Origin of the sequence: Solimonas terrae (assembly GCF_011067135.1) — a bacterium.
Lineage (GTDB): Bacteria > Pseudomonadota > Gammaproteobacteria > Nevskiales > Nevskiaceae > Solimonas > Solimonas terrae.
This window is the reverse complement of the sequence record NZ_JAAMOW010000008.1, coordinates 114357-172027: the sequence shown is the minus strand read 5'-3', so window position 1 is coordinate 172027 and position 57671 is coordinate 114357. Positions and strand designations below refer to the sequence as shown.

At 65.8% G+C, this 57671-nt stretch carries 52 protein-coding genes (2 of these 52 cut by a window edge); 10 read left to right on the top strand and 42 right to left on the bottom strand.

What is annotated here, in order from left to right:
• Positions 1 to 1385, bottom strand: the 5' portion of a protein-coding gene (locus tag G7Y85_RS15770; RefSeq protein WP_166259327.1) for an AsmA family protein. 604 nt of this gene lie to the left of the window's left edge; only the first 1385 of its 1989 coding nucleotides appear in the window; the start codon lies at positions 1383 to 1385; its stop codon lies off the left edge, out of view.
• Positions 1386 to 1608: 223 nt separating this feature from the next.
• Positions 1609 to 3051, bottom strand: coding sequence for an amidohydrolase family protein (locus G7Y85_RS15765; protein ID WP_166259324.1), 1443 nt, complete (start codon positions 3049 to 3051; stop codon positions 1609 to 1611).
• A gap of 211 nt (positions 3052 to 3262) precedes the next feature.
• Here G7Y85_RS15765 and G7Y85_RS15760 point away from each other — a divergent pair, with 211 nt between their 5' ends.
• From G7Y85_RS15760 to G7Y85_RS15745, 4 genes are all read left to right on the top strand, one after another.
• Positions 3263 to 3466 (top strand): hypothetical protein, encoded by a 204-nt coding sequence (locus G7Y85_RS15760; RefSeq protein WP_166259321.1) that lies wholly within the window; start codon positions 3263 to 3265, stop codon positions 3464 to 3466.
• 85 nt (positions 3467 to 3551) lie between these two features.
• Positions 3552 to 4562 carry a tRNA dihydrouridine(20/20a) synthase DusA gene (gene dusA, locus G7Y85_RS15755; protein ID WP_366514986.1) on the top strand — a complete coding sequence of 337 codons (1011 nt, stop codon included), beginning with the start codon at positions 3552 to 3554 and terminating at the stop codon, positions 4560 to 4562.
• Positions 4563 to 4601: 39 nt separating this feature from the next.
• Positions 4602 to 5108 (top strand): peptidylprolyl isomerase, encoded by a 507-nt coding sequence (locus tag G7Y85_RS15750; protein WP_194241208.1) that lies wholly within the window; start codon positions 4602 to 4604, stop codon positions 5106 to 5108.
• Between the two features lie 123 nt (positions 5109 to 5231).
• Positions 5232 to 5996, top strand: a complete 765-nt coding sequence (locus G7Y85_RS15745) for a UDP-2,3-diacylglucosamine diphosphatase (RefSeq protein ID WP_166259318.1) — start codon at positions 5232 to 5234, stop codon at positions 5994 to 5996.
• 60 nt (positions 5997 to 6056) lie between these two features.
• Here G7Y85_RS15745 and G7Y85_RS15740 read toward each other — a convergent pair whose 3' ends face one another.
• The 19 genes from G7Y85_RS15740 to leuC all read right to left on the bottom strand — a co-directional run bounded on the left by G7Y85_RS15740 (position 6057) and on the right by leuC (position 27620).
• Positions 6057 to 6992, bottom strand: a complete 936-nt coding sequence (locus G7Y85_RS15740) for a cation diffusion facilitator family transporter (protein WP_166259315.1) — start codon at positions 6990 to 6992, stop codon at positions 6057 to 6059.
• A 58-nt stretch (positions 6993 to 7050) separates the two neighbouring features.
• Entirely contained in the window at positions 7051 to 7815 is a 765-nt protein-coding gene (locus tag G7Y85_RS15735) for a ferritin-like domain-containing protein (RefSeq protein ID WP_166259312.1), read from the bottom strand.
• Positions 7816 to 8049: 234 nt separating this feature from the next.
• Positions 8050 to 9237 carry an O-succinylhomoserine sulfhydrylase gene (locus tag G7Y85_RS15730; protein WP_166259309.1) on the bottom strand — a complete coding sequence of 396 codons (1188 nt, stop codon included), beginning with the start codon at positions 9235 to 9237 and terminating at the stop codon, positions 8050 to 8052.
• A 238-nt stretch (positions 9238 to 9475) separates the two neighbouring features.
• On the bottom strand, positions 9476 to 10990 hold the full coding sequence (gene purF, locus G7Y85_RS15725) for an amidophosphoribosyltransferase (RefSeq protein ID WP_166259307.1): 1515 nt from the start codon (positions 10988 to 10990) through the stop codon (positions 9476 to 9478).
• Positions 10991 to 11150: 160 nt separating this feature from the next.
• On the bottom strand, positions 11151 to 11678 hold the full coding sequence (locus G7Y85_RS15720) for a CvpA family protein (protein WP_166259304.1): 528 nt from the start codon (positions 11676 to 11678) through the stop codon (positions 11151 to 11153).
• A 150-nt stretch (positions 11679 to 11828) separates the two neighbouring features.
• Positions 11829 to 12710 carry an SPOR domain-containing protein gene (locus G7Y85_RS15715; RefSeq protein WP_166259301.1) on the bottom strand — a complete coding sequence of 294 codons (882 nt, stop codon included), beginning with the start codon at positions 12708 to 12710 and terminating at the stop codon, positions 11829 to 11831.
• Complete coding sequence (gene folC / locus G7Y85_RS15710; protein WP_166259298.1) at positions 12703 to 13971, bottom strand: bifunctional tetrahydrofolate synthase/dihydrofolate synthase; 1269 nt, start codon at positions 13969 to 13971, stop codon at positions 12703 to 12705. The genes G7Y85_RS15715 and folC overlap by 8 nt, the downstream gene beginning before the upstream one ends.
• 16 nt (positions 13972 to 13987) lie before the next feature.
• Positions 13988 to 14884 carry an acetyl-CoA carboxylase, carboxyltransferase subunit beta gene (accD, locus tag G7Y85_RS15705; RefSeq protein ID WP_166259295.1) on the bottom strand — a complete coding sequence of 299 codons (897 nt, stop codon included), beginning with the start codon at positions 14882 to 14884 and terminating at the stop codon, positions 13988 to 13990.
• A gap of 42 nt (positions 14885 to 14926) precedes the next feature.
• Positions 14927 to 15754 (bottom strand): tryptophan synthase subunit alpha, encoded by an 828-nt coding sequence (trpA, locus tag G7Y85_RS15700; RefSeq protein WP_166259292.1) that lies wholly within the window; start codon positions 15752 to 15754, stop codon positions 14927 to 14929.
• Between the two features lie 49 nt (positions 15755 to 15803).
• A complete protein-coding gene (gene trpB, locus G7Y85_RS15695) occupies positions 15804 to 17015 on the bottom strand; it encodes a tryptophan synthase subunit beta (RefSeq protein ID WP_166259289.1) in 1212 nt (403 codons plus the stop codon).
• Positions 17012 to 17644, bottom strand: a complete 633-nt coding sequence (locus tag G7Y85_RS15690; protein ID WP_166259286.1) for a phosphoribosylanthranilate isomerase — start codon at positions 17642 to 17644, stop codon at positions 17012 to 17014. The genes trpB and G7Y85_RS15690 overlap by 4 nt, the downstream gene beginning before the upstream one ends.
• A 42-nt stretch (positions 17645 to 17686) precedes the next feature.
• The gene (gene truA / locus G7Y85_RS15685) at positions 17687 to 18469 is read right to left on the bottom strand and encodes a tRNA pseudouridine(38-40) synthase TruA (protein WP_166259283.1); all 783 of its coding nucleotides are present in this window, start codon (positions 18467 to 18469) and stop codon (positions 17687 to 17689) included.
• Between the two features lie 11 nt (positions 18470 to 18480).
• On the bottom strand, positions 18481 to 21123 hold the full coding sequence (locus tag G7Y85_RS15680; protein ID WP_166259280.1) for a FimV/HubP family polar landmark protein: 2643 nt from the start codon (positions 21121 to 21123) through the stop codon (positions 18481 to 18483).
• A 243-nt stretch (positions 21124 to 21366) separates the two neighbouring features.
• Positions 21367 to 22392, bottom strand: a complete 1026-nt coding sequence (locus G7Y85_RS15675) for an aspartate-semialdehyde dehydrogenase (protein WP_166259277.1) — start codon at positions 22390 to 22392, stop codon at positions 21367 to 21369.
• 84 nt (positions 22393 to 22476) lie between these two features.
• Entirely contained in the window at positions 22477 to 23595 is a 1119-nt protein-coding gene (gene asd, locus G7Y85_RS15670; protein ID WP_166259274.1) for an aspartate-semialdehyde dehydrogenase, read from the bottom strand.
• Positions 23596 to 23653: 58 nt separating this feature from the next.
• Positions 23654 to 24736 (bottom strand): 3-isopropylmalate dehydrogenase, encoded by a 1083-nt coding sequence (leuB, locus tag G7Y85_RS15665; protein WP_166259271.1) that lies wholly within the window; start codon positions 24734 to 24736, stop codon positions 23654 to 23656.
• Between the two features lie 53 nt (positions 24737 to 24789).
• Positions 24790 to 25560 (bottom strand): class I SAM-dependent methyltransferase, encoded by a 771-nt coding sequence (locus G7Y85_RS15660; protein ID WP_166259702.1) that lies wholly within the window; start codon positions 25558 to 25560, stop codon positions 24790 to 24792.
• On the bottom strand, positions 25557 to 26198 hold the full coding sequence (leuD, locus tag G7Y85_RS15655) for a 3-isopropylmalate dehydratase small subunit (RefSeq protein WP_166259268.1): 642 nt from the start codon (positions 26196 to 26198) through the stop codon (positions 25557 to 25559). Before leuD ends, G7Y85_RS15660 begins: the two co-directional genes overlap by 4 nt.
• 18 nt (positions 26199 to 26216) lie before the next feature.
• Positions 26217 to 27620, bottom strand: coding sequence for a 3-isopropylmalate dehydratase large subunit (leuC, locus tag G7Y85_RS15650; protein ID WP_166259265.1), 1404 nt, complete (start codon positions 27618 to 27620; stop codon positions 26217 to 26219).
• Positions 27621 to 27747: 127 nt separating this feature from the next.
• Between leuC and G7Y85_RS15645 the strand changes: the two genes are divergently transcribed.
• The gene (locus G7Y85_RS15645) at positions 27748 to 28632 is read left to right on the top strand and encodes a LysR family transcriptional regulator (RefSeq protein WP_166259262.1); all 885 of its coding nucleotides are present in this window, start codon (positions 27748 to 27750) and stop codon (positions 28630 to 28632) included.
• 297 nt (positions 28633 to 28929) lie between these two features.
• Here the strand turns inward: G7Y85_RS15645 and G7Y85_RS15640 are convergent, their stop codons facing one another.
• Positions 28930 to 30939 carry a carboxypeptidase regulatory-like domain-containing protein gene (locus G7Y85_RS15640; RefSeq protein ID WP_166259259.1) on the bottom strand — a complete coding sequence of 670 codons (2010 nt, stop codon included), beginning with the start codon at positions 30937 to 30939 and terminating at the stop codon, positions 28930 to 28932.
• Between the two features lie 371 nt (positions 30940 to 31310).
• Complete coding sequence (locus tag G7Y85_RS15635) at positions 31311 to 32096, bottom strand: alpha/beta fold hydrolase (RefSeq protein WP_166259256.1); 786 nt, start codon at positions 32094 to 32096, stop codon at positions 31311 to 31313.
• A 36-nt stretch (positions 32097 to 32132) separates the two neighbouring features.
• On the opposite strand from G7Y85_RS15635, the gene G7Y85_RS15630 reads away from it, so the two are divergent.
• On the top strand, positions 32133 to 33458 hold the full coding sequence (locus G7Y85_RS15630; RefSeq protein WP_166259253.1) for a helix-turn-helix transcriptional regulator: 1326 nt from the start codon (positions 32133 to 32135) through the stop codon (positions 33456 to 33458).
• A 48-nt stretch (positions 33459 to 33506) separates the two neighbouring features.
• On the opposite strand, the gene G7Y85_RS15625 is transcribed toward G7Y85_RS15630, so the two are convergent.
• The 3 genes from G7Y85_RS15625 to prmB are packed head-to-tail and all read right to left on the bottom strand — an operon-like array spanning position 33507 to position 36690.
• On the bottom strand, positions 33507 to 34676 hold the full coding sequence (locus G7Y85_RS15625) for an MFS transporter (RefSeq protein ID WP_166259250.1): 1170 nt from the start codon (positions 34674 to 34676) through the stop codon (positions 33507 to 33509).
• Positions 34677 to 34679: 3 nt separating this feature from the next.
• Positions 34680 to 35780 carry a chorismate synthase gene (gene aroC / locus G7Y85_RS15620; RefSeq protein ID WP_166259246.1) on the bottom strand — a complete coding sequence of 367 codons (1101 nt, stop codon included), beginning with the start codon at positions 35778 to 35780 and terminating at the stop codon, positions 34680 to 34682.
• A gap of 10 nt (positions 35781 to 35790) precedes the next feature.
• Positions 35791 to 36690, bottom strand: a complete 900-nt coding sequence (prmB, locus tag G7Y85_RS15615; RefSeq protein ID WP_166259243.1) for a 50S ribosomal protein L3 N(5)-glutamine methyltransferase — start codon at positions 36688 to 36690, stop codon at positions 35791 to 35793.
• Positions 36691 to 36839: 149 nt separating this feature from the next.
• Here prmB and G7Y85_RS15610 point away from each other — a divergent pair, with 149 nt between their 5' ends.
• The 3 genes from G7Y85_RS15610 (at position 36840) to G7Y85_RS15600 (ending at position 39918) form a co-directional block, all read left to right on the top strand.
• Positions 36840 to 37469 carry an SCO family protein gene (locus G7Y85_RS15610; protein ID WP_166259240.1) on the top strand — a complete coding sequence of 210 codons (630 nt, stop codon included), beginning with the start codon at positions 36840 to 36842 and terminating at the stop codon, positions 37467 to 37469.
• An 8-nt stretch (positions 37470 to 37477) separates the two neighbouring features.
• Complete coding sequence (asd, locus tag G7Y85_RS15605; RefSeq protein ID WP_166259237.1) at positions 37478 to 38368, top strand: archaetidylserine decarboxylase; 891 nt, start codon at positions 37478 to 37480, stop codon at positions 38366 to 38368.
• A gap of 74 nt (positions 38369 to 38442) precedes the next feature.
• Positions 38443 to 39918 (top strand): M48 family metalloprotease, encoded by a 1476-nt coding sequence (locus tag G7Y85_RS15600; protein WP_166259234.1) that lies wholly within the window; start codon positions 38443 to 38445, stop codon positions 39916 to 39918.
• A 9-nt stretch (positions 39919 to 39927) separates the two neighbouring features.
• Here the strand turns inward: G7Y85_RS15600 and G7Y85_RS15595 are convergent, their stop codons facing one another.
• The 16 genes from G7Y85_RS15595 to mtnA all read right to left on the bottom strand — a co-directional run bounded on the left by G7Y85_RS15595 (position 39928) and on the right by mtnA (position 57344).
• Entirely contained in the window at positions 39928 to 40917 is a 990-nt protein-coding gene (locus tag G7Y85_RS15595; RefSeq protein WP_166259231.1) for an NAD-dependent epimerase/dehydratase family protein, read from the bottom strand.
• Between the two features lie 285 nt (positions 40918 to 41202).
• Positions 41203 to 42387: a tetratricopeptide repeat protein gene (locus G7Y85_RS15590; protein WP_166259228.1), complete on the bottom strand. Its 1185-nt coding sequence runs from the start codon at positions 42385 to 42387 to the stop codon at positions 41203 to 41205.
• A complete protein-coding gene (locus G7Y85_RS15585; RefSeq protein WP_166259225.1) occupies positions 42388 to 42690 on the bottom strand; it encodes a LapA family protein in 303 nt (100 codons plus the stop codon).
• Positions 42691 to 42694: 4 nt separating this feature from the next.
• Positions 42695 to 43036, bottom strand: a complete 342-nt coding sequence (locus G7Y85_RS15580; protein WP_166259222.1) for an integration host factor subunit beta — start codon at positions 43034 to 43036, stop codon at positions 42695 to 42697.
• A gap of 112 nt (positions 43037 to 43148) precedes the next feature.
• Entirely contained in the window at positions 43149 to 44822 is a 1674-nt protein-coding gene (gene rpsA / locus G7Y85_RS15575; protein WP_166259219.1) for a 30S ribosomal protein S1, read from the bottom strand.
• A gap of 155 nt (positions 44823 to 44977) precedes the next feature.
• Positions 44978 to 45688: a (d)CMP kinase gene (gene cmk / locus G7Y85_RS15570; RefSeq protein WP_166259216.1), complete on the bottom strand. Its 711-nt coding sequence runs from the start codon at positions 45686 to 45688 to the stop codon at positions 44978 to 44980.
• On the bottom strand, positions 45688 to 47013 hold the full coding sequence (gene aroA / locus G7Y85_RS15565; RefSeq protein WP_206675591.1) for a 3-phosphoshikimate 1-carboxyvinyltransferase: 1326 nt from the start codon (positions 47011 to 47013) through the stop codon (positions 45688 to 45690). The genes cmk and aroA overlap by 1 nt, the downstream gene beginning before the upstream one ends.
• Positions 47014 to 47015: 2 nt before the next feature.
• The gene (locus G7Y85_RS15560; protein ID WP_166259213.1) at positions 47016 to 47885 is read right to left on the bottom strand and encodes a prephenate dehydrogenase; all 870 of its coding nucleotides are present in this window, start codon (positions 47883 to 47885) and stop codon (positions 47016 to 47018) included.
• Entirely contained in the window at positions 47882 to 49018 is a 1137-nt protein-coding gene (gene hisC / locus G7Y85_RS15555) for a histidinol-phosphate transaminase (RefSeq protein ID WP_166259210.1), read from the bottom strand. The genes G7Y85_RS15560 and hisC overlap by 4 nt, the downstream gene beginning before the upstream one ends.
• A gap of 17 nt (positions 49019 to 49035) precedes the next feature.
• A complete protein-coding gene (pheA, locus tag G7Y85_RS15550) occupies positions 49036 to 50139 on the bottom strand; it encodes a prephenate dehydratase (protein ID WP_166259207.1) in 1104 nt (367 codons plus the stop codon).
• Between the two features lie 108 nt (positions 50140 to 50247).
• A complete protein-coding gene (locus tag G7Y85_RS15545; RefSeq protein WP_166259204.1) occupies positions 50248 to 51423 on the bottom strand; it encodes a phosphoglycerate dehydrogenase in 1176 nt (391 codons plus the stop codon).
• A 96-nt stretch (positions 51424 to 51519) separates the two neighbouring features.
• Positions 51520 to 52602, bottom strand: a complete 1083-nt coding sequence (serC, locus tag G7Y85_RS15540; RefSeq protein WP_166259201.1) for a 3-phosphoserine/phosphohydroxythreonine transaminase — start codon at positions 52600 to 52602, stop codon at positions 51520 to 51522.
• Positions 52603 to 52643: 41 nt separating this feature from the next.
• Entirely contained in the window at positions 52644 to 53042 is a 399-nt protein-coding gene (locus G7Y85_RS15535; protein ID WP_166259198.1) for a PIN domain-containing protein, read from the bottom strand.
• The gene (locus G7Y85_RS15530) at positions 53039 to 53293 is read right to left on the bottom strand and encodes a ribbon-helix-helix domain-containing protein (RefSeq protein ID WP_166259195.1); all 255 of its coding nucleotides are present in this window, start codon (positions 53291 to 53293) and stop codon (positions 53039 to 53041) included. Before G7Y85_RS15530 ends, G7Y85_RS15535 begins: the two co-directional genes overlap by 4 nt.
• 83 nt (positions 53294 to 53376) lie before the next feature.
• Positions 53377 to 56121, bottom strand: a complete 2745-nt coding sequence (gyrA, locus tag G7Y85_RS15525) for a DNA gyrase subunit A (RefSeq protein ID WP_166259192.1) — start codon at positions 56119 to 56121, stop codon at positions 53377 to 53379.
• Between the two features lie 194 nt (positions 56122 to 56315).
• Positions 56316 to 57344, bottom strand: coding sequence for an S-methyl-5-thioribose-1-phosphate isomerase (gene mtnA / locus G7Y85_RS15520; protein ID WP_166259189.1), 1029 nt, complete (start codon positions 57342 to 57344; stop codon positions 56316 to 56318).
• A 61-nt stretch (positions 57345 to 57405) separates the two neighbouring features.
• On the opposite strand from mtnA, the gene G7Y85_RS15515 reads away from it, so the two are divergent.
• Positions 57406 to 57671: the 5' portion of a TRZ/ATZ family hydrolase gene (locus G7Y85_RS15515; protein ID WP_166259186.1), read on the top strand. Its footprint extends 1048 nt past the window's final position; 266 of the gene's 1314 nt are visible here — the first part of the coding sequence; the start codon lies at positions 57406 to 57408; its stop codon lies beyond the right edge, outside the window.

Below are 57671 nucleotides of genomic sequence, written 5' to 3'. Positions count from 1 at the left end.
AGCTTGTCGACGATCTTGCTGAAATCGAGCTGACGGAAATCCAGATCGGCTGTCGCGTGAACCGGACTGCGGCGTCCGTCGAGCGCGACATCGGCGACGACGCTGCCCTTGCCGACCCCGAGCTTCAACGGCTTGACGCTGATCAAGCCGTCGTCGATCGCCAGATGCGCATCGAGCGTGTCGATCGGCATCTTGTTGCTCTCGATCTTCGCCACGTCGTAGTGCACGTCGAGGTCGGCGGCGCGGATGCGTGGCAGCGCAATCGGCGTGTCCGGCAGCAACTTGCCACGCCTGGCCTGCGTGGCGCGCGAGGCCTTCTGCTCGGCGCTGTCATTCGGCGCATCGGCGGCGCCCGGCGTCGCGCCGACGAAGCCGGACAGATCGCTCCACACCACCCTGCGGGAATGCGCGAGGATGCTGATCTTGCGGCGCCGAGTCCCGCTTGCGGGAATCACGCTGACGTTGCCGGCGATATCGCTTTGTCCGTAGTGGCCATCGATCCGGCGGAAGCGGATCGCGCCGCTGGCGCGGTCATAGTCGAGATCGCCGGCAATCCGGTACGGCGGTGACGGAGGCAGCGGCACACCGGTCAGCGGATACAGATCGGCCAGGCTGTTGCCGCGAAAGTCGAGCGTCAGCCTGGCGCCGGCGAACGCCAGAGGATTGACCAGGGTCCCGTTCAGCGTGACCTGGGTATCGCCATTCTCCACGCGCAAGTCGACCGGATACGGCGTTGCCGGATCGCGCAGCGACAGCACCGAGCCGCCGACGAACCGGCCGTTGATCGGCGCATCGGCGTAGCGACCGCTGATGTCGACGCGCAGTGCGGGTTCCCCGCCCCGCTCGCGCGCCTCGGTGCGGATCTTCAGGCGGAAATCGGACTTCAGGGTCGGCTCGACGATGTGCACGTCGCCGTCGCGAATCGTCAGGCTGCCGATGTCGATCGCCGGCGGCCTGCCACCCGGCTGTTCGTTCCCCTTGCTCTGCAGGGCATCGAAAACATAGTTCGGTTTTCCGGAAGGCCCGGGGCCGAGCTCCGCCACGGGCCTGTCGATTTCGACATCCAGCAACGACAGCCGGCCCTTGAACCACGCCCAGGGATCGAGATGAATCGCCAGGCGCTCGACGCTGGCGAGATGGCTGTCGTTCGGAAAGTCCGGCGGATTGGCGACGGCAATTCCGTCGACGATGATCCAGGGATGCCAGCGCAGCTTCACATCGAAATGCGCCAGCGTGACCGGCCGACCCAGGACCGACGACACCTCACGCGCGATCAACGGTCGAAACCAGTTCCAGTCCCACAGCGCGATCAGCAGGACCAGGGCCGACACCAGACCCGGCACGACGTACCGCATCACGCGTCGCTGCGATTTTTCTGGCGCCATTGCCGACTCCTGAGCCAATCAGGCTTGCCGGGCATGGTTGCCGGCCGATACTGAGCCTGCGCTGACGCGCGCCCGATCGCTGCCGGCAGCCGCGGTCGCCGTCTCGGCGTCGCCCCCTCAATGTCGGCGCGCGCAAGCTGCGCATCGAGCCGCTGCGGAACAAGGCAGGAACTGGTCGCAGCCGGACCTTCCGACGCCGGCCCGGGCGCTTGACGCAATGCCTTCAGTTCCGGTCCGCAGCAGCCGCCGCCTGATCGCGAAGCTGCTGCAGCGCAAGCGACGACAGCAAGTGTCCGCCGAAGATGACCGCCTCGATGCGACGGGTGTTGCGGATATCGGCGAGCGGATCGGCATCGAGCAGCACGAGATCGGCGCGCAAACCCGGCGCTATGGCGCCGGTCTCGTTCTGCAGGCCGAGATACTCCGCGGCGTTGCGGGTCGCCGCCTGCAGGGCCTGCATCGGCGTCAGCCCGGCGTCGACCAGCGCCGCCAGTTCATCGTGCAGACCAAAGCCCGGCCATGCATACGGGTCCGGGCTGTCGGTTCCCGCGAGAAAGCGCACGCCGGCCCGCAGCATCGCCGGAATCATGGCGCGGTCCATCTCGTAGGAGCGCTGCTCGATCTCGCGATCTTCGGCGTCGCGATTCTGGATGCGGCCGTCCTGGCGAGGGTCCCAGCGGATGCGCTGCGATCGCTGGATGTAGCGCAGGCGCGGATCGCCGGCGATCGCCGGGTCCGGCTGCGCGAAGAAGCGCCGCTGCACCAGCGTCGGCACCTGCCAGGTGCCGTTGCGGGCAAAGCGCGCGAACAGGGCATCGGCCTTCTGCGGATCGTAGCTGTCGAGCACGCCGCGCAGATAGTCGCGCCGCAAGCGCCGGCGCTCGTCGGCGTCGCTGCTGGCGAGCATCGCCGCCTTCTCGCGCATCAGCCCGTCTTCGCGGCTGGAACAGGCGAACAGCACATTGAACAAGTGCTCAATGCTCTTCTGGCCGGCGTCGGACGCTTCTCGCGCCGACACCGAGAACGGCACGTGGCCGGCGAACGGCATGCCGAGTCGGCGCGTCGTGTCGGCGATCGCGAAATAGGCATCGCGCGGCAGTCGGTTGTAGACCTTGATGAAATCGGCGCCCTGCGCATGCAGCTCGACGACCGTGGCCTCGGCCGACGCGGCATCGGTGACGACGCGGCTCAGATGCGGCAGAACCGGATACGGGCCATCGACCAGCGGCCCCGCTGCAAACAGGTGCGGACCGAGCCGCGTGCCGTCCTCGACCTCGCGCTTGAGCCGTCCGATTTCGGCCAGCGGCAGTTCACCGCCCATGTCACGGACGCCGGTGATGCCGTTGGCGATCAGCAACGGGAAATACGTCTCCACGCGCCCCGGCCGCATCAGATGCACATGCATGTCCCACAGTCCCGGAATCAGGAAACGGCCGCGACCGTCGACGAGCTGCGTGCCGGCCAGCAAATGCAGGGTTTTGGCCGGCGTCACCGCCGCGATCCGGCCACCCTGCAGGAGCACACTCATGTCAGTCTGCGGTCCGCCGCGCCCATCGATCACGGTTACGTGCGTGATCGCCAGCGCTGCCGGCTGGGCAAAGGCGGCCAGCGCCGGCAGCGCCGCCAGCGTCAACGCCGCGATCGATCGCAACCTGGAGATGGCCATGTCGACTCCCGCAGCGTGCGCCTCGAGTTTGCTCGACAGCGAGTATGAGCCGAACAGGCAGCTGCACGGACGCGCTGTCCGACCGGCCTTCGATCTCGCAGACAGGCCGCCGAAGGCGGCAGGAATCCGACGGACGGCGAAACGCCGGCTTGTGCGGCGGACCGTCGCTTGGCAAGCTGCAACGGCCTGCAGCCATGCCGTAGGAGGAGATATGCAAGAGCCGCAAGACCGGCCGGCAAATCCGGAAGGCCCGTCGACGCCAGTCGCGGTCGAAGCGCCCGCGCATCCCTGGCTCGATGCGCTGACCGAGCCGTTTGCCATCGAACTCGCCGAGCCGCCGCCGGATGACCCCGATGCGACACCGCGGCCGCGCTGCGGTGCCCAGATCAGCACCTGGTGGACGCGCCTGATCTAGCTGGCCGGAACGCCACATCCGGCAAAGCCGGCGCCGACCCTTCGTCTTCGCCGATAATGCGCGTCCGCCGTCAGCCGTCGAAGCCGTGTCGCGCCCCACCCTGCCCCCGCCGAACCCCTGGCGCTTCTGCGTTGCGCCGATGCTGGACTGGACCGATCGTCACTGCCGGTACTTCCTGCGTCAGATCTCGCAGCACGCACGCCTCTATACCGAGATGGTGACGACCGGTGCCATCCTGCATGGCGACCGTACGCGCTTCCTGCAATTCGATGCCGTCGAGCATCCGGTCGCGCTGCAGCTGGGCGGCTCCGATCCCGTGGCGCTGGCTCAATGCGCCGCCATCGGCGAGCAGTTCGGTTACGACGAGATCAATCTGAACTGTGGCTGTCCGTCCGATCGCGTGCAGGGCGGCGGCTTCGGTGCCTGTCTGATGAACGAACCGGAACAGGTCGCCGCCGCGGTGCGCGCGATGCGCAGCGCGACGTCCCTGCCCGTCACCGTCAAGCACCGGATCGGCGTCGACGATTCGGACGAATACGAGTTCATGCAACGCTTCGTCGCGACGGTTGCCGACGCCGGTTGCAAGGTCTTCATCGTGCACGCCCGCAAGGCCTGGCTGAAAGGCCTGTCGCCGAAGGAAAATCGTGAAATCCCGCCGTTGCGCTACGAGGCCGTGCACCGTCTCAAACTGGCGTTTCCGCAGCTGACGATCGTGCTCAACGGCGGCCTGCGTGACGTCTCGCTGGGTGAACTGCAACTGCAGCACGTCGACGGCGTGATGATCGGGCGTGAGGTCTACGAAAACCCGTACTTCCTCGCCGAGGTCGACGCACGCCTGTTCGGCAACGGCCGCCCCATTGCCGCGCGCGACGAGATTCTCGCGCACATGATCGACTACGCCGCGCGCGAACTCGAACGCGGTGCCGCGCTCAACCATATCACCCGCCACCTGCTCGGACTGTATCGTGCGCAGCCGGGTGGCCGCGCCTTCCGGCGCGTGCTCTCGGAAGGTGCGCACCGGCCGGACAGCGACGCCCGCTTGCTGCTGGCGGCACGCGAGGCGATGGACGCGTTACCATCCTCGGCTGCGGCCTGAATGCCGCAGTTTTCTACAAACGATAAAACCGGAATTGCCATGACCACCGACATCACCCGCGTCCGCATCGACACCACGCACGGCGCGATCGAACTTGAACTCGACGCCGCGAAGGCGCCGAAGACCGTTGCCAACTTCGTCCAGTACGCCAACGACGGCCACTACGACGGCCTCGTCTTTCACCGTGTCATCAAGGGCTTCATGATCCAGGGCGGCGGTTACGATGCAAGCTACGACCAGCGCAAGACGCGTGCGCCGATCGGCATCGAATCGGCCAACGGCCTGAAGAACGATCGCGGCACGATCGCGATGGCGCGTACCTCCGATCCGAATTCGGCGACCTCGCAGTTCTTCATCAACCACGGCAACAACGACTTCCTCAACCATCCGGGCCAGGACGGCTACGGCTATGCGGTGTTCGGCAAGGTCAGTGCGGGCATGGACGTGGTCGACAAGATCGCCGAAACGCCGACCGGTTCGGCGCGTCCCTTTGGTCGCGACGTGCCGGAAACGCAGGTCGTGATCGACAAGGTCACGGTGATCTGAGCTGCAAGCCTCCGCATTGCGAGCACGGCGAAGCAATCGAGCAGTGCCGCTGGATGGCTTCGTCGCTACGCTCTTCGCAATGACGACCTCCAGGCGGTGCCTGCTCAAGCTCGGGTCCGGCGCATGATTTTGCTGCTATCCGATTTGCATCTGCCGGACGAGCCCTCGCCATTGCGCGAGGGCTTTCTGCATTTTCTCGAGGGTCCGGCGCGCGATGCCGATGCGGTCTACATCCTGGGCGACCTGTTCGAATACTGGGTCGGCGACGACGTCGGCCTGAAAAACCATGCTGCCGAGGTCGCCGCACTGGCGGCCTTGCATCGAAGCGGCGTGGCGCTGTACTTCATGGCCGGCAATCGCGACTTCCTGATCGGTGCCGGCTTTGCTGCCGCAACCGGCGTCACGCTGCTGCAGGACCCGCAGGTCCTCGAACTTGGCGGCACGCGCACGCTGATCTCACACGGCGATCGCTACTGCACGGACGATGTCGGCTATCAGCGCTGGCGCCGCTTCTCGCGCAATCGCCTCGCGCAATGGCTGTTCATGCGCCTGCCGCGCCGGCGCCGCCTCGCAATCGCCGGCGGCCTGCGCGAAAAGAGCGGCGCCGAAAAGCGCAACAAGGCGTCGGCGATCATGGACGTCAACGAAGACGCGATCCGCAACGCGATGCAGCAACACGGTGTCAGCCGCATGATTCATGGTCACACGCACCGCCCGGCCGATCATCTGCTGCAGTTGCGTGCCGGCGCCCGCGCGATGCGCATCGTGCTAGCCGACTGGCATCCGGACCACATGGAATACCTGTCCGTCGACGCGTATGGCGTCTGCGTACGACGGCGCATCGAAACGTCGCCGCCGTCCACCGCAACCGCCTACAGAGCCCGCTAGCAGCGCCCGGCCCGCCAACGCCTCGCGAGGTGGACGCAGTGCGGTCGGACCGCACAGACCTCAGGACACGCAGGCGCGCGGCGTCGTGCAGGCGCTTTCCTCGATCTGGATCGTGCTGTGCTCGATACCGAAGCGGGTTTCGAGCAGGCCGTGGATCGCCATCAGAGCGGCATCCCGACCAGCGTCGGCGCGCAGCGTCGCATGCAGGGTCACCACCGTCTTGCTGTCGCTCAGCGACCAGGCGTGCACGTGATGGACGCTCTCAACCGCGTCGACCCCGGTTTCGAGCGCGTCGATGATCGACCGCTCGTCGAGACCCGGCGGCGTACCTTCGAGCAGTACATGTGCCGATTGACGCGCAATGTGCCAGCCGGTCCGCACCATCACCAGGGCAACGAAAGCCGACAGCAGCGGATCGGCGATCATCCACCCGCGCCACCAGATCAGGGCGCCGGCCAGCAGGGCCGCCGCGCTGCCGAGCAGATCACCGAGTACATGCGCCAGCGCACCGCGCACATTGAGATTCTGTTCGCCGCCGGACAGGATCGCGAACGCGAGCAGATTGACGACCAGGCCGAGCACCGCGATCAGCATCACCACGCCACCCTGCACGCTGGCCGGCTGCCACAGGCGCAGCATGGCTTCGATCAGAATCCAGGCCGACAGGGCCAGCAGGCCCACGCCATTGACGAACGCCGCCAGCACCTGCCAGCGGTGATGGCCGTAGCTCATGCTCGGCGTCGCCGGTCGCCGCGCGGCGCGGACGGCAAGAAACGCCATCGCCAGCGACGCCGCGTCGGTCAGCATGTGCGCGGCGTCGGCAAGCAGCGCCAGCGAACCGGCAATGAGGCCACCGGCGACTTCGGCGAACATGAACCCGCCGGTCAGCAACAGCGCCAGCAGCAGCTTGCCTTCCGACGCATGGGCACCGTGATCATGCGTGTGGCCGTGATCGTGGTCATGACCGGCGTGGTCGTGGGAATGGTCGTGCGGCATCGGAGCGCGATCGGTAGCGGGGCGGCCTATCCTAACAGCGCGAGAGGCCCGACCGGCATCATGTCGTCGCCAGTTCCGCGTCGACGAAGCCGGCGGCATGCCGGGCCGGCAGATTCAGCGGCGGACGCAGGCGTACGCCATGCTCGATCAGCAGCGTCCGGAAAGTCGCCGCGGCATCGAGCCCCCGCTGCGCGCAGAGGTAGCGGAACCAGCGCGTGCCGATTTCGACGTGGCGAACCTCCTCGCGCAGGATCAGTTCGAGAATCGCGACGGTCTCCAGATCACCGACCTTGCGCAGGCGCGCGATCATGCCCGGCGTGACATCGAGCCCGCGCGCTTCGAGCACGCGCGGCACCAGCGCCATGCGCAGCAACGCGTCGTGCGCGGTCTTCTCGGCCGCCTCCCACAGACCGTTGTGCGCGGCGAAATCGCCGTAGTCGAAGTCCAGCATCTGCAGGCGCGCACGCAGCATCGCGAAATGCCGTGCCTCGTCCTGCGCAACGCCGAGCCAGTCGGCGTAGTAGCGCGTCGGCAGGCCGGCGAAGCGCCAGCCTGCATCAAGTGCGAGATTGATCGCGTTGAATTCGATGTGCGCGATGGCGTGCAGCAAGGCGGCGCGGCCCTCGACCGAACCGAGTGCACGCTGTGGCACGTCGTGCGGGTGAATCAGCGCCGGCCGCGCCGGCCGACCGGGAACCGGCCGTGGATCGTCATCGACATCGTCGACCTCGTTGCCGCCCAGGGCGGCGACGCGCCGGCATTTCTCGGCCGGATCGGTCTCGACCAGCGCGGCATGCCAGGCCCGGCGCGTGCGCATGTCCATGGTTAGGGCCTGTTAACGCCAATGGTGTCGCTGTGGTGGCGCATGGCAATCCCCAGGAAGCGGCTCGCAACGCCGCATGGCGGCTTGCCAGGCACCACCCTGAAGGGGCCGGGCCGTTTTGCCGCAGCGCGGCGTCTCTCGTCATTCATGTACGTCAAGTACACCTCACTCCTCGTTCCTTGCGCTGCGGCAAAACAACCTCGGCCACAGTGACGCCATCAGCGTTAACAGGCCCTAGAGGTGCAGGCTGCGGGCGAGATCGGCGGTCAGATCCTTCAGATCCTCCAGACCGACGGCAATGCGCAGCAGGCCCTCGTCGATGCCGGCAGCGGCGCGCGCTTCGGCACTGATGCGTGCATGCGTGGTGGTCGCCGGATGCGTGATCGTCGTGCGCGTGTCACCAAGATTGGCGGTGATCGAGATCAGCCGCGTCGCATCGATGACGCGCCAGGCGGCCTCGCGGCCGCCCTCGACTTCGAAGGCCAGCACACCACCGAAGCCCGACTGCTGGCGGCGCGCGAGCTCGTGTTGCGGATGGCTTGCCAGGCCCGGATAGAACACGCGCCTGACGCTGGCCTGTTCGCTCAGCCATTCGGCAAGACCATGCGCATTCTCGCAATGCGCTTTCATCCGCACCGACAGCGTTTCCAGTCCCTTGAGGAACACCCAGGCATTGAACGGACTCAGGCACGGTCCGGCGGTGCGCATGAATCCGAATACGTCCTTGCCGACCCGTTCGGCATCGCCGACGATCGCGCCGCCGATGCAGCGGCCCTGGCCGTCCAGATACTTGGTCGCCGAATGAATGACGAAGTCGGCACCCAGCCTGAGCGGCTGCTGCAGCACGGGCGTCAGGAAGCAGTTGTCGACACACAGCAAGGCGCCATGGCGGTGCGCGATGTCGGCCAGCGCCGCAATGTCGGCAATCTCGACCAGCGGATTGGTCGGTGTCTCGGCAAACAGCAGGCGCGTGTTGGCCTGGATCGCCTGCTCCCAGGCAGCGAGATCGGTCTGATCGACATAGCTGACGCCGATGCCGAACCTGCTCAGCACATTGTTGAACAGACTGATCGTCGACCCGAACAGGCCGCGCGAGCTGACGATGTGATCACCCTGCCTGAGCAGCGACAGGCAAAGCGTCAGCACCGCCGCCATGCCGCTCGCGGTCGCCACGCAACTCGCGCCACCTTCCATCGCCGCCAGACGCTTCTCGAATGCTTCCGTGGTGGGATTGGTGAAGCGTGAATAGATGTAGCCGGGTTCGGCGCCGGAAAACACCGCCGCCGCCTGTGCCGCGCTCTCGAACACATAGCTGGAGGTCAGCGACAAGGCCGCCGAGTGCTCGCGGTTCGCCGTACGGGGTTCCGCCGCGCGCACGCCGAGCGTCGCACTGCCCCACTGCGGATCGAAGAAGTCCTGCATTGCCTTCACTCCTGCGGGCAATGAAAAAGCCCGCCAGCATCGATTCATGCCAAACGGGCTCACGCCCCTGTTTAGCGACATTTATTGGCGTTCCACAAACGCCGCGCCTGCAAGCTGGGAGCAAATCGGCGCCGCGCAAAGGTAAGGCGAAATTGTCCTTTGGGCAAGCGCGCAGCGCACGCGTGAGTCGGTGTCGAGCCTGACGCCGCGACGCGCAGCAGCCGAACCGCACGTGCGCTCAGGCGTTGCGCAGCTCGATGACCGTGGTCTGCGCCTTCTGTCGTGCCGCCTTGGCAGCGTCGGAACGGAACAGTTCGAGCTGGTTGAGATATTCCGTCGTCACGTCCTGCGTGATGTATTCGCCATTGAACACCGAGCAGTCGAAGCGCGTGATGTTCGGATTGCCGGCACGCACGGCGTCGACCAGATCCTCGAGATCCTGATAGATCAGGCGATCGGCACCGAGCATTTTTTCCAGCTCGTCGACGGTGCGGCCGTGTGCGACCAGCTCGCTCGAAGTCGGCATGTCGATGCCGTAGACGTTCGGATAGCGGACCGGCGGTGAAGCTGAGGCGAAATAGACCTTCCGCGCGCCGGCGGCACGCGCCATTTCGACGATTTCCTTCGAGGTTGTGCCGCGCACGATGGAGTCATCGACCAGCAACACGTTCTTGCCACGGAATTCGAGGTCGACCGGATTGAGCTTCTGGCGCACCGATTTCTTGCGCTGGGCCTGGCCGGGCATGATGAAGGTGCGGCCGATGTAGCGGTTCTTGATGAAGCCTTCCCGGTAGTGCACGCCGAGGCGGGCAGCAAGCTCGGCGCCGGCGACGCGCGAGGTATCGGGGATCGGGATGACGACGTCGATGTCGTGTTCCGGCCACTCGCGGAGAATCTTCTCGGCGAGCTTGACGCCCATGCGCAGGCGCGCCTTGTAGACGTAGATGTCGTCGATCACCGAGTCCGGGCGCGCGAGATAGACGTGCTCGAATATGCACGGCGAGTAGATCGGATTGGCGGCGCACTGGCGCTTGTGCAGCTTGCCGTCGAGCGTGATCAGCACGGCTTCGCCGGGTGCGATGTCGTCGACGAACTCGTAACCGAGCGCGTCCAGCGCGACCGATTCCGAGGCGATCAGGTAATCCGGGCCCCTGGCGGTCTCGCGCCGGCCGTAGACGATGGGGCGGATGCCATAGGGATCGCGGAAGCCGACCACGCCGTAGCCGGTGATCATCACCACACAGGCATAGGCACCGCGACAGCGCAGGTGCACACCCGACACCGCCGCGAAGATGTCGTCCGGGGTCAGACGCAGCACACCCCGCTGCAGCAGCTCGTGAGCGAAAACGTTGAGCAGGACTTCCGAATCCGAGTCGGTGTTCAGATGGCGGCGGTCTTCGAGAAACAGCTCCTGCTTGAGCTCTTCGGAATTGGTCAGGTTGCCGTTGTGCGACAGCGCGATGCCGAACGGCGTGTTGGTGTAGAACGGCTGCGCTTCGGCTGACGTCGACGTGCCGGCCGTCGGATAGCGGACATGCGCCACGCCCATGTTGCCGCGCAGCTTGGCCATCTGGTCATCGGCATTGAAAACGTCGCGCACCAGGCCGTTTTCCTTGCGCAGGAACAGACGATGACCCTCGTTGGTGATCATGCCCGCGGCGTCCTGACCACGATGCTGAAGCATCGTCAGGGCATCGAACAGATCCGAATTGACCGCGACGTTTTGGGAAACGATACCGGCGATTCCACACATGACTAGTGTCCTGTCCTGCAAAGATGTTGGCGAAACCGCCGAACGGAAGGGATGCCCGACACCAGGCGCCGACGAAGTCCGGTGCGATGGCGAGCAGAGGAAACGCCGTCGGGTGCTGATGAGCCCGGCGGGGTCATGACACTGTTTGCGCAAGCGAGCACTAGGAATCCGTGGAAGACGTGGTCTGCAGTCTGGCGGGCGCCGCCGAAATGAAATCCAGCCAGCGCTGCGGTATGACGGTTTCGAGTCCGCGCGCCAGACCGACGACATGCGGCACGATCGTCGACTGTCGCCACCACGGGTCCTCGGCGGCGCCGAGCCGACCGGCAACCAGCACGAACAGCGCCAGTCCGATCACCGCGCGCAGCACGCCGACACCGCCACCCAGCGTCCGGTCGGATGCGGAAAAGCTGCTTTCGCGCACGGCCTGGACGGCGATATGGGTGAAGATCGCGCCAAGCAGCAGCACGGCAAAGAACACCAGCCCGCAGGCGACCGCTTCGCGCAGTGCCGGGTCGGCGATATGGGGTTCGAGCAGTTTCGCCGCACGGCCACCGAACAGCGCGGCCAGCGCGAACGCGAAAATCCAGGTCGACAGGCTCAGGACTTCGCGCGTGAAGCCGCGCATCACGCCGACGAGTACGGAGATCAGCGCGAGTGCGGCGATGCAGTAGTCAATCCAGGTCATGCGGCGCGCGGCGTGGAGTGGCCGCGATTCTAGCATCGCCAACCCGTTCACGCCGAAGGCACGTCGGCGCGACGAATTGGCAGCGGATCGCCGGCTGATATCGGGTTTTGCAAACACGGCGCCGTCGCAATGGCGGCGGCGCACGGCAAATCAAGGCGTGACCAGCTGCGATCCCGGATAGCCGAGCGCCTTGATCCGTTCGAACGCCTGCTGTGCGGCGATCTCGCTTGCGTAAGGGCCGGCGCGCACGCGATAGATCGTGCCCTTGCCGTTGTCGATCGGCGCCAGGATGGTCGGTTGGCTGATCGATTGCAGTCTGGTCTGCACCTTGCGCGCGTTGTCGATGTCGGCAAAGCCGCCAACCTGCACGAACCAGTGCGACGTGGCAGCTGCCGGTGCCGGCGTCGTGGCATGCACTTCGGCGGGCTTTGGAGCAACCGCGGCTGACGCGGGCTTGGCTGGTGCTTCCGCCGGTTTGCTCGGCGCGGGCGTGGGCGCAGCGGGCCTGGTGCCCGGCTTCGGCTCCGGCTTCGGCTCCGGCGCCGGCGCCGGCTTCGCCACCGGCGGAGGCTGCGCTTCGCTCGGTTTGTCCGTGCTGGTCGCGGCACTGGCAACCTCGGTCTGCGCCGCAGCGGCGGTCGCCGAATCCGGCTTCAGCGCCGGCTCGAGCGCAAGCTTGACGGGTTTGCGATCGTCGGCTGGAACCGCGTCGGGCGCATCGTCGTCGCCGCTGCTAGCCGGGTCCTGTGCATCGGCAACGTCGTCGTCGCCACTGTCCCCCACGTCACCGCTGGCGGGCGCGGGATCGGCAGCGTCCGCCGGCGCCGGCGCGGCGAGCGTCTGCGGCAAGGCGGTACTCGGCGTCGGCATCGACGGCGATGCGTTGACGACATCGTGCAGCGGAATCGTGACGACATCGACCCCGCCCTGTTGTGCCGACTGTTCAGGTGTCGGCAACAGCGACACGGCCACAAAGGTCGCTGCCAGCAGTACCGCGGCGCCGGCCAGGCGGCGCTTCAACTTGTCATCCATGGGCATCCAGTTCGTTGATGGCAGCCGCGACCGTCAGGAACGAACCGGTCACCGCCACGCTGCCCGCTGCACCCGCGTGCTCGCGGGCACAGCGCAGGGCCGCGCCGATATTGTCGCAGGTCTGCGCCGAGATACCCGCGTCCCGCAGGCGGGTTTGCAATGCCGCTGCCGTCAGGCCGCGCGGGCCCGGCAGACCGATTACCAAGAACCTGTCGACCACCGACACCAGCGCCCGCGCAACCGCCTCGACCGGTTTGTCGGCGAGCATGCCGAGGACCAGCGCACGCCGCGCCGGCGCCTGCGCGCCCAGCAGTTGTGCAAAAACCTCGGCTGCCTCGGCATTGTGGGCAACGTCGAGCAGTACGCCGCGATAACGCTCGCCGCGCCCGCGCAAGGACTGCAGCCTGGGCAGCGCCCGCTCGAAGGCATCGCGACGTACCGGTCGCCGGTGCTGGCCGGCATCGATCGCGGTGAATACGCCGGCGGCATTGCGGTACTGCATCGGTCCGGACAGCCCCGGCGCCGGCAGCTGGGTCCAGTGCTCGGCCTTGCCGATCCAGGTCCAGCGGCCATCATCGCCAATCCCGTAATTGAAATCGCGGCCCAGCTGCAGACGTGGCGCGTCCAGCATGGTCGCCGCGTCGATCACGGACTGTGGTGGCTCGGGATCGGCGACGACCACGGGCCGCCGTGCGCGAAAGATGCCAGCCTTCTCCCGACCGATCGCTTCGCGGCTGTCGCCGAGCCAGTCCTGATGATCGAGACCGACGTTGGTGAGCAGCGCGACATCGGCGTCGATGATGTTGACGGCGTCGAGCCGGCCGCCGAGGCCGACCTCGAGCACCTGCACGTCGACCCGCTGCTTGCGGAACAGCCACAACGCCGCCAGCGTGCCGAACTCGAAATAGGTCAGCAGATCGTCACCGCGCACGGCCTCGATCGCGTCGAACGCCGTACACAAGGCTGCATCGCTGACCGGTCGACCGTCGATCTGCACGCGTTCGTTGTAACGCAGGACATGCGGCGAGGTGTACAAGCCGACGTGATAGCCCGCCGCACGATAGATACCGGCCGCCAGTGTCGCACTCGAGCCCTTGCCGTTGGTGCCGGCGACGGTCAGCGTGTAACGCGAATCGCGCAGGAGATCGAGCCGCGCAGCGACCCGGCGGACACGATCGAGACCCAGCTCGACCGCTTTCGGATTCAGGGACTCCTGGCGCCGCAGCCATGCATCGAGGCTGCCGATAAAGGGATGCGTCACAAAAGCCCGGTCGGACCTACTCGGCGGCGGTGTCGGGAACGTCCGCCTTGACCTCGCCCGGCGCAAAGTGCGTCAGGATCGCGAGCAGGCGGAACAGCTTCTCGCGCATCTCGCGACGGTCGACGATCATGTCGATCGCGCCTTTCTCCAGCAGGAACTCGGCGCGCTGGAAACCCTCCGGCAGCTTCTGGCGCACGGTCTGTTCGATCACGCGCGGGCCGGCGAAGCCGATCAGCGCGCGCGGTTCGGCAATCTGCAGATCACCGAGTTGCGCGAAGCTCGCCGACACGCCGCCCATCGTCGGATGCGTCAGCACGGAAATGAACGGCAGGCCACGCTCGGCCAGCTTGGCCAGCGCAGCAGAGGTCTTCGCCATCTGCATGAGCGAGAACAGCGATTCCTGCATGCGGGCGCCGCCGGTGGCGCTGAAGCAGACATACGGCACGCCATATTCGAGACAGGCATTGACGCCGCGCACGAACTTCTCGCCGACGACGCTGCCCATCGAGCCGCCCATGAAGCTGAACTCGAAGGCCGCAGCCACCAGCGGCATGCCCATCAGGCGCCCACGCATCACGACCAGCGCGTCCTTCTCTTCGGTATCCGCCTGCGCTTCCTTGATGCGGTCGACGTACTTGCGGCTGTCCTTGAACTTCAACGGATCGCGCGGCGACACGTCGGCGCCAATCTCCTCGCGCGGCTCGGCGTCGAGAAAGTGATGGAGGCGCGCACGCGCGGCGATCGGCCGGTGATCACCGCACTTGGGACAGACTTCCAGCGTGCGTTCGAGTTCGGCGCGGTACAGCACCGACTGACAGGTTCCGCACTTGGTCCACAGACCTTCCGGCACATTGCGCTTGCGCGCTCCGCTGGTCAGCAGCTTCGATCCCGCAATCTTGTCGAGCCAGCTCATTGATTCCGTTCTGCCCTAGGCTGAGGTGTCTATGGTAGCCGCTTAGAGATTAGCCGGCTGCGCGGTCAGGCTGTCAAGCGCTTCGCGCAAGGCCGCCAGTCTTTCCTGCAGCACGGCGGGCAGCTCCGCGGGCCGATCCTGCAGGCGTTCGGCCTCGGCGACAAGGGCGCTGCCGACGACGACACCGTCGGCAATCGCGCCGACCGCCTTCGCCGACGCGGGATCGCGAATGCCGAACCCGACAGCCAGTGGCAGTGCGGTATGCCGGCGGATCATCGCCAGCTGCGTTGCGACACTGGCAACATCGAGCGTCGCAGCACCGGTCACGCCTTTCAGCGAGACGTAGTAGAGATAACCGCTGGCCTGCGCGGCGATCGCGGCGATACGGCTGTCCGGGCTGGTCGGCGCGAGCAGGAAGATGCAGTCCAGGCCCTGCGCACGCAGCACCGGCACGTAGCCCTGCGCCTCCTCGACCGCTAGATCGACCAGCAGCACCCCATCGACGCCGACCTGCCGGGCGCGCTCGGCAAAAGCCTGCACGCCGCGCGCTTCGACCGGATTCAGGTAGCCCATCAGCACGACCGGCGTGTCGGCGTCCCGCATCCGGAACTCGGCAACCATGTCGAGGATCTGCCAAAGCCCGGTGCCATGCCGGAGCGCGCGCTCGCAGGCGAGCTGGATGGTCGGCCCATCCGCCATCGGATCGGAAAACGGCACGCCAAGCTCGATCACGTCGGCACCGCCGCGCACCAGTGCATGCATCAATTCGACTGTGATATCCGGATTCGGATCGCCGGCGGTGATATACGGGACCAGCGCCTTGCGGCCCTGCGCTTTCAGCGCATCGAAACGGATCTTGAGACGGCTCATGCTGACTTTGACAGTCCGGACCGGGATGGCCGGCATGGAAACAGGATGTTCATAACGTGATGCCTTCGAGTCTGGCGATCGTGAAGATGTCCTTGTCACCGCGCCCGGACAGATTGACGACCAGGCGCTTGCCTGCGCCCAGCTGCGGCGCGAGTTTCCTTGCGTAGGCAAGCGCGTGCGAGGACTCCAGCGCCGGAATGATGCCCTCGAGGCGCGTCAGTTCGTGAAACGACGCCAGGGCCTCGTCATCGGTGGCGGCCACGTAGGTGACGCGGCCGCTGTCCTTGAGCCACGAGTGCTCGGGTCCGACGCCCGGATAATCGAGCCCGGCGGAAATCGAATGCGTGCCGAGGATCTGGCCGTTGTCGTCGGCCATGATGTAGGTGCGGTTGCCGTGCAGGATGCCCGGCTTGCCGGCCGACAGCGGCGCGGCGTGATCCGGCGTGTCGATGCCGCGACCGGCTGCTTCGACGCCGTACATCGCCACGCCCGCGTGGCCGATGAACGGGTGGAACAGGCCGATCGCGTTCGAGCCGCCGCCGACGCAGGCGACCAGTGCATCGGGCAGCGCGCCGAAACGCTCGGTGCTCTGCGCGATCACTTCGCGGCCGATCACCGACTGGAAGTCGCGCACCAGCAGCGGATAGGGATGCGGGCCGGCGACCGTGCCGATCACGTAGAAGGTGTCGTCGACATTGGTGACCCAGTCGCGCAACGCCTCGTTCATCGCGTCCTTCAGCGTCCTGGTGCCGCTGTGCACCGGCCGCACTTCGGCGCCGAGCAACTTCATGCGATAGACGTTCGGCGACTGGCGCTGCACATCCTCGGCGCCCATGTAGACCACGCACTTCAGCCCGAGCCGCGCGGCGATCGTGGCGCTGGCAACGCCGTGCTGGCCGGCACCGGTCTCGGCAATGATCCGCGTCTTGCCGAGATGCTTGGCCAGCAGAGCCTGGCCGACCGTGTTGTTGACCTTGTGCGCGCCGGTGTGATTGAGATCTTCGCGCTTGAGCCAGACCTCCGCTCCGCCCCATTTCCGCGTCAGGCGCTCGGCGTGGTAAAGCGGCGACGGTCTGCCGACGTAGTCGCGCAGGTCATTGTCGAATTCGCGCAGGAAGGCCGGATCGTCTTTCAGCCGCACGTACGCGTCGAGAAGCTCGCGCAGCGGTTCCATCAGCGTCTCGGCGACAAACTGGCCGCCGTACGGACCGAAATGGCCCTTGCGATCGGGGTAGTCGTAACTCATCGTTGTCGTGCTCATTTCAGTTTCTGGTCGGCGCGACGGACGGCCGCGACGAAAGCGCGCATCTTGTCGGCGTCCTTGACGCCGGGCCTGGCCTCGATACCGCTCGAGACGTCCACGGCGAACGGCCGCAGTGCCTTGATGCCGTTGCCGACATTGCCGGCCGTCAGGCCGCCGGCCAGCCACAAGGGTCTGGCCACTTTCGGCAAGGGCGTCCAGGCGAAGGTCTCGCCGCGACCGCCCATGCCGCCCGGCACGTGACTGTCGAGCAGCAGCGCGGACGCACTGGCGTAACGCCGCGCCTCGGCACGCAGCGACAGCCGGCCGCCCATTGCCAGTGCCTTGACATACGGGGTGTTGAAGCTCGCACAGAACGCGGCGTCTTCATTGCCGTGAAACTGCAGCAGGTCGGGGCGCACGGCGTCGATCGCCTCCTGCACGAAGCCCGCGTCGGCATCCTTGAACAGCACGACGCTGCCGACCAGCGGCGGCAGGCCGGCGCGCAGCTTCGCCGCTGTGTCGAGCGTGACGTGGCGCGGGCTGCCGGGGACCAGAATCAGGCCGATCGCATCGACGCCCAGCGCCACGGCAGTGGCGACGTCGCCGGGGCGACGCAGACCACAGAACTTGATGCGGGTGCGGAACAAAGCGGCTCGATCGTTCGGGCTCGCAGCGGAAAAGATGTCCCGTCAGGCGGGAAACCAGGGCTGCGGCGGTTTCGGGAGCGCGAATTCTGCCGGATATTGCGGCCCCACGAAATAGAGACCGCCAGCCGGCGCCGTGATTCCGGCCTCGCGACGATCCCGGCCGGCCAGTACCGCCGCCACCCATTCGACCGGTCGACGGCCCTGCCCGACTTCGGCAAGCGTGCCGACGATATTGCGCACCATGTGGTGCAGGAACGCATTGCCGACCACGTCGACGACGATGAAGTCGCGCACACGCCGCACCTCGACACGACGCAGCTCGCGCACCGGACTCGGCGCCTGGCACTGCGAATCGCGAAACGCGCTGAAATCGTGTTCGCCGATCAGCGCCCGCGCGGCGAGCTGCATCGCGTCGGCATCGAGCGGCCGCGGCCACCAGCTCGCGCGGTTCAGCATCAGCGCACTGCGCGCACGCTGGTTGTGGATGACGTAGCGATAGCTGCGTTCGATCGCGCCGTAGCGCGCATGAAAGGTCAGCGGCACTGCCTGCGCCCAGCGCAGGCTGAGATCGCCCGGAAGATTGGAATTGGTGCCGAGCAGCCAGGCGTAGTCACTGCGCTCGGCATCGGTGTCGAAGTGCACGACCTGTTGCAAGGCATGCACGCCGGCATCGGTGCGGCCGGCGGCAGTCGTGAATACCGGATGGTCGGCAACGCGTGCGAGCGCGCGCTCCAGTTCGGCCTGCAGCGTCTGCCGGCCACTCAGGGCCTGCCAGCCGCTGTAGCCGGTGCCGATGTACTCGACGCCGGCCGCGTAACGCGTCACAGCCTCACGCGTCAGGCAAGCCGCTCGACCAGCGCCCGCGCATCCTGCTTCTGCTGCGCGTTGCCTTGCGTCAGCACTTCATCGAGCAGGCTGCGTGCCATTTCGTGATCACCCATTTCGACATAGGCACGGGCCAGATCGAGCTTGGTCGAGGCTTCGTCGCCGGCGATGTCGGCGGCGTCGGTCGAAACCGTGTCGAAGTCGAACTCCTCGATCGTCGCCTCGGCCGAAGGCGCTGCGGCGCTCGGTGCCGGCTTCTGCGGTGTCGCCGGGCTGGCATCGAAATCGCCGAGATCGAAATCCAGCGACGACGACGCCTCATGCTCGCCCGCCACCTTCGCCGCCGGCGTGCCGGCAGCCGTTTCCGCTGGCATGTCGAAACCGCCGAGATCGAATTCCAGCGCATTGTCGTCGGCGACGGTTGCTGAAGGCGCAGCAGCAGGCACTTCGCCCTTGCCCAGATCAAGCGACGGCAACTCCAGATCGTCGAGCTTGAAATCGAGACCGTTGTCGGCCGTCATCGCCATTGCCGGCGCGGCGGCTTCCGGCGCTTTCGCCGGCTCGGCATCGAAGCTGAAGTCGAGCGCCATGTCGTCTGCCGGGGCAGTGGCATGCGAGTCAAAGCCCGGATCGAGATCGGTACTCAGCGAGCCTTGCGGCGCGTCCTTGAACAGTGTCGATTCCGGATCGAGCTGCTGCCCCATGATCGCCAGCTTCTGCCACTCGGCGCCCGCCAGCTTCGGCTTCAGGGCAGCGGCGGTCTGCTCGAATTCGCTGGTCTTGCCGGCTGCGAAATAGGTTTCCGCGAGCTTGATGCCGATATCCGTTCGTGACGGATCCTTCTCGGCGGCCTGACGCAGCAGCAAGGCCGCTTCGTCGTAAAGGCCATAGGCGAGATGGAAATCGGCTTCGGACACCGGATCGTTGGCATCGAGATCGATCTGCACGGTCTGCGTCGCGAACTGGCCGGTCAGATCGAAATCGACCGGAGGCAATTCGGCCGCCACCGCCTGGGTTTGCTCGGCTTCGTCGGCGCTCAGCTGCTGGGTCTGCAATTGCTGCGTCGGGATGTCGTCGCGCGTCGCTTCGGACAGACTCGCCTGCAGGCGATCGAGTTCTTCCTGTGGTGTGAGCTTTTGGGTCGAGGCAGCAGCAGCGGCAGCGGCCGCCTTGGCTGCGGGTGCCGCCGGCGCCACCGGAGTCGGCGTCGACAGCGGCATGCGCTTCGGCGTCGCGGCCGGCGCCGGCGCGGGTGGCGCACGGCGAGCGCGCCAGCGCGAGAACAGATAGGCGATGACGAACAGGATCAGCAGACCCACGATCAGCGGAATCAGCAAGGTCTCCAGCAGACCACCGTCGGCAGGCCGCTTCTTCGGGGCCGGCGGGGGGGCGGCAGCTGGCGCTTCCTCGACCGGCGTCGGCGCCGCCGTCTCGCCGCCATCGGCAGCCTGAGCAGCCGGCGCAGCGGTGGCCACCGCCGCATTGGAGTCGGCATTCGGTTCAGAACTTGCCGGCTCCGATGCGGCCGTGGGTTCGGCCGGCGTTGCAGCGCTCCCGACCTCGCTCGTGGATGACGTCGAGGCGGCGGCCTCGCTCGCCGATGCCGGCGCTGCAGCCGCTGGCGACGGCGTGACAGCAGCGCCCGCGTCTGCCTTCTTGCCCGAGCTTGAATTGATCGTCGAGGCCGGCGGCGGCGGTGGCGGCGTGATCCGGGTCGGCTCGATCACCGGCTTCTGCCGGTGCGGCGCGCTGCTGGTCGCCGCAGTCTGCGGCAGGCCACGCAGGCGTGCGATTTCACGATGCGCGTCGACGGCATTCAGCGCGCGCATGTCATCGACCGTCGGAATGCGCAGCATGGCGCCACGATTCAGCCCGTTGATCCCGCCGTCGAAAGCGCGTGGATTGCTGTTGTAAAGCGCAAGCAGCGCCTGATCCATGCTGACGTCGCTGCTGCCGCGCACGCGAGTCGCGATGCTCCACAGGGTTTCGGCGGGTTTGACCGGCCCATACAGTTCACCGTTGGTCGGCGCGACTGCGCTGCCATCGGCTGCCGGTGCTGCCGTTGTCGCCGGGCTGGCGGCGGCGGCCGGTTTGGTGGATTTGGCCGCCGGCTTGACCGGCTCCGAACGCGGCGCAAGCGGTCGCTCGTCCGGTGGCGGCACCGGATGCTGCACTTCTTCGAATACCGGCTGACCGCTGTCGGCCGCCTGGCCGATGGCAACCGGCGCGGGTGTCGGTTGCGGTGCCGCCGGCGCAGCCTTCGCAAGGCCCGGCGGATCGAGCAGCACGGTGTACTGGCGCAGGATGCGATTGCCGCCACCGTGCACCTCCAGCAGCATCTGCACGAACGGTTCGCGCTCGATCTTGTCGCTGCTCACCTCGATGCGCGGCGCACCGTCGGTGTTGATCGAGAATTGCAGGCTCGACAGGTAGTCGGCACGGTCAAGGCCGGCGCTGGCGAAATCTTCGGCGCTGGCCAGACCGACGCGCAGATCGGCAGCCGCGTCGGCACTGACCGAGGTCAGCGGGATCACGGCATCGAAACGTTCATTGAGATGCGAGCGGACCTGGATTTCTCCGAGTCCGAGCGCGCTTGCCGACGACAGCCACAGGCCAGCGGCCACAGCCGCTACAGACGAAACGATGCGCTTCATAGCCCTCCAAGCCCCCTTGGACTCCCGCCAGCCGCAGTCAATGATCTCATGCTACAGCTTAAATTGAGCGTATAAGCCCTTTTATACACGATCATTTATCAAAACGGCCACTGTCCGACGAAAATCCCGGGATCGGCGATGCTCGGCAACCGCGCCGGCAGTCGCCGACGGGCCGGCCGTGAAGCCCTGATTTGGCTGCGCGACGCGACTTGGATGATCGACCATCGCGCCATGGTGCCGCGCTCAGTCCAGATAGTCACGAACCAGAATTTCGGCGCTGGCAATGGCGTTCAGCGCGCTGCAGCGCCGAATATTGTCGGCGGTCAGCCACAGCGCCAGCGCATGTGGATCGTCGCGCGCCGCGCGCAGGCGACCGACCCCGAGTTGCGGATTCATCGACGCGTCGGTGACCGGCGTCAGCCCGTCGTCGGCGAGCCGCGAGCCTTGCAGCGACAGACCCGGCACCGCAGCCAGCGCATCGATCGCCTGCTCCAGCGATACCGCGCCGGCAAAGCGCAGATGCACCGACAGTGCATGCCCGTAGAACACGGGCACCGGCACCAGACTGGCCTGCACCCTCAGCTTCGGCAAACCCAGCAGGACCGGCAGTTCGTCGCCGATCCGGCGCTCGCGCTCGGTGCTCCCGTCCAGGCCGGCGTCGGCATCCTGACCGAGCACGTTGAATGCGATCTGTTTCGGAAAATGGCGTCGCTCGTAGAACCGTGCATTGAGCAGCGCCGTCGTCTCGCGGGCCAGGTCCTCGAGCGCCGCTCGGCCGCCATCGGACGCCGCCAGCAAGGCGGTCAGACTGACGCTTTCCAGCCCGAACAGTTGGTGCAGGGCCGACAGCACGGGCGCCAGCGCGACGTTGACGCGATCCGGCGCGGCGACGATACCGCGCTCCGAGTAGCGCGCGAGCGCCGCGGCGTTGACTTCGGGTACGACGACGGGAATCGCCGAATCGCGCCATTGCTGGCCGCTGGCATCGACGACGATGACACCGGCGTCGGCCGCGCGTTCGGCCTGCACCGTCAGCTCGGGATCGGCATCGGCAAGAAATGCCAGCTGCACCTGTGAAAAGTCGAAGCTGCGTGCATCGTCGAGCAGGATCGGGCGCCCGGCGAAGCTGACATCGGCTTCCGAATCCGGATCGAGCACCAGCGCCGATGTCTCGGCAACCGGAAAGCCGCGCTCGGTCATCAGCTCCATCAGGGCTTCGGCAACCGGGCTGTCGGCACCGATGATCGCGATTTCAAACCGCTTCGACATGCAGGCTCCAAATGAAAAACCCGTCCGTGCAGGGCCCGGACGGGTTGTCGGGTCGCCATTCTAGCGGCGCCCACTGCCGATCGCTCAGGCTTCGAGCAGGATGCGCAACATTCTCCGCAGCGGCTCGGCCGCACCCCACAGCAACTGGTCACCGATCACGAATGCGGAGACATATTCGGGGCCGAGATTGAGCTTGCGCACGCGTCCGACGCCGATCTGCAAACCGCCGGTGATCGCGGCGGGCGTCAGTTCCTTCACGGTGATCGCACGGTCGTTCGGCACCCACTTGACCCAATCGTTGCCGCCGCGGATCAAGGTCTCGATCTCGCCGAGCGGCAGATCACGCTTGAGCTTGATCGTCAGCGCGAGGCTGTGGCAGCGCATGGCGCCGATGCGCACGCAAAGACCGTCGACCGGCACCACGGATTCCGGCGCCGCGTTGCCGAGCATCTTGTTGACTTCCGCCTGCCCCTTCCACTCTTCCTTGGACTGGCCGTTGTCGAGCTGTGCGTCGATCCACGGGATCAGGCCGCCCGCCAGCGGCGCGCCGAAAAATTCGGTCGGCACGTCTTCGCGAATGCTCGCCGCAACCTTGCGGTCGATCTCGAGGATCGCCGACGCCGGCGTCGCCAGCTCATCGGCGACAGCCGCGTGGACGACGCCCATGCCCTTCAGCAGTTCGCGCATGTGATTGGCACCGCCGCCGGAGGCCGCCTGATAGGTCATCGAACTGACCCAGTCGACCAGACCGGCACGGAACAGGCCGCCGACGCCCATCAGCAGGATGGAGTTGGTGCAGTTGCCGCCGATGTAATTCCTGACGCCCCGCGCCAGCGCCGCATCGATGACGTGGCGATTGACCGGATCGAGGATGATGACGGCGTCGTCCTTCATGCGCAGGCTGCTCGCCGCGTCGATCCAGTAGCCGTTCCAGCCGCTGTCGCGCAGCTTCGGGAAGACGGCATTCGTGTAATCGCCGCCCTGGCAGCTGATGATCACGTCCATCGCCCGCAGGGCCTCGATGCTGTTCGCATCCTTGAGCGCCGGCGTCGGCTTGCCGTCGATGACCGGACCCGCGCCGCCGGCGCTGGACGTGCTGTAGAAATGCGACTCGATCAGCGCGAAGTCACGCTCTTCCTGCATGCGCTGCATGAGCACCGAACCGACCATGCCGCGCCAGCCGACGAAACCAACCTTCTTCATTTCATTCTCTCGATGTACGGATGCGCAGATACGGCTGGCGCCGTATCCGCCGACTTGTTTACTTGCGCCGCAGGGCTGCGACGATCGCGTCGCCCATCTCCCGCGTGCCGATCACCGCCTCACCCGCTGCGGCGATGTCACCGGTGCGCTTGCCGTCGCGGATCACCTGCTTGACGGCGGCGTCGATGCGCTCGGCGATATCGCCGCGGTCGAACGTGTACTTGAACATCATGCCGACCGACAGGATCGTCGCGATCGGATTGGCCCTGCCCTGCCCGGCGATGTCCGGCGCGCTGCCGTGGATCGGTTCGTACATGCCCTTGTTGTGAACATCGAGCGACGCCGACGGCAGCAGGCCGATCGACCCGCACAGCATCGACGCCTCGTCGGACAGGATGTCGCCGAAGATGTTGCCGGTAACGATGACGTCGAACTGCTTGGGGCGGCGCACAAGCTGCATCGCCGCGTTGTCGACGTACATGTGCGTCAGCTCGACATCCGGATAGTCCCTGGCGACCTGGATGACGACTTCGCGCCACAGCCGCGAGGTTTCGAGAACATTCTCCTTGTCGACCGAGCAGACCCGCTTGCTGCGCTTGCGCGCGGCCTCGAACGCGACGCGGGCGATGCGTTCGATCTCCGGCGCGCTGTAGTGCATGGTGTCGAAGCCTTCGGCGTGGCCGTCGGCCGTCGTGCGCCGGCCGCGCGGCTGACCGAAGTAGATGTCACCGGTCAGCTCGCGCAGGATGAGGATGTCGAGCCCTTCGATGACCTCGCGCTTCAGCGACGAGGCACCGGCGAGTTCGTCGAATGCCAGCGCCGGCCGCAGGTTCGCGAACAGGCCGAGATCCTTGCGGATGCCGAGCAGGCCGCGCTCCGGGCGCACCTCGCGAGGCAGCTCGTCGTACTTCGGGCCACCGACGGCACCGAGCAGGATGGCATCGGCCGCACGGGCCGCCTTCTGCGTCGATTCCGGATACGGATGGCCTTCGGCATCGTACGCGGCACCGCCGAGATGGCCGAAGCTCCACTCGATCGCCTCGCCTTCGTCGCGCAGCAGCTCCAGCACCTTGACCGCTTCGGCCATGATTTCCGGGCCGATGTAGTCGCCGGGCAGGATCAGGATTTTCTTGTTGCTCATTCGTTTTCTTCTTCGAGTGTTGGGTGCGCTTTCCGGCTTCGCAAAGCCATGGGCTACTGGCGCGGCGTCTTCAGCGCGACAAAGCGCAGCCGCACGTAATCGGCCGTCCACTGCCCGGCCTGGTTGGCAAGCCGCGTGTGCAGCGCATCCTGCACTTCGGCAATGACGGCATCGCGCTCGGCTTCCGGCACGATCGCCAGGAATGCCTGTGCGAACGTGCGCAGCCAGCCGCCGATGTCGCCCGGCAGCAGCGTCGGTCGTGCAAAGCTCTCGATCGCGGTGACCGTGAAGCCGGCCGCTTCGAGGCGGCGGCGATAGTCGGCCAGCGTCGGGAAGAACCACGGATCGGCAGCCGCGGCGTCATGACCGCGCGCGGCGAGCACCTCATGCAGCGCACCGCGGATCGCAGCGACATTGCCGGCGCCGCCCATCTCCGCGACGAAGCGACCACCGGCTTTCAGCGCGCGCGCAACACCGGCGAGCACGGCATCCGGATCACGCTTCATCCAGTGCAGCGCGGCATTCGAGAACACCGCATCGAACCCGGCGTCGAAGCCCAGCTGCTGACCGTCGATCACGCGCGCATCGACACCCCGCGCGCGCGCCGCGGCGACCAGCTCGGGACTGGCGTCGGCACCGACGACCTGCGCGCCCTGTTCGATCAACTTCTCGGTCAGCGCACCATCGCCGCAGCCGAGATCGAGAATCCGCTCACCGGCCTGCGGCGCCAGCCAGCCGACGAGATCGACCGCCAGATCGGCGACAAAGCGGCCGTTGCGCGCGTACGCGTCGGCATCCCAGGTCTGTCCGGCCGCGGCGCTCATGACGCGAACAGCCACGGCGCCTGCTGCGCACGGCGTGCCTCGTAGGCGCGGATGGCATCGGCGTTCTTCAGCGTCAGGCCGATCTCATCGAGCCCCTCGACGAGATTGCGCTTGCGTACCGGGTCGATCTCGAACGCAAAGGCATTGCCGCACGGCAGCTTCACCTGCTGCGCCGGCAGATCGATGGTGAACGCTGCGTCCGGGTTCTTCGCCACACCCTCGAAGATCGCCTGCACTTCCTCGGGCTTCAGCACGACCGGCAGCACGCCGTTCTTGAAGCAGTTGGAGAAGAAGATGTCGGCAAAGCTCGGTGCGATGACGGCGCGGAAGCCGTAGTCGTCGAGCGCCCACACCGCGTGCTCGCGCGATGAGCCGCAGCCGAAGTTGTCGCGCGCGATCAGGATCTGCGCGCCCTGATGCGCAGGCTGGTTGAGCACGAAGTCCGGATTGACGCGGCGCGTCGCCGGATCGATCTCCAGATCGCCCGGATCGCGGTAACGCCAGTCATCGAACAGGAACGGACCGAAACCGGTGCGGCGGATCGACTTCAGATACTGCTTGGGAATGATCGCGTCGGTATCGACGTTGGGGCGATCCAGCGGCGCGATGCGGCTGGTGACGACGGTGAAAGCTTGCATGTTCGGTTCTCCTGTCGCCTACAGCGCACGCACGTCGACGAAGTGACCGGCAATGCCCGCTGCGGCCGCCATCGCCGGCGATACCAGATGCGTACGCCCGCCGGCACCCTGCCGGCCTTCGAAGTTGCGGTTGGACGTCGACGCGCAGCGCTCGCCCGGTTCCAGGCGGTCGGCGTTCATCGCCAGGCACATCGAGCAGCCCGGCTCGCGCCATTCGAAGCCGGCGTCGAGAAAGACCTGGTGCAGACCCTCGGCCTCGGCCTGTTCCTTGACCAGACCCGAGCCCGGCACGACCATCGCCAACTTCACGCTCGCCGCCTTCTTGCGTCCCTTGACGACCGCCGCGGCGGCACGGATGTCCTCGATGCGCGAATTCGTGCACGAGCCGATGAAGACCTTGTCGATCGCGATCTGCTCGATCGGCGTGCCGGCCTGCAGCGCCATGTAGGCGAGCGCCTTTTCCATGCCGCTGCGCTTGACCGGATCGGCCTCGGCGGCCGGGTCCGGCACGTTTGCGCCGACCGGCAGCACCATTTCCGGCGACGTGCCCCAGCTGACCTGCGGCTGGATGCTCGCCGCGTCGATCTCGACGGTCTTGTCGAAGCTGGCGCCCGGATCGGATTTCAGCGTGCGCCAGTATGCGACCGCCGCGTCCCAGTGCTCGGCTCGCGGCGCGAACGGCCGGCCGCGCACGTATTCGATGGTCTTGTCGTCGACCGCGACCAGACCGGCGCGCGCGCCGCCCTCGATCGCCATGTTGCACAGGGTCATGCGACCCTCGATCGACAGGTCCTCGATCGCCTCGCCGGCGTATTCGATGACGTGGCCGGTGCCGCCGGCCGTGCCGATGCGGCCGATGATCGCCAGCGTGATGTCCTTGGCGGTGACGCCGGGGCCGACGTGGCCGTTGACGCGCACCCGCATGGTCTTCGCCTTCTTCAGCACCAGCGTCTGCGTCGCCAGCGCGTGTTCGACTTCGGAGGTGCCGATGCCGAACGCCAGCGCGCCGAACGCGCCGTGCGTCGAGGTATGCGAATCGCCGCAGACCACCGTCATGCCGGGCAAGGTCGCGCCCTGCTCGGGGCCGATGACGTGGACGATGCCCTGGCGGCGGTCCATCAGCTCGAACTTGGTGATGCCGAATTCGGCGCAGTTGGCGTCCAGCGCGTCGAGCTGCGCACGCGAGATCGGGTCCTTGATGCCCTTGGCGCGATCGACGGTCGGCACGTTGTGATCCGGCACGGCCAGGTTCGCCGCCAGACGCCAGGGCTTGCGGTCGTTGAGGCGCAGACCGTCGAAAGCCTGCGGGCTGGTCACTTCGTGAACCAGATGACGATCGATGTAGATGAGGGCGGAACCGCCGCCGAAGTCTTCGACGACGTGGTCATCCCAGATTTTGTCGTACAGCGTGCGGGCGCTCATCAGCTCTCTCCTGCGCAAGGCGTCTTCGATGCGCGGCGATTCTAGGCGGGCGTTACTGATAACTCCAATGAATCGTTTTTATGTAATTCATTCCAATATAGAATGATCAAAACTTCGGGATCGATCGATGGACACGCAGGCACTGAGCGCATTTATCGAAATCGCCGACAGTGGTTCGTTCACGCAGGCAGGACTCGCGCTGCATCTGTCGCAACCGGCGATCAGCAAGCGCATCACGATGCTTGAACAGCAGATCGGCCAGTCGCTGTTCGATCGCATCGGTCGCCGCGTGCGGCTGACTGATGCCGGCCGCACACTGCTGCCATATGCCCGCAAGGCCTTGCAGGACATCGAGGACGGCCGCCGCGCGCTCTCGCAATTGCACGACCAGGTCGCCGGCCGCCTGTCGATCGGCACCAGCCATCACATCGGCCTGCACCGGTTGCCGCCCGTGTTGCGCAGCTTCACGCAGCGCTATCCCGAGGTCGACCTCGACATCCACTTCATGGATTCGGAAGTCGCCTGCGAAGGCGTGCTCGCCGGCAAGCTCGAACTCGGCATCGTCACCTTGCCAACTCAACCGCTTGCGCAACTGACGATGCAGACGATCTGGCCGGACCCGCTCAGTGTGGTCGTCGCACCGAATCATCCGCTGCTTGGCAAGCGCCGCCTGCGCCTGCACGACCTCGCCGATCACCCGGCGGTGTTTCCCGACGAGAACACCTACACGCGACGGATCGTCACGCAGGCGCTACAGCAACATGATCTGACACCCCGCATCCGGCTCGCGACCAATTACCTGGAAACCCTGAAGATGCTGGTTGGCATCGGCCTGGGCTGGAGCGTGCTGCCGGATTCGATGATCGACGAATCGATTCGTCGCCTGCGGGTTCCCGAACTGGCGATGCATCGCGATCTCGGCTGCGTCTGGCATCAGAACCGCGCGGCGTCGGCCGCAGCGCGGGCACTGCGCGAAGAGCTCGGCCAGGCGTCGATCGCCGGCAGCCGCTGAGTTCTGACCCTGGTCGACAAACCGACAACGGCGCAGGGCTCCGTCGTGCAGGCACAGATTTTCAGTCCACTGCAGGAACCGCGGCAGTGCTTCGGCACCGCCACGGTTCCCGTCACGCAAAAGCTCGGCGTCGTCGCCCGGATTCCCGACCGCATCGCGGTCATACCGGATGGCCGCGTCGTCGAGACCGGCGGCCTCGATGAGGTGGTCTACGACACCCGGCACCCGGATATCGAACGCCTGCAACACGCCATCCCGCGCCTTGGCGGCTCGCGCATGCCGGACAGGGACCGGCTGCTATCGACGCAGGGCGACCGTTATGTCTCGAGCCCCTTTGGCGCTGCTGTCGTTGGCCGCGACCAGCACCATCATGCTGCCGTCAGGCAGCACTGCGCCCGTCATCTGCTCGCCCCCCATCGTCGCCATCACCGTGCAGTCCGAGGCGACCGACACCTCGGCGCTGCCGCTGCTGCCGTGATTGGCCGCCGAGGTCGAGAAATGCGTCTCGCCGCCGTCGGTCGACGTCGAAATGGCCAGATCGAGATCCCGCGCGGTACCCGAGTAAGACGCCGTGCCGCTCGAAATCTCCAGCGCACCATGCGAACCGGACACATTCATCAGCTTCTTGTCGGTATCGAACGTGGGCCCATAGCCGATGGTGCGATAAGACCCGGCGATGGTACTGGCACTGCAGCCGCTGCCTTTGCGCACGGCGAGATACAGCTGCGACTGCACCAGACTGCCCTCGTCGCCGAGCTCCTTGAACGCGATCAGATCGCCGTCCGCACTCGCCTGACCGCTGATGTTGTCGCCACCAACGCTCAGCACCACGCTGCCGTCGGCGGCAGCCATGATCGGGGCCGAGAAACTCGACGTGTTCGTCTGGTGGACCAGCTTGTCGGTGATGCTCAGCGGTACGTCGGTCTCGGACTCGTCGACATCGAGCGTTGCCGTCCCGTTGCTGATGTCGAGGCCACCGATATTCGACAACAGCAGACCTTCCAGATAGTCGTTGTCGCCGGTACTGCCGGCCGACCAGTAGAAGCCGCTGCCGAGGCCGATCAGGTGATAGTGGCCCGACAACGTCGGCGCGCCCGCGGACGGCTGGCGAAACCCGATCAGCAAGTTGCGGTCACGCACGATCGTGTCTTCGCCGCTGCTGAGCGTTGTCTGCTCGGCACCACCCGTGTCGGCAACAATCACCTCGCCATCCGCAGACGTCAGACCAAACGAACCTCCCGCGTAGAACGTGTTGCCGCTGCGCGTATAGGACAGGCTGCCGCTCTCGTCATTGGTCGAGGATTCCCTGGAAACCGTGACACCGCCGTCCGCCGCCGACAGACCGAGTTCACGAAACTCTGAAGAGCCCGTGGGCGTCAGCTTGTCGTCGCCGAACGCAATCGACAGGCCATAGGTACCCACCGATACCGAACCGTTGTCGCTCTTGCCGGTGCGCCCGGTGAGCGCGAACATTTCGGTTGCCACGCCCAGAACACCGTAGGTGCCGCCGAAACCGCTGTTCGCGGCGATCGTCGCATCGTCGACCACCGTGTCGAGATCGGCGACCGCGTGCTCGTACTTGCTGATGGCGTCCTCGATCGTCGACGTATCACTCAGATCGACGTCCTGATCGAGCAGATACGTCATGCTGGCTGCCAGCTGTGCCGGCACGTAATCAGCATAGGCATGTTCACCCGCTGCTACCGCGTCGACCATGCTTCGCACGACCGTTTCCGTCACCGGATTGACGTCAACGGCGGCCGACGCTGCCGGAGCACGCATCGTATTGCTGCCCTGTACGCGCAGCACCAGATTGCCTGCCGGCTCCGCCGTGCCGCTCAGCTCGTAGGTGCCACTGCTGTCGGTTACCGCCGTCCCATATACTTGGTCGGTATCCAAATCGACGAGCTCCACCGTGGCCTGCGAAACCGGCTGCAGGCCGCTCACCGTCGCCGCGGCGCTCGGTACCACAAACGACAAAGCCTGCTCCAGCATCGAGGGTGACTGCAGCATCGCAACGTCCATCGACGGCGCCGTCACGATGCCGCTGTAGTCGTAGCTTGCCCCGGAACCACCACCGCCCGAACCATCGTCGCCGGAACCGCCCCCGGCATCGCCGCTCGAAGCGCCCCCGCCGCAAGCCAACAATCCAGCCGTCACTGTGATCGCAGGCAACCACCCCCATGCTCGCTTCATGATTCTGATCCTCAAACCCAGGTCGAATGACGGAGATCGACACCGCACTGGTGCACCGACCTCACCCTTGGGCAGAGCATGGAAAAGAACGCCGCCCTGGCGCAGCCCCAAAATTGGGGTTGTCGTGAGGTGGCGCCCGGAGAGAATCGGGAGACGATGCTGCGACGCATGGCACCTGCCGCGGATGACGATGACCGGCTTGTGAGCCAGGGGCCGACAGCCCCGAAGGAGGCGGCGCCAGAGTCCTGTGACACGTCGCAACAGCGACCCGACGACCGTCCCGGCAAGCACGGTAGCCGGGGGCACCCGCAGTCATCGGCTCGCCGATGCCGGTGTGGGGTCCGCACCGCCTCGACACCGACAGCTTCCGAACCCGTGCATCGAGCTGCACGAGCCGCTGCGCCATCGCGATGTGCCACTGCGACTATGCACGCTGCATCGGCTCATTCGCGGATGGGGAAAATGCCGCCGGGCGGACAAGCTCACCCGCCAACGAACATTCGCACGGACTGCTCGCGCATTGCGGCCGCGAACTCGGCGGGCTTTTCCAGCTGCAGGAAGTGTCCGGTGTCATCGAGCACGCTCTCGGAAATGCGGTCGGCATAACGCTCGCGCGGTGCTGGATGGGCCTGCGGACAGTTGATCGCGTGGATCGGCAGTGTCCCGGGCAGAGCTGCGAGCGCAGCGTCGGCGTCGAAGTTCAGCAGCGATGCGAAGGCCGGTACGGCGACTTGCGGATCGGGCCGCGCCATTTCGCGCTTGAGCCACTGTTGCAGCAGCGGGTCAGGATCAGCAGGCGCAACCCCATCAACGAGGTTGGCAACCATGGCCGGCAGATCGGAGTCGATCGCCGCCAGATACCCGGTCTGCAGATCTTCGGCGACATGCCCCCAATCGAAGCTGAAGGTGTCGCCGAGGATCACGCCGCGCAAGCGCTCGCCGAGCTTGGAAGCGGCCAGCATGGCGACCGCACCCCCCATCGAATGTCCGGCCAGAACGATGGGACCATCGAGGCCTTGTGCCGCGGCGGCGACGTCCTCGGCAAAGCTGGACAGATCCCAGCGCTGGCGCGTATTCCGGGAGTTTCCGTGGCCGCCCAGATCGACCGTGACGGTCGTGCAGGTGTCGGCCAGGGCTTCGGCTTGCGGCGCCCAGAATTGACTGTTGCAACACCAGCCATGAACCAGCAGCAGGTACCGCGGCGCACTGCCGCGTTGTTCGCGAGCGAGCTGCACACCGTCGGCGCCCGGCACGATATCCGCTGTCATTTTCAAGCTATCGGCAAACATTTTCACTCATTTTGCATGATCCAGATCAGGAAGCTTTCAAATTGCTGTGTTAATACTAAAAGGGAAAGACGTCAAATCGACGGGGGCGAGGGCATGAATTTCGATGCGCAAAAACGACTGACCGAAATGCAGCGACGGCTGCCCGACCTGATCGAGCGCGTCTATCAGGCGGCTCTGGAGCCCGAGCAGTGGGAGACGGTGCTCGCCGAAGCAATTTCGCTGTCGGACTCGCGCTCGGCGCGCATGCTGGTGCTCAACGAACGTGCCGATGCGGTGCATTCAAGCATCAAGCACAACATCGACGATCAGTACCATGAGCAATACGTGCGGTACTTCGTCAACAAGTGCCCATGGCGGCCGGAGCTGCGCAACAAACCGTCGGGCCTGCTGTATTCCACCTACCTGGATTTCAGCGTCAAGCAGCCCCGCTTCTACCGCACCGAGTTCTACAACGACTGGGCCGGACCGCAGGACATCACACATGGGATGTGCGGTACCGTCTACCAGAGTCGGGGCCTCAAGGTGCAATTCCTGATCCAGCGCACACGCGATGCCGGGCACTATGGGCGCGGCGAGCAGAGCCTGTTCAACGAGCAGATCGTGCCGCATCTGCGGCGCGCGCTGGCGATGAGCAAACACATCGAGGAGGAGCGTACGCGCAACGGCGCCACTATCCGGCTGGCGCAGAATGGCTTGCCGTTCGTGCTGCTTGATCACGAATGTCGGCTGGTCCATGCGACGGAAGGCGCCGAATCGATCCTGCGGCGCGGAACGGCCTTGCGCCTGCAGGGCCGAAGCCTGCAGGCCTGCGATGCCGAAGCCGATCGTCGCCTGCAACGGATCCTGCGCCGCACTGCCGTCAGTACACCCCGGCAATGGCTCCACGCCGGCGGGCAGCTGCAATGCCGCTCGACGCAAAGCCCCAACGTCACGCAGTTGCTGATCAGCCCGGTTCACCCGTCGAACCGGCACTTGCTGGTGAGCGACGGCCTGCCACTGGTTGCCGTGCTGATCCACGACCCGGACGAGCGACCGCAACTGGATGATCGGGCGCTGTCGATGAGATTCGGCCTGACCCCGGCCGAGGCGCGAACCGCCGTGCTGCTGGCTGACGGCCTGCGCGCGGCACAAGTTGCGGACCGCCTGGGCCTGTCGCTGCTGACTGTGCGCTCACGTATACGCGACATCATGTCGAAGACCGGTACCCGCCGACAGGCGGAGCTGGTCGGGCTGCTGTTGCGGGCGACGCCCGCAGCAGCCTCGATGGGCTCCCGACCGCGCCTGACGCCGGACGACGCGACTGCATCGTCCGATGACGACGCAATCGGACTGCGCGCCTGAGCGTTGCCGAAATCCGCCACTCAACGCCCGATCGCAGGCGAGCGTCAATCAATTCTCGAGTACAGGCAATATTCGGACGGCAATCCACCAGCCGATCGCCGCGACCAGACCGGCAGCGAGGAACACCGCTTCCGGCGACAGCGCCTGCCACAGGAAGCCGGATGCAAGGCTGCCGATCGAACCGCCGATGCCGTAGGCGGCGGCGCCGTAGATCGCCTGCCCTCGCCCCTGCAAGGCCCCGGGAAACATCTTCTGCACGTAACGCATCGCCACCGCATGGTAGGCAGCAAAGCTCAGCGCGTGACCGAACTGCAGGACGACCAGCATCGGCAGCGAGTCGGCGCACCACGCGGTCAGCGTCCAGCGCAGCATGGTCGCCGCCATCGCGGCCATCATCACGCGCCGGGCACCCCAGCGCGCAATGATGCGACCGGCGTAGAAGAACATGACGATCTCGGCGAGCACGGCCAGCGCCCAGAGCAGACCGACCAGATCGCGCGGATGGCCGTGCCGCTCGATGAACAGCGTGAAGAAGTTGTAGTAAGGGGCATAGCTCAGCTGCGAGCAGAAGCAGACGATCAGCATCGCCTTGACGCCCGGATCGCGCAGCACCGCGCCGAGCGACGGGGCAGTTCCCGTCGCGGCCAGCGACAGCGCGGGCGGTTCCGGCACCAGCCAGGTCGAAACCGACATGCCGAGCCAGAACACCGCGACCAGCCAGGGAAGCCAGAGCACGCCGACCGGTTGCAGCACCGCACCCAGCCCGAGCACGGTGACGATGAAACCGATCGAACCCCATAGGCGCACACGCGTGTAGTCGCCGCCGCGCGCGGCGAGATGGCTCAGGGCCACGACTTCAAACTGCGGCAGCAGCGCGTGCCAGAACAGCGTGTAAGCCACCATCACGGCGCCGACCCAGAACACGCCCGGCACGAACGGAATCATCAGGAACAGCAGCAGGGCACCGACGCTCGCGAAGCGGATCAGGCCGATGCGCCGGCCGTGGTGATCGGCGTACCAGCCCCAGGCCAGCGGCACGACCGCCCTCACGCAACCCATCAGCGCGAAGGCGATGCCCATTTGCGCCGCATCGAAGCCGCGCGCCGCCAGATACGGCGCCCAGTACGGCATGAAGGCGCCGACCGTGCCGTAGTAGAAAAAGTAGAAGCTGGACAACCGCCACGGCAGGCGCGGCACGCCTGCGGACGGCGTCGCCACGGCTTACGGAACCTCGCCCGGAATTCGCGACGGCGCGACCGTCACGTCGGCGTTCTGGCCGCGGTGCCGCAGCCAGTGGTCCATCAGCACCAGCGCCATCATCGCTTCGCCGATCGGCGTCGCCCGCAGACCGACACAGGGATCGTGGCGGCCGGTCGTGCGCATGTCGGTGCCCTGCCCGGCTTCATCGATGCTCCGACCCGGCGTGGTAATGCTCGACGTCGGCTTGATCGCGTAGCGCGCGTAGATGGTTTGCCCGCTGGAGATGCCGCCGGTGATGCCCCCGGAGTGATTGGCAAGAAAGCCTTCCGGCGACAGTTCGTCACGATGCTCGGTGCCGCGCATTTCCACGACCCGCATGCCATCGCCGATTTCGACACCCTTGACGGCATTGATCGACATCAGCGCGTGCGCCAGATCGGCATCGAGACGGTCGAACACCGGCTCGCCGAGACCCGGCGGGACCCTGGTCGCCTCGACATAGAGCTTGGCGCCGATCGAATCGCCCTCGCTGCGCAGCGCGTCGATCAGGGCTTCGAGTTCGGGGACGCGCGCCGGATCGGCGCAGAAGAACGGATTGTCGTTGACGACCGACCAGTCGGCAGTGGCACAGCGGATGCCGCCGACCTGCTCGACGCAGCCACGGATCACGGTACCGAATTTCTCGTGCAGATACTTCTTCGCGATTGCCCCGGCGGCGACCCGCACCGCGGTTTCGCGCGCACTGGAACGGCCGCCGCCGCGATGGTCGCGAATGCCGTACTTCTGCACGTAGGCGTAATCGGCATGGTTCGGCCGGAACACCTGCTTGATCTTCTCGTAGTCGTAGCTGCGCTGATCGGTGTTGCGGATCAGCAGCGCGATCGGCGTGCCGGTCGTACGGCCTTCGAACACGCCGGACAGGATCTCGACCTGATCGGCTTCCTTGCGCTGCGTCACGTACTTCGACGTGCCCGGCTTGCGACGATCGAGGTCCGGCTGGATATCCGCTTCCGACAGCGCCAGCCCCGGCGGGCAGCCGTCGACGACGCAGCCGATCGCCGGGCCATGCGATTCGCCGAAGCTCGTCACGCAGAACAGCTTTCCGAAGGTATTTCCGCTCATTTCAGCGCGCTCACTTGCGATGGGCGACGAGATCGGCGCGCGAGATGATGAACACCCCGTCGCCGTGCTCGAACTCGACCCAGGTGACCGGCAGCGTCGGCCAGCGCGCCTCGAACTCGGCGACACTGCCACCGACTTCGCAGACCAGCCAGCCGTCATTGCTCAGATGGCGCGGCGCATCCTCCAGAATGCGCGCGACGATCTCCATGCCATCGCCGCCGGCAGCCAGCGCCAGCTTGGGCTCATGGCGGTACTCGGCGGCCAGCGCCTTCCATTCGGCGTTCGGCACGTAGGGCGGATTGGTGAGGATCAGGTCGTAGACCTCGTTGATCAGGCCGTCGAACACGTCCGACTTGATGACACGTACCTGATTGCCGAGCACATGCTTTTCGACATTGCGCCGCGCGATCGCCAGTGCCTTCGGGCTGATGTCGGCCAGATCGACCTGCGCATCCTCGAACGCGACCGCGCAGGCGATGCCGATGCAGCCGCTGCCGGTACACAGATCGAGCACGCGCGCCGGCGCGGCTTCCAGCCACGGCGCGAAGCCGCGCGCGATCATCTCGGCGATCGGCGAGCGCGGAATCAGCACGTTTTCGTCGATCTCGAATTCGAGCCCGCAGAATTCGATGCAGCCGAGCAGATAGGCCGCCGGCTTGCGCGTGGTCACGCGCGTGCGCAGCAGTTTCAAGGCCGCCGCACGCTCATGCGCGGTGACATGGGCTTCCAGATAGATCGCCGGCACGTCGGCCGGCAGGTGCAGCGCATGCAGTACCAGATGAAACGCTTCGTCGAGCGCGTTGTCGGTGCCGTGACCGAAGTAAAGCCCGGCCTCGCGAAAACGGCTCGCGCCCCAGCGCACGAGATCGCGCACGGTGACGAGGACATCGGTTTCGCTGGAACGATTCATTCGGCGCGCGAGGCGGACAGGTTCAGGGGGCGCGAATTATGCGGCCGCGGCGACATGCAGGACAAACACCGGAGGGTTACGGTCCGCGCCTGTGGAATAATGCGTCGGCTCACCCATGCCGCAGCGCGCGGCCGCCACCTCCAGCTCTCATGACCTCCAAACCTCCGACCGGACGCGGTCTGCAACTCGTCGTCATCGGCGCGCTCGCGCTGATGGTCGGCCTGATTGCCGCGATCTGGCTGCAGAAGCCGGCGACCGTCGACATGCAGTCCGGAACCCTGCTGCAGACGCCGCGCCCGCTGACCGGGTTCAAGGCGATCGACCAGGACGGCCAGCCATTCGGACTCGAGCAGATGCAGGGCCACTGGACGCTGATCTTTCCCGGCTTCACGTCCTGCCCGGATGTGTGCCCGACGACCCTGGCGCTGCTCCGACAGGTCGATGACCAGCTCGGCAGCTCGGCGCAGCAGTTGCACATCGATTTTCTGTCGGTGGACCCTGATCGCGACACACCGGCCAGGCTCAAGCAGTACGTCGCCGCCTTCGATCCGCGCTTCACGGCGATGACCGCCCCCGAGCCGGAACTGCAGAAGCTGGCACGCATGCTGGGCGTGGCCTACGCGAAAGTGCCGGGCAAATCCGCGGACGACTACACGATGGATCACTCCGCAGCCTTGATCCTGATCGATCCGCAGGCGCGCATCGCCGGCTACATGACACCGCCGTTCGATGCCGCCAAGCTGAGCGCCGACCTGCGCAGCATTCTCAACCGTTCCTGAGCGCCCCCATGACCGAGGCGAGTTCCGACGCCCGTTTCACCGATCGCATCTTCGTGCTGCTGCAGCTGTGCCTGCCGACGCGCTGGCTGTCAATGCTGGTCTTCAAGCTGACGCAGATCCGCCATGTCGGCTTCAAGAACCGCTTGATTCGCCTGTTCCTGAGCGGCTACACGATCGATCTGCAGGAAGCCGAATGCGAGCGCATCGAGGACTACAACAGCTTCAATCACTTCTTCACGCGTGCCCTCAAACCTGGCGCGCGCGTGGCGCCGGACGATCCGCGCGCCTTCGTCAGCCCGGTCGACGGCACCCTGAGCCAGTTCGGGCGGATTACTGAGGATCGCCTGATCCAGGCCAAGGGTCACAGCTACAGCCTTTACGATCTACTGCCAGAGGACGCGCAGGCAGGCGATTTTCTCGGTGGCGAGTTCTGCACGATCTATCTGGCGCCGTACAACTACCATCGCATCCACATGCCGATCGATGGCCGGCTCGCCCACTGGACCTACGTGCCCGGCCGCCTGTTCAGCGTCAATGCCGCGACCGCGCGCGCACTGCCGAATCTGTTCACGCGCAACGAACGTCTCAACGCCCGCTTCGACACACCGGCCGGTGCCTTCGCGCTGTCGATGGTCGGTGCGCTGTTCGTCGGCTCGCTGGAAACGGTCTGGTCAGGCCGCGTCAGCCCGCCGCACCTGCGCCGCCCCGGTGGCGGCCAGTACACACCGATGAGCCCGGTCGTACTGGCGCGCAGCGCGGAAATGGGCCGTTTCAACATGGGCTCGACGGTCATCCTGTTGACGCAGCCCGGCGCCGTCAGCTGGTCGGACGCGCTGCAGGCCGGGCAAGCACTGCGCCTTGGCGAAAGCCTGGGCCACTGGAATCCGAAACAATCGTGAACCGACTTGCAACGAACTTCCGCGACACCGCGACGATCTAAGCTGCTCCATCGACCGATCTCCCCCTCCCGCGAATGAAAGCTTTCCTGTCCTTGCGATTTGCGCGCCTCCTGACGGCGCTCGCGGCTGCCGTGCTGGTGATCGCCAGCGGCACGGCAGCCGCCGCAACGACGGCGGCGCTCGATCTGCCGCAGATCGGCGAACCGGCGGACAACACCCTGTCGCCGGCGCAGGAAAAGGAGCTCGGCAAGGAGGTCGTGGCGCAGCTGTACGCGGAGAACTACACGATCGACGATCCGGAACTGACCGACTACGTCAACGCGATCGGCTTCCAGCTGGCCGGCGCCAGCGCCACCCAGCCGCCGCCGCTGACCCTGTTCGTGGTCCAGGACCCGCGCATCAATGCCTTCGCGCTGCCCGGCGGCTATATCGGCGTCAACGCCGGCACCCTGCTCGCGGCCGACAATGAAAGCGAACTCGCCGGCGTGCTCGGCCACGAAATGGCACACGTCACGCAGCGCCACATCGCGCGTGCGGCCGAAGACACCAAGGTCAGCACGATCGCGACCTGGCTCGCCGTGATCGCCGCGATCATCGCCGGCTCGTCGAACCCGGACATGGTGCTGGGCGCCCTCGCCGTCGGCCAGAGCGTGAACTATCAGCGCCAGATCAGCTATACGCGCGCGCACGAACAGGAGGCGGATCGCATCGGCATCGAGACCATGGCAGCCGCCGGCTTCGATCCGAACGGCATGGCCAGCTTCTTCGGCAAGCTGCAGCAGGAGGCACGCCTCTACGGCAACGGCATCCCGGAGATCCTGCTGACCCATCCGCTCAGCACCAACCGCATGGCCGAGGCCAGCGCGCGCGCCGCCGAGCTTGGCCCGATCCACCACAAGGACTCGATCGAGTTCGGTCTGATGCGCGCCCGCGCCCGGGTGCTGTCCAGCGAACAGCCGGGCGAGGCCCTCGACTATTTCTCGCGCGAGATCACGGCCGGTCACGATGGACTCGACAACATCTACGGCCTGGCCTACGCCCAGTTGATGCAGAGCCAGGTGATCGCGGCGATGCAGACGCTGGCGCCACTGGTCGACCGCTACCCGAAACAGGCCAATATCCAGCTGCTGCACGCCGACCTGCTCGCGCAGAACGGCAAGCACGATGCCGCGCTGCAGGTCTATGCACAGGTACTGCAGCTGTATCCGCGCTATGCGCCGGCCATGCTGGCCTATGCCGAGGCCCTGATGGATGCCGGACAGGCCGGCGCCGCCCGGCAATACCTGCTGTCGCACGAGCAGGCACAGGGCACGCAAATGGTCACCTACAAACTGCTCGCGCAGGCTGCCCGCGAGAGCGGCAACCTCGCCGAGTCGGCCTACCAGATGGGCACCTACCTGATGCTGCGCGGCGATCCGGGCAGCGCGCTGGCGCAGATTGACGCCGGCCTGCGCCTGCCGGACCTGACACCGCAGGAACGTTCACGCCTGGTCGCCAAGCGCACCGAAGTGCGCAGCGCGCTGCCGGACAATTACCGCTCGCGCTCCTGAGAAGACCGCTCAGCGCGCGAGCAATCCGGCTTCGTAGAGCCAGTCGCGACAGTCGCAGATCATCTTTTCCAGCGTCTGTGGTCGATAGCCGAGCTCGTCCTGCGCGCACTGGCTGCTGCAATACAGGTTCTGGGCGAGCAGCGCGACCGCATCCCGCGTGATGTCCGGTTCGCGCCCGAACAGCGGCGCCGCCCATTCCTCGATCGTCGCGTAAGTGCGAAGAAACCGTGGATGGACGACCACCGACCGGCGGCGCACGCCGATCAGGCGCGCAATTTCCTGGACCAGCCCCAGATAGCTGGCCTGCGCGCCGCCGAGCAGGTAGTTGGCGCCGATACGGCCGCGCTCGGCCGCAGCGACATGCGCACGCGCCACTTCGTGCGCATGGCAGAAACTGCCGCCGCCGGGTGGCATGGCCGGCAGCCGCCCCTGACGCACGAGCCGAAACAGGCGCGCCCAGCTCGAGGTGTCATAAGGGCCGATGATGTTCGACGGATTGATGATGACGGCCGGCAGACCGGCGCTGATGCCCTTGCGCACTTCACGTTCGGCCAGCGCCTTGCTGCGCACGTAGTTGATCCCTTCGACGCTGGCGCGGGTGGGCGTGTCCTCGGTGATGGTACCGCCGTGGATGCCGTACGCAACGATGCTCGACGTGTGCACGAAGCGCTTGACGCGCGCATCCAGCGCGGCACGCACGATATTGCGCGTGCCGCGTACATTGACCTTGATCTGCTCGACGTGAATGCGGTTCCACATGCTGGTGTTGCCGGCGACGTGGAACACGCAGTCGACCTCGCGCGGGATGATGCCGCGCAGCGTGCGCTGGTCGGTGACATCGCCGAACACACGTTCGAGATTCGCAAACCGGGCAAGCGGTGCAACGTCCGAACTCGCCCGATGCAGGGCGATGATCCGCCACCCTTGCTCGTGCAGATGCTCGATCAGGTTCAGGCCGACAAAGCCCGTCGATCCGGTGACGAATGCCGTTTTCGCCAAGCGTTTCTCCTCCGCCGACGTTTCTATTTATGTCCGCAGTCTAGCAGCGCAAGAAGACATCAGGCCGCCGTCGCGCGCCAGGGCGTCGCGAGCGAAGGCCAGTCGCGCGAAGACGGAGCACTGCTTGGCCCCGCGGCCGGACCGACTCAATGCCAGTCCGGATCAAGCCACACAGAAGCGCGGCGTACATCATCGGTGAGCGAGCCTTGCGATCGCCGCCCGCGTGCAAGCGTGAGCACGACCGAAGCACGGCTGGCTGCGCAGCGTGCGTACGAGCGCGGTGGCTCAGGCGCCCGGCAAGCGCATCGCTTCGTCGATCGGCGTAATCGAGCCCCAGCGTTTGCAGCTCGGACACTGCCAGAACTGCTGACGCGGCGAAAAGCCGCAGTTGTTGCACTGATACTTCGGCGAGCTTTCCATCAAGCGCCGCAAGGCCAGACGCAGGCTTGCCGCCGGCTTGTCGAGGCCGGCGGCAATCACGCCCGGCTGCTTCTCCAGCACTTCGAGAAACTGCGCAAGCACGGCGCGGCTCGGCCGTACCTCCAGTCCCTGGGCAAGCCGGTCCAGCGGATCCAGACCCTCATCGGCCAGCAGGCGCGCTTCGGCAACATACGGCAGGCTGCTCGACGAGATTTCCTTGGCATCGCTGAGGAACTGCAGAAAGCCCTCGCCGCTGTTGGTCTTCTGCGAGCAGCGATACAGCGGCTCGATGACGTCGGGCAGGAAGCGGGCGTCGAGCTGGAACGCGCGCAGATAGGCCTGCGCGGCAGCCGGAAATTCGCCACGCGCCTCCAGCAGGTTGCCGAGATGCAGGTACGCACGCACGCAATCGCTGTCTTCGGCCAGCGCGCGCCGCACATGCTGCAGGGCCTCGCCGTCGTTCTTCGCGCGCCTGGCTTCGTCGGCCATCTCGCATTCGTACTGCGCAATCAGCGCGCGTCGCGATTCGCCCTGCGCGCCTTCGAGCCGGCGCGCCGCCGCAATCGCGTGCGGCCAGTCGCGGCCCTGCTCGTAGATGATGCGGATCTGGTCGAGCGCTTCACCGACATAGTGGCCGCCGGCAGCCAGTTTCTCGAACTGCTCCTCGGCATGATCCATGACGCCGGCGCGCAGATAGTCGTAGGCGAATTCGCGACGCACCTGGGCCTGGATGGCTTCGCTCAAGCCGGGCCGCGCGAGCAGGGCTTCGTGTATACGCAGGGCACGGTCGATCTCGCCACGCTTGCGGAACAGGTTGCCCAGTGTCAGGTGCAGCTCGACGGTCGAGTGGTCGATTTCGGCAACCCGGGTCAGTGCCGCGATCGCCTGATCGGGATCGTCCGACGCCAGCTGCGTCAGCAGACCGCCGAGCTGTTCGGGTGGGATCGTCGCTTCGGTGCCGGAAACGGCCTGCTGCGAACGCTGTCCGAGAACCCAGCCCAGCACCAACCCCAGCGGCAGCAGCAGCCAGGTGAACAGGGAATCGAGCATTCAGCGCGTTTCGCTGGTGGTGCCGACCGGCAGGTTGCGCAGAGTCCGCAATTCGCCTTCCGCCTCGCGCAGCTGCTTGCGCAGGCGACCGAGCTCCAGGCGCATGCTGAACAGACGGCTCGACACCGCAGCAATGGTCAGCACGATGCCGATCGAGAACGCGGCGATCAGCACCGCGATCAGCGGAAATTCGGCCGTGCCGAACAGGTAGTTGAAGATCACTGGCTGCGCGTTGAAGTAACCGACCGACGCGCCGAATGCGAGGATCACCAGCAGCACGACCAGCACGACGAGCCGGGTCATGGCTTCAGCTCACGCCGACCGCGCCAGCCATGCCGAGCTGCGCTGCTGCTGCCGCTTCTTCGGCTGCGATCGCGTTGACGCGCTCGCGCATTTCCTTGCCCGGCTTGAAGTGCGGCACCCGCTTCGGCGGAATCTGCACCGGCTCGCCGGTCTTCGGATTGCGGCCCACGCGCGCCGGACGGTGATGCAAGGCAAAGCTGCCGAAGCCGCGAATCTCGACACGCTCGTCGCGCGCCAGGGCATTGCTGATCTGGTCCAGAACCAGCTTCACGGCAAGCTCCACATCCTTGTGCATCAGATGTGTCTGCTTGGCAGCGAGCAGCTCGATAAGTTCAGACTTGGTCATAAGTCCCGGATCGATAAGCGTTTTGGCGCGCTAACAATAGAGAAAAAAAAAGGGCCACGCAAGCGTGGCCCTCGAGTTTTTCCCAGATATTCCGGGCAGATAGGCTTGAAACTTAATTGTTGCCGCCAATCTGTTCCTTCAGTAGGTCGCCGAGGCTGGTCTTGCCCGTCGACGCATTGCGGCTGTATTCCGCCACCGCTTCCTGCTCTTCCTGGATTTCCTTCTCGCGCACCGACAGGATGACCGTACGATTCTTGCGATCGACGCCGATGAAGCGCGATTCCAGCTCGTCGCCTTCCTTCAGCACCTTGGTCGCATCTTCGACGCGGTCACGCGACAGATCGGAAGCCTTGATGTAGCCCTCGATGCCGTTGCCGAGATCGATGACCGCACCACGCGCGTCGACCGACTTGGCGGTGCCCTTGACGAGCTCGCCCTTGGTGTTGGTCGCGAGGAACTCGGACATCGGGTCCTGATTGACCTGCTTGACGCCCAGCGAGATGCGCTCGCGGGCACCGTCGATCGCCAGCACCACGGCGTCGAGCTCCTGACCCTTCTGGTAGCGACGCACGGCCAGTTCGCCCGGCTCGTTCCAGTCCAGATCGGACAGATGGACGAGACCGTCGATGCCGCCGTCGAGGCCGATGAAGATGCCGAAATCGGTGATCGACTTGATCGCGCCATGCACCTTGTCGCCCTTCTGGTGGTTCTGCGCGAACTCTTCCCACGGATTGGCGCGGCACTGCTTCATGCCCAGCGAGATACGGCGGCGTTCGCCGTCGATGTCGAGGATCATCACTTCGACTTCGTCGCCGACCTGCACGACCTTGGCCGGATTGACGTTCTTGTTCGTCCAGTCCATTTCCGAGACGTGGACCAGGCCTTCGACGCCCGGCTCGATCTCGACGAACGAACCGTAGTCGGTGATGTTGGTGACCTTGCCGAACAGGCGGGTGCGTTCCGGGTAACGACGTTCGATGTCGCTCCACGGATCGGCGCCCAGCTGCTTGAGGCCGAGCGACACGCGGCGACGCTCGCGGTCGTACTTGAGGACCTTGACTTCGATCTCGGCGCCGACCTGCACGACTTCGGCCGGATCCTTGACGCGCTTCCAGGTCATGTCGGTGATGTGCAGCAGGCCGTCGATGCCGCCGAGGTCGACGAACGCGCCGTACTCGACCAGGTTCTTGACGACGCCCTTGAGCACCACGCCTTCCTGGAGGTTGGCGAGCAGGGTGTCACGCTCGGCGCTGTACTCGGCTTCGAGCACTTCGCGACGCGAGACGACGACGTTGTTGCGCAGCTTGTCGAGCTTGATGACCTTGAACTCGAGCGGCTTGCCTTCGAGGTACGAGGTATCGCGGACCGGACGGACATCAACCAGCGAGCCCGGAAGGAACGCGCGGACCGTGCCGATGTCGACGGTGAAACCGCCCTTGACCTTGCCGGTGATGATGCCGATGACGGTTTCCTTGCCCTCGAACGCCTTCGCGAGGCGCTCCCAGGTCTTGATGCGCTCGGCCTTTTCCTTCGAGAACTTGGTCTCGCCGAAACCGTCTTCGACGGTCTCCAGCGCGACTTCGACTTCGTCGCCGACCGCCACCGTGATTTCGCCGTCGACGGCGAACTCGGCAAGGGGAATCACGCCTTCGGACTTCAGACCCGCGTCGACGATGACGACATCGGGCTTGACCGCCAGCACGCGTGCATTGACGATCGTGCCGGACTGCATGGACTGGCCGCCTTTCAGGCTGGCTTCAAACAACTCAGCGAAACTTTCGCTCATTCGGTACTCGTTAATTGATGGATTTCCCCACGCCTCTTGCTTGGGGTCCTGGTTGGTAAAAAACGGCTCGCATCCATGCTTGCCGGCCACAAGTCCGAGCCTGGAAAGCTCGTAACCAATGTTCTGTCTCGCGCCGAAACGGACGGAATACGGGCTTAGACGAACCGGGACCGCTGCAACAAGGCTTCGATTTTTTCCAGCACAGCTGCCGGTGGAAGTCCAGTCGTATCAACGACTTGCGCACCATCTGCCGGCTTCAAGGGGGCGATGGGGCGATTGCGGTCGCGCTCGTCTCGGGCGCGTATCTCCTCGCGAAGGGTCGCGATTCTAGCCTCAATCCCCTTTGCGCTCAACTGCTTGTGCCGACGCTGCGCACGCTCGTCGGCGCTCGCGTCCATGAAGATCTTCAGACGCGCATCCGGAAACACGATCGTGCCCATGTCGCGCCCGTCGGCGATCAGGCCCGGCGCTTCACGAAAATCACGCTGCTGCTGCAGCAGCGCCGCGCGCACCGGCGGCTGCGTCGCGATCAGCGACGCCAGTGCGCCGGTCGACTCCTTGCGCACATCATGCGTCCAGTCTTCGCCGTCGACGAGGATGGCTTCATCGTCCTCGGTCGTTCCGACGAAACGGATGCTGAGCCTTGCGGCCAGCGCGGCGAGCTGCTCACCCCGGTGCAGATCGATGTCGCGTCGGTGTCCGGCCAGCGCCAGGATGCGATACAGGGCGCCGCTGTCGAGACGGTGAAAGCCCAGCCGCTCGGCCAGCCAGCGCGTGACCAGCCCCTTGCCGACGCCGCTCGGGCCATCGACCGCGATGACCGGCGGCAGGCCCGCGGGTGTCGTGCCTGTGTTCGCCGTCGACATCAGGCCTCCGTCAGCGCAGCCAGCTGCGCGAAGTAATCGGGGAAGGTCTTGGCAACGCAAGCCGGCTCGTTGATACGCAGCGGCATCCCGCCGCAGGCGGCCAGCGAGAAACTCATCGCCATGCGGTGGTCGTCGTAGGTATCGATCGCGGCGCTGCGCAGGCTCGCCGGCGGCTCGATGCGCAGAAAGTCGGGCCCGGTGTCGACGACCGCGCCGAGCTTGGTCAACTCCGCAGCCATCGCCGCGATGCGATCAGTTTCCTTGACCCGCCAGCTGCCGATGTTGCGCAACACGCTGGGGCCATCGGCGAACAGCGCGACGACTGCGACGGTCATCGCCGCATCGGGAATGTGATTGAAGTCGGCGTCGATCGCCTTCGGCCGGAAGCCGTTCGCCAGCCCGGGCGAACGGACCTCGGTCCAGTCGTCGCCCTGCTCCAGCTGCGCACCCATCGCCGCCATCACCTCGGCGAAGCGCACATCGCCCTGCAGGCTGCTGCGGCCCATGCCGAACACGCGCACCGGACCACCGGCCAGCGCGCCGAGCGCCAGGAAATACGAGGCCGACGACGCATCGCCCTCGACCGCGAACGCGCCGGGCGCGCGATAACGCGCACCGGCCGGCACCGTGAAGCGCGGCGCCCCGGACGCGCCGACATCGCGCTGCACGGTGACGCCGAAGCGCTGCATCAGCGCGACGCTCAGATCGATGTACGGTTTGGAGATCAGCTCGCCATCGACCTCGATGACCAGATGGCGCTCGCGCGCCAGCAGCGGCGCGGACTGCAGGATGCCGGTCAGAAACTGGCTCGACGCATCGCCGCGCACGCGCACGGGCGCGTCGGCGCGCCCTTGTGCGGGTTCGATCGCCAGCGGCGGGTAGCCGTCCTGCTGCAGATAGTGAATCTGCGCACCGAGCGGCCGCAACGCGTCGACCAGATCGCCGATCGGTCGCTGATGCATGCGCGGCACGCCGGACAGCCGGTAGTGGCCGCCCATGAACGCGAGCACCGCCACCAGGGTGCGGATCGACAACCCGGAATTGCCGACGAAGAGCTCGGCCTCGCGCTTCGGAAACTGCAGCCCGCCCCGAACGCGCCAGGCACCAGCACCCTGCTCCTCGATGACCACGCCGCAAGCCTTCAGCGCCTCGCGCATGACGCGCGTGTCATCGGAATCGAGCAGGCCGCTCAATTGCGTCTCGCCGTCGGCCAGCGCCGCGAGCATCAATGCGCGAATCGACACGCTCTTCGAGCCTGGCAGGCGCAGCTCGCCACGCGCCGCACGAATCGGCGCCAGATCGAGGAACGGCGGCATCGCGCTCATGGTCATTCGATTTGCGTCAGATAGCGTTCGCGTGCAGTGCGGGCGCGCTCGAAGAGGGCTTTCATCTCGTCCCAGCGCGATTCACGCATCATCTGACGAATCTGCTGCAATTCGTCGATCTGACGGTCCAGCAGGCTGCCGACCGCGTCGGCATTGGCGCGCACGATGTCGTGCCACATCTGCGGTGAACTCGAGGCGATACGCGTGAAATCGCGAAAGCCGCCGCCGGCATTCGGAAAGATGTCGGTACTGTGTTCGAGCCGGTCGAGCATGTCGACAAAGCTGTAGGCCAGCACATGCGGCAGGTGCGAGGTCGCGGCGAAGATCGCATCGTGCTCGGCGGCGTCCATCTCGACGACCCGCGCACCGACCGCCTGCCAGAGCGTCGTTACCAGGGCGCGCGCGGCAGGATCTTGCCCGGCATGCGGCGTGACGATGACGCGATGCCTGCGGAACAGCTCGGCAAAGCTGTTGGCAACGCCGCTCTTCTCGGTCCCCGCGATCGGATGGGCCGCCACGAACCACGAGGGCAGACCGCCGCAGATGCTCGACACGTCGCGCAGCACCGACTGCTTGGTGCTGCCGACATCGCTGACGATCGCGCCGTCCTTGAGCCCGCCGACACAGCTGCGCAAGGCCTCGGCGGTATGCAGAACCGGCACCGCCAGCAGCACGACATCGGCATCCCGAACCGCAGCTTCGGCGCGGTCGAAAACCTGATCGACGACTCCCAGACGCAGGGCCAGCTCGCCTTGCGCCGGGTCCGGATCGAAGCCGGCAACGTGCTGCACCTCGCCGGCCGCGCGCAGCGCACGCGCGAACGAGCCGCCGATCAGGCCGAGGCCGACGATCGCGAGGCGGCGCACCCTCACGATGCTTTCAGCACCACGGTCAAGGCTTCGAGGAAGCGATCGTTCTCGGCCTGGGTGCCGACCGTGACGCGCAGGAACTGCGGCAGCTCGTAGGACGCCAGCGGCCGCACGATCACGCCCTGCTCCAGCAACCCTTGATGAATCGGTTTGGCATCGCGACCGAAACCGACCGTCAGGAAGTTCGCCTGCGATGGCAGCACGGTCAGTCCTTTCGCCTGCAGCGCCGCAGCCAGCCGCGCACGTTCGCGAGCGTTGAGTTCGACCGAGGCCTGCACGTAGTCCTGATCATCGAGCGCGACTTCCGCCGCCAGCAGCGCGAGGCTGTTGTTGTTGAACGGCTGACGAACGCGATTGAGCACGTCGGCCAGCGCGGCGCTCGACAGCGAGTAGCCGACCCGCAGGCCTGCCAGACCGTAGGCCTTGGAGAAGGTGCGGAACACGATGAGGTTCGGAAAACGATCGAGCCAGGCGCGCATGGCCGGTCGCAGTGCCGCATCCAGATACTCGAAATAGGCCTCGTCCAGCGCGACGATCACCGAACTCGGCGTCGCCGTCAGGAAGGCCTCGATCTCGCGCGGCTCCAGCACCGTGCCGGTCGGATTGTTCGGATTGGCGATGAACACCAGCGCGACGTCCGGATTCGCGGCCAGCGCCTTCGAGAACGCCGGCAGATCGTGACCGTAGGGCTGCGCGTCGGTTGCCGGCCGCGCCGGCACGACGACGGCGCGCGCATCCTGCGCCTGCGTGATGATCGAGTACACCGCAAACGCGTGCGCCGAATACAGCGCCGCCCGCCTGGGGCCGAGAAATACGCGCCCCAGCAGTTCGATGATGTCGTTCGAGCCGTTGCCGAGCGTGATGCGATCGAGTGCGATGTCGTGCATCGCGGCAATCTTTTGCTTCAGGCGATGGCCGCTGCCGTCCGGATACAGCGCCAGGTTCTCGCGCGCGACCGCCGCCGCCAGCGCCGCCTTGACCTTATCGCTGGCGCCGAGCGGATTTTCGTTGGAGGCGAGCTTGATCGCGTTCGACACGCCGAGCCGGCGCTGCAGCTCGTCGATCGGCATGCCCGGTGAATACGCTTCCAGGCTCAGTACGCCGCTAGCGGCGTTTTTCAGGGTTTGATCGGTCATGTTCTTGAACGGCGGGCTTACATCACGGCGCGCGGATACGAGCCGAGAATCTTGAAGAATGCGGCGTCGGAACGGATGGTTTCCAGTACCGCACGAACCTTGGGATCGGCGGCGTGACCGGCAAAATCGACAAAGAAGTAGTAGTCGGTGACGACCGAGTCGCGAACCTGCCGCGATTCGAGCCGGGTCAGGTCCAGACCGTTCTCGGCGAACGGCTGCAGCAGTTTGAACAACGCACCGGGCTGGTTGCGATGCGCCGTCATCACCACCGAGGTGATGTCGTTGCCGGAAATCTCCGGCTCCTGCTTGCCGAGCACGAGAAAGCGCGTCGTGTTGCTCGGGTCATCCTCGATGTTCGAGGCCAGGATGTTCAGGGCATTGATGCGCCCGGCCTGCAAGGACGCGATCGCCGCCGTGCCCTTGCCTTCGGCCGCCGCGCGTCGCGCCGCCTCGCCATTGCTGGAAACGACCTCGAGCTCGACTTTCGGCAGGCGCGCATCGAGCCATTTCCGGCATTGCGCGAACGACTGCGCGTGCGAATAGATCTTCGTCAGCCCGTCAAAGTCGCCCTGCATCGACAGCAGGTGATGATGCACCGGCAGGGTCACTTCGCCGCAGATGCGCAGCTTGGTGTGCACCAGCTCGTCCAGTGTGTGGCTGACCAGGCCGCCGATCGAATTGGCGACCGGCACGACGCCGTAGTCGGCGGCGCCGGTCTCGACGTCGCGGAAAATTTCGTCGATCGCGCGCGCCGGTCGCGCGGTCACGCTGTCGCCGAAATGCTTCTGGACCGCCGCCTGGGTATAGGTGCCTTCCGGCCCGAGATAGGCAATCGTCAACGGCGATTCCAGCGACAGGCAGACCGACATGATTTCGCGCATCAGACGCGCGATCGTCTCGTCGGTGAGCGGACCACCGTCCGGGCCGTGATTGCGCTCGATCGCGCGGCGCAGCACCTCGGCCTCGCGGGACGGCCGGTAGTGATTGCCGGTATCGCCCATCTGCTGCTTGATGTTCGCGACCGCCTGCGCGACGCGCGCGCGCTGCGAAATCAGCTTCTGGATCTGTTCATCGAGCGCGTCGATCTGCAGGCGCGCTTCGGGCAGGGTTTGCGGCACCATGGCGGGCTCTCGCTGCTCACATAAAGACAAAAGGCCGCGGATTTTACGATGATCCGCGGCCCCGTGCCGTTGTCGCATCGAGCCGGCGGCAGCCGGCCGAGCGGATCGCTAGCGTGCGGCGATCACCCGAATCGCCAGCACACCCGGGATTGCCGCGATTTCCTTGGCGGCGGCGTCGGTTTCACCGCTGTCGACATCGACGATCGTGTACGCCAGCCCACCGCGCGACTTGTTGAGCAGATCGGCGATGTTGAGGCCGCGCTTGGCCAGCGCCGTGGAGATCTGGCCGACCATGTTCGGCACATTCTCGTTGACGATGCACAGGCGCGTGGTACCCGGCAGCAGCGGCATCTGCGCTTCCGGGAAGTTCACCGAATTGCGGATCGTGCCGAGTTCGAGGAACTCGCGGATCTGGTCGGCCACCATGACCGCGCAATTGTCCTCGGCCTCACCGGTCGAGGCACCGAGGTGCGGCGTCGCGATCACGCGCGGGTGCCCCTTCAGCGCGTTCGACGGGAAGTCGCAGGCATAGGCATGCAGGCGGCCTTCGTCGAGCGCTTCGATGACTGCCTTTTCGTCGACGATGGCGTCACGCGCGAAGTTCAGGATCACGCCCTGCTTCTTCATCAGCTTGAGGCGATCCGCATTGATCAGGCCGCGCGTCGCGTCGAGCAGCGGCACGTGCACCGAGATGAACTGCGACTTCGACACCAGATCATCCACCGACAAGGCCTGCCGCACGCCCGAGTTCAGCTGCCAGGCATTCTGCACGGTCATCGCCGGATCGTAGCCCCAGACCGTCATGCCGAGTTCCAGCGCGGCATTGGCAACCTTGACGCCGATCGCGCCGAGACCGATCACGCCAAGCGTGCGACCCGGCAGTTCGAACCCGACGAACTTCTTCTTGCCGGCTTCGACCGCTTCGTGCATCGCCTTGTCGTCGCCATCGAGCTTCTTCACGAAATCGAGCGACGCCGGGATATTGCGCGCGGCCAGCAGCAGCGAGGCCAGCACCAGCTCCTTGACGGCATTGGCGTTGGCGCCCGGCGCATTGAACACCGGCACGCCGCGCTTGCTCATGGCGGCGATCGGAATGTTGTTGGTGCCGGCTCCGGCACGACCGATCGCCTTCACGGACGCCGGGATATCGAGCTTGTGCATGTCGGCCGAGCGCACGAGGATGGCATCCGGATTGGCGATCTCCGAGGCGACTTCGAAGCGGTCACGCGGCAGGCGCTCGAGGCCCAGCACGGAGATGTTGTTGAGGGTCTGGACTTTGAACATGGTGATCTTCCGGTAATGAGGTATGCGTCTTTCGCGGCTTGCGCCACTCCTGCAAATGCATCGCAGGAGCGGCGCAAGCCGCGACCAGCCCGTCCGTCAGGCGCGGATGCGGGCAAATTCCTTCATGTAATCGACGAGCTGCCGCACGCCTTCGAGTGTCATCGCGTTGTACAGCGACGCGCGCATGCCGCCGACCGAGCGATGGCCCTTGAGACCGGACAGCTCGGCGGCCTTCGCACCCTTGAGGAACTCGGCATCGAGTTCCGGGTTGGCCAGCGTGAACGGCACGTTCATGCGCGAGCGATCGGCCTTGGCCACCGGGTTGCGGTAGAAGTCCTGCGAATCGATGTAGTCGTACAGCAGCGCCGCCTTGGCCGCGTTGCGTTCGCCGACGCCCTTGAGCCCGCCGTTGTCCTTGATCCACTTGAAGACCAGACCCGAGACATACCAGGCAAAGCACGGCGGTGTGTTCAGCATCGACTCGTTGTCGGCCATCTGCTTGTAGTCGAAGATGCCCGGCGTGTTGGCGGCCGCCTGGCCGATCAGATCGTCGCGGACGATGACGATGGTCACACCCGACGGGCCGATGTTCTTCTGTGCGCCGGCGTAGATCAGGCCGTATTTGCTGACGTCGAACGGCCGCGACAGGATGTTCGACGACATGTCCGCGACCAGCGGCACCGCACCCGTATCGGGATCAGCCGCAAACTCGACGCCATGGATCGTCTCGTTCGAGGTGATGTGCACGTACGCCGCGCCCGGATCGAGCTTCCACGACGCGCGCGCCGGCACGTTCGCGAACTTGTCGGTCTCGCTGCTCGCGGCAACATTGACCTTGGCATAGCGCGCCGCTTCCTTGGCCGCCTTCTTGCCCCAGTCGCCGGTCAGCACGAAGTCGATGCCCTGCTTGCCGCGCAGCAGGTTCATCGGAATGAACGAGAACTGGCCGGTCGCGCCGCCCTGCATGAACAGCACCTTGTAGTTGGCCTGAATGCCCGCGACTTCGCGCAGATCGGCCTCCGCGGCCTGCGCAATGCTCATGAACTCCTTGTCGCGATGCGACATCTCCATCACCGACATGCCGCAGCCCTGCCAGTCCAGCAACTCCGCCTGCACCTGCTGCAGGACTTCGAACGGCAGAGTGGCCGGTCCGGCACTGAAATTGACGATGCGCTTCATGGGGGGCTCCTGTGGTGTTGTGTTGTCAGGGTTGCGGACCGCTACGACCAGGTTTCGATATCGAGATTCGGGACCGCGGCAAATGCCGAACCGCGGTCGGTCACCAGGGTCAGGCGGCGCGCCGTCGCGGTCGCCGCCAGCCACAAGTCCAGCGGCGCCAGCGTCTCGCCAGCGGCGCGCAGATAGCTGCCGATCACGACGGCCTGCTGCGCCTCGGCTGCGCCGAAATCGAGGCGATGCACGGCGCCGAGAAATTCCTTCAGCAACTTGCCGTAACGGGCCTGCGCTGCCGGCTTGAGTCGCAGCGCGATCTCGGCTTCGACCTGACTGAACACCGAGACGGCAACATCGCTCGGCTTCAGCGCCTGCAGCTTGAGCACGATCGCGAGATGCCCCCTGACGGCATCGGCGAGCACGCTGGCGTCGATCAGGTACTTCACCAGCGCGGTCCCGCGTCTTCGGCCGGCAAGGCTTCGCGCCAGGCCTGGAAATCGAGCGTATCTTCGGCAAGTTCCGGCGCGGGGTTGCTGAAATGGTTCTTCAGCGCCTGCGGCCAGTCCTTCTCCTCATTGCGCGCCAGCCAGTCCTGCACGGCCAGGGAAATGACACGATTGCGCGTCAGGCCGACGCGTGCCACCGCACGATTGAGCCGCGCAATCGTTTCGTCGTCGAAATGCACGCTGAAATTCATGGCGCGCAATATAACCTAACATATGATGTTAGTCACGGCGGTGCATAAAAAAGGCGCTGTAGCGCCTTCTTTATGAATCGCTTTTATTCTACCGCCGCATCGTCTCCGGCATCGTCGTCGAGCGCGTCCGGCACGATTTCCGGCGCCGCAGCGCCGTCGCCGGCCCCGACGGCCGCGGCCGCTTCGGCGACCAGCTCGTCGTCATCCTCGGCCAGAATGCGGTCGATGCCGACCAGACGGCTATCGTCCTGAGGCCGCATCAGACGCACACCTTGCGTGTTGCGGCCCATCGAGCGCACGTCGGTGGTGCGGAAGCGGATCAAGTTGCCGTCCTCGGCGATCAACATGACTTCGTGACTGTCGTCGACTGTCACCGCGCCGATCAGGCGGCCGGTCTTGTCCGACAGCGCCTGACCGATGACACCTTGCCCGCCGCGACCGCGCCTCGGGAACTGCGCGATCGGCGTACGCTTGCCGTAACCGAACTCCGAAACCGTCAGGATGTCGCCGGCTTCGGCGACAATCAGGGCGATGACGCGCGCGCCGTCGGCCAGGACATTGCCGGATTCGTCGCCACCGTCCTCGCTCACGTCGACGGCCTCCTCTTCGCCGGCGTCTTCGCCGGCCGCAAAGGTCTTCAGCAAGCGCATGCCACGCACGCCGGTGGCCCCGCGGCCCATGCTGCGCACATCGTTTTCGTTGAAACGGATCGCCCGGCCGGCGTCGGAGATCAGGATGATGTCGTCGTCGCCGCCGGTCTGCGCGACGCCGACCAGTTCGTCATCGACCCGCAGATCGACCGCGATGATGCCGTTGCTGCGCACATTCTGGAACGCCGACAGCTCGGTCTTCTTGACGGTCCCGCGTCGTGTCGCCATGAACACGAACTTGGCATCCTCGAAGGTCTTGATCGCCAGCACCGCGTTGATCTTCTCGTCGGCGTCCAGCGGCAGCATGTTGTTGAACGGCTTGCCGCGCGAACCACGCGAACCGGTCGGCAGCTCGAACACACGCAGCTTGTAGCACTTGCCGAGGCTGGAGAAGCACAGCAGCGTGTCATGCGAATGCGCGACCCAGAGACGATCGACGAAATCCTCCTCCTTGGTCGTTGCCGCGATCTTGCCGCGACCGCCGCGCTTCTGTGCCTGGTACTCGTCGAGCGCAACCGCCTTCACGTAACCCTCGTGCGACAGGGTCACGACCATGTCCTTCGGCACGATCAGGTCTTCGTGGGCAATGTTCAGCGCCGCGTCGGTGATCTCGGTGCGACGCGCATCGCCGAACTGCTCCTTGAGCTCCAGCAGCTCGCCGCGAATCACGTCCAGCAGGCGTGTTTCCGAACCGAGGATATCCAGGTAGTCGAGGATGGATTCGATCAGTTCCTTGAACTCGGCGTGAATCTTGTCCTGCTCCAGGCCGGTGAGGCGGTGCAGGCGCAGATCGAGGATCGCCTGGGCCTGCGCTTCCGAAAGCCGGTACTTCTGCCCGCCCGGCCCGTCGACGATACCGAAGTCCGCTGCCAGATCGGATGGCCGCGATGCGTGCGCGCCGGCACGTTCGAGCATCGCCGTGACCGGCCCCGGATTCCAGTTGCGCGACATCAGTCCGGCCTTGGCTTCCGCCGGCGACGGCGAGTGCCGGATCAGCGCGATGATCTCGTCGATGTTGGCCAGCGCCACCGACAGGCCTTCCAGCACATGAGCACGTTCGCGTGCCTTGCGCAGCAGATAGCGCGTGCGACGGGTGACGACTTCGCGGCGATGACGGACGAAGATCTCGAGCAGCTGCTTGAGGTTCAACAGGCGCGGCTGACCGTTGTCGAGCGCGACCATGTTGAAGTTGAAGCTGTCCTGCAGCTGCGTGTAGCGGAACAGGTTGTTGAGCACCACGTCGGCGTTTTCGTTGCGGCGCAGTTCGATCACCATGCGCATGCCGGACTTGTCCGACTCGTCGCGCAGCTCGGTGATGCCCTCGACCTTCTTTTCCTTGACCAGCTCGGCGATCTTCTCGAGCAGGCGCGCCTTGTTCACCTGATACGGCAGCTCGGTGACGATGATCGCCTGCTTGTCGTGTCCGATATCCTCGAAATGCGTGCGCGCCCGCACGATGATGCGACCACGTCCGGTGCTGTAGGCATCGACCAGTCCGGCCGCGTCGAGCAGCAGGCCGGCGGTCGGAAAGTCCGGCGCCGGAATGTGCGTCATCAGCTCGCTGATTTCGATCGCCGGATTGTCGATCAATGCGATGCAGCCGTCGACGACTTCGTTGAGGTTATGCGGCGGGATGTTGGTCGCCATGCCGACGGCGATGCCGGACGCGCCGTTGATCAACAGTTGCGGCACCTTGGTTGGCAGCACCGAGGGCTCCTGCTCGGAGCCATCGTAGTTCGGCTGGAAGTCGACCGTGTCCTTGTCGAGATCGGCGAGCAGCTCGTGGGTGAGCTTCTTCATGCGCACTTCGGTGTAACGCATGGCCGCCGGGAAGTCGCCGTCGACCGAGCCGAAGTTGCCCTGACCGTCGACCAGCAGGTAGCGCATCGAGAAATCCTGCGCCATGCGCACCATGGTGTCGTACACCGAGGCATCGCCGTGCGGGTGGTACTTACCGATCACGTCACCGACGATGCGCGCCGATTTCTTGTACGGCTTGTTGAAGTCGTTGCCGAGTTCCTTCATCGCGAACAGCACGCGGCGGTGCACGGGCTTCAGGCCGTCGCGCGCATCGGGCAATGCGCGGCCGACGATGACACTCATCGCATAGTCGAGATATGAACGCTTCATCTCGTCTTCGAGATTGACGCTGAGAATTTCCTTGGCGAAATCAGTCATGGAGCTCGGTCACAATTCGGGCATCTGCCCCGCTCGCGCGGGGCCGTATCTAAGGATCGTCAATGCAGTTTCGAATGGCGGAAAATGCAGCCGCCGAAGGCGCTCGATGCAGCTCTTGTTTTGACGCGAAATTGTAACACGAACACGGGCTTGGCACCGATTTTCGGCACCGCCGCGCGACTTGACTTTACCGCTCAGCTGAGGACCGGAAGCACCCGCTCCCGCGTCGGCTTTTCGATCACGCCGCGCTCGCAGACGATGGCGTCGATCAGCGCCGCCGGCGTGACGTCGAACACCGGATTGAAGGCATCGAAGCCGGCCGGCGCAATCGCCGCGCCGCGGAACTCGGTCAGCTCCGCAGCCGCCCGTTCCTCGATCGGAATGTGCGCCCCGTCCGGGCAATGCAGATCGAAGGTCCCGCTCGGCGCCACGACCATGAACTTGACGCCATGACGACGCGCGGCGACCGCCAGCGCATAGGTGCCGATCTTGTTCGCCGTGTCGCCGTTGGCGGCAATGCGGTCGGCACCGACGATCACCCAATCGATCTTCTCACGGCTCATCAGATGGGCAACCGCGCCGTCGGCAACCAGCTTTGCCGGGATGCCCTCCTGCTGCAGTTCCCAGGCGGTCAGTCGCGCGCCCTGCAACCAGGGCCTGGTCTCGGTGTTGTAGACACGCACGACGCGACCCTGTGCGTATGCGGTGCGGATCACGCCGAGCGCCGTCCCGTGCCCGCCGGTTGCCAGCGCACCGGTATTGCAGTGGGTGACGATCTGCGCGCCGGGCGCGATCAGCGCCGCGCCGAAAGCGCCCATCTGCAGGTTCTGCGCGAGGTCTTCCTGGTGGATGCGGATCGCCTCGGCTTCGAGCAGGCCGACATCGGCGTGCTGTTCCCATTGGCGCTGCATGCGCTCCAGGGCCCAGCGCAGATTGACCGCAGTCGGCCGTGATGCAGCCAGCGTCGCGACCGCCGCGGGCATCGCCGCCGCATTGTCGCGCAGGGCCAGCACCAGCCCGTAGGCGGCGGCAATTCCGATCGCCGGCGCACCGCGCACCGCCATGCCGTGAATCGCCGCGGCGACGTCCTCGGCGCTGCGGCAGTCGAGATAGCACAGCTCGCCCGGCAGCACGCGCTGGTCGAGCAGCGCCAGATGCGTGCCCTTCCAGACGATCGGTGTGACGGATTCGACGCGCGCGACGCTGGTCTTGACGGCGGACATGAAGGGCTCGGTTAAACTTCGCGGACCCGAATTCTACCCTTGCCTTCTTTTCAAATCCGTCATGCAGACCGTAGACCTGCTGCTCGCGCCGCGCTGGCTGGTGCCGATCGAACCCGAAGGCGTGGTTCTCGAAGACCATGCGCTGCTTGCCGATGGCGGGCGCATCGTCGCCGTGCTGCCGCTGGGCGAGGCGCGGGCACGTTACGCGCCACGCCAGACCATCGAGTTGCCGCAACACGCGCTGCTGCCAGGATTCGTCAATCTGCACACCCATGCGGCGATGAGCCTGCTGCGCGGCATCGCCGACGACCTGCCGCTGATGGACTG

Excerpts from the sequence above, each read along its gene's own strand:
- serC (WP_166259201.1), bottom strand. The coding sequence starts at position 52,602 with ATGAAGCGCATCGTCAATTTCAGTGCCGGACCGGCCACTCTGCCGTTC.
- G7Y85_RS15645 (WP_166259262.1), top strand. The coding sequence starts at position 27,748 with ATGGACACGCAGGCACTGAGCGCATTTATCGAAATCGCCGACAGTGGT.
- asd (WP_166259237.1), top strand. The coding sequence starts at position 37,478 with ATGACCGAGGCGAGTTCCGACGCCCGTTTCACCGATCGCATCTTCGTG.
- leuD (WP_166259268.1), bottom strand. The coding sequence starts at position 26,198 with ATGCAAGCTTTCACCGTCGTCACCAGCCGCATCGCGCCGCTGGATCGC.
- G7Y85_RS15530 (WP_166259195.1), bottom strand. The coding sequence starts at position 53,293 with ATGAATTTCAGCGTGCATTTCGACGACGAAACGATTGCGCGGCTCAAT.
- G7Y85_RS15635 (WP_166259256.1), bottom strand. The coding sequence starts at position 32,096 with ATGACAGCGGATATCGTGCCGGGCGCCGACGGTGTGCAGCTCGCTCGC.
- G7Y85_RS15630 (WP_166259253.1), top strand. The coding sequence starts at position 32,133 with ATGATCCAGATCAGGAAGCTTTCAAATTGCTGTGTTAATACTAAAAGG.
- G7Y85_RS15735 (WP_166259312.1), bottom strand. The coding sequence starts at position 7,815 with ATGGACATGCGCACGCGCCGGGCCTGGCATGCCGCGCTGGTCGAGACC.
- gyrA (WP_166259192.1), bottom strand. The coding sequence starts at position 56,121 with ATGACTGATTTCGCCAAGGAAATTCTCAGCGTCAATCTCGAAGACGAG.
- accD (WP_166259295.1), bottom strand. The coding sequence starts at position 14,884 with ATGAGCTGGCTCGACAAGATTGCGGGATCGAAGCTGCTGACCAGCGGA.
- cmk (WP_166259216.1), bottom strand. The coding sequence starts at position 45,688 with ATGTCGACGGCGAACACAGGCACGACACCCGCGGGCCTGCCGCCGGTC.
- G7Y85_RS15715 (WP_166259301.1), bottom strand. The coding sequence starts at position 12,710 with ATGGATGACAAGTTGAAGCGCCGCCTGGCCGGCGCCGCGGTACTGCTG.
- leuC (WP_166259265.1), bottom strand. The coding sequence starts at position 27,620 with ATGAGCGCCCGCACGCTGTACGACAAAATCTGGGATGACCACGTCGTC.
- mtnA (WP_166259189.1), bottom strand. The coding sequence starts at position 57,344 with ATGTCCGCCGTCAAGACCAGCGTCGCGCGCGTCGAATCCGTCACACCG.
- G7Y85_RS15600 (WP_166259234.1), top strand. The coding sequence starts at position 38,443 with ATGAAAGCTTTCCTGTCCTTGCGATTTGCGCGCCTCCTGACGGCGCTC.
- G7Y85_RS15580 (WP_166259222.1), bottom strand. The coding sequence starts at position 43,036 with ATGACCAAGTCTGAACTTATCGAGCTGCTCGCTGCCAAGCAGACACAT.
- G7Y85_RS15660 (WP_166259702.1), bottom strand. The coding sequence starts at position 25,560 with ATGAGCGCCGCGGCCGGACAGACCTGGGATGCCGACGCGTACGCGCGC.
- aroC (WP_166259246.1), bottom strand. The coding sequence starts at position 35,780 with ATGAGCGGAAATACCTTCGGAAAGCTGTTCTGCGTGACGAGCTTCGGC.
- G7Y85_RS15745 (WP_166259318.1), top strand. The coding sequence starts at position 5,232 with ATGATTTTGCTGCTATCCGATTTGCATCTGCCGGACGAGCCCTCGCCA.
- asd (WP_166259274.1), bottom strand. The coding sequence starts at position 23,595 with ATGAAGAAGGTTGGTTTCGTCGGCTGGCGCGGCATGGTCGGTTCGGTG.
- G7Y85_RS15590 (WP_166259228.1), bottom strand. The coding sequence starts at position 42,387 with ATGCTCGATTCCCTGTTCACCTGGCTGCTGCTGCCGCTGGGGTTGGTG.
- trpB (WP_166259289.1), bottom strand. The coding sequence starts at position 17,015 with ATGAGCACGACAACGATGAGTTACGACTACCCCGATCGCAAGGGCCAT.
- G7Y85_RS15610 (WP_166259240.1), top strand. The coding sequence starts at position 36,840 with ATGACCTCCAAACCTCCGACCGGACGCGGTCTGCAACTCGTCGTCATC.
- G7Y85_RS15730 (WP_166259309.1), bottom strand. The coding sequence starts at position 9,237 with ATGCAGGACTTCTTCGATCCGCAGTGGGGCAGTGCGACGCTCGGCGTG.
- G7Y85_RS15740 (WP_166259315.1), bottom strand. The coding sequence starts at position 6,992 with ATGCCGCACGACCATTCCCACGACCACGCCGGTCATGACCACGATCAC.
- purF (WP_166259307.1), bottom strand. The coding sequence starts at position 10,990 with ATGTGTGGAATCGCCGGTATCGTTTCCCAAAACGTCGCGGTCAATTCG.
- G7Y85_RS15585 (WP_166259225.1), bottom strand. The coding sequence starts at position 42,690 with ATGACCCGGCTCGTCGTGCTGGTCGTGCTGCTGGTGATCCTCGCATTC.
- leuB (WP_166259271.1), bottom strand. The coding sequence starts at position 24,736 with ATGAGCAACAAGAAAATCCTGATCCTGCCCGGCGACTACATCGGCCCG.
- aroA (WP_206675591.1), bottom strand. The coding sequence starts at position 47,013 with ATGAGCGCGATGCCGCCGTTCCTCGATCTGGCGCCGATTCGTGCGGCG.
- pheA (WP_166259207.1), bottom strand. The coding sequence starts at position 50,139 with ATGGTGCCGCAAACCCTGCCCGAAGCGCGCCTGCAGATCGACGCGCTC.
- rpsA (WP_166259219.1), bottom strand. The coding sequence starts at position 44,822 with ATGAGCGAAAGTTTCGCTGAGTTGTTTGAAGCCAGCCTGAAAGGCGGC.
- G7Y85_RS15760 (WP_166259321.1), top strand. The coding sequence starts at position 3,263 with ATGCAAGAGCCGCAAGACCGGCCGGCAAATCCGGAAGGCCCGTCGACG.
- G7Y85_RS15720 (WP_166259304.1), bottom strand. The coding sequence starts at position 11,678 with ATGACCTGGATTGACTACTGCATCGCCGCACTCGCGCTGATCTCCGTA.
- G7Y85_RS15680 (WP_166259280.1), bottom strand. The coding sequence starts at position 21,123 with ATGAAGCGCATCGTTTCGTCTGTAGCGGCTGTGGCCGCTGGCCTGTGG.
- G7Y85_RS15765 (WP_166259324.1), bottom strand. The coding sequence starts at position 3,051 with ATGGCCATCTCCAGGTTGCGATCGATCGCGGCGTTGACGCTGGCGGCG.
- G7Y85_RS15750 (WP_194241208.1), top strand. The coding sequence starts at position 4,602 with ATGACCACCGACATCACCCGCGTCCGCATCGACACCACGCACGGCGCG.
- hisC (WP_166259210.1), bottom strand. The coding sequence starts at position 49,018 with ATGACCGATCAAACCCTGAAAAACGCCGCTAGCGGCGTACTGAGCCTG.
- G7Y85_RS15675 (WP_166259277.1), bottom strand. The coding sequence starts at position 22,392 with ATGTCGAAGCGGTTTGAAATCGCGATCATCGGTGCCGACAGCCCGGTT.
- trpA (WP_166259292.1), bottom strand. The coding sequence starts at position 15,754 with ATGAGCCGTCTCAAGATCCGTTTCGATGCGCTGAAAGCGCAGGGCCGC.
- G7Y85_RS15545 (WP_166259204.1), bottom strand. The coding sequence starts at position 51,423 with ATGTTCAAAGTCCAGACCCTCAACAACATCTCCGTGCTGGGCCTCGAG.
- prmB (WP_166259243.1), bottom strand. The coding sequence starts at position 36,690 with ATGAATCGTTCCAGCGAAACCGATGTCCTCGTCACCGTGCGCGATCTC.